The organism is Stenotrophomonas sp. Nf1 (assembly GCF_003028475.1).
Taxonomy (GTDB): domain Bacteria; phylum Pseudomonadota; class Gammaproteobacteria; order Xanthomonadales; family Xanthomonadaceae; genus Stenotrophomonas.
Genome location: NZ_PYTV01000011.1, coordinates 1 through 57,403 on the forward strand (window position 1 = coordinate 1; position 57,403 = coordinate 57,403).

Below are 57,403 nucleotides of genomic sequence, written 5' to 3' on the forward strand. Positions count from 1 at the left end.
AGTCGGCGAAGATCTGCTCGCAGATCGCGCGGGTGTCCACGTCCTGGAAGATCACCGCGTTGCGGCGCAGGCGCAGCAGCGCGGTCCAGGGTTCGAGGATCAGACGGTAGCGGGCCAGGCCGCCATCGCTGCCCAGCTGCGCCGCTTCGGTGCACAGCCCATGCCACTGCCGCAGCGCGCCATCGGCCTGGCGCAGCTGCAGGGTCAGCGGCTGTTCCAGCCACGGGTCCAGGTCCAGGAACGCATCGGTGGCCAGGCAGTCGATCTGCAGGCGGTTGTCGCCGCAGACCGCTTCGATGCCTTCAAAGCGTTCGACCACCCACGCCTCATGCAGTCCCTGCAGACGCAGCTGGCGTGGCTGCCGGGCGTCGAGCGTGATCGCCCGCATCAGTGCGACAACAGCGGCTTCCGTGCCCATGCAGAATCTCCCTCGGGTAGTGGGAGAACTGTTGGGCAGGGCGCCGCCGGTGACGACGTGTCAGAGCATTCCTGTGGAGTGGATCACGCTTGCCGACATCAGATCAGGCTATTCGCGACAAACTCCTAAGAATGGGGCAGTGCATTCACGACGCGGCAATCAACCGCGCTTCCCTGCAAACCGCGCTTCGATCTCTTCCAGCGACTTTCCCTTGGTTTCCGGCAGCCACAATGCGGCCACCAGGAAGAACACGAAGGTACACGCTGCCCAGAACACGAACATGCTGGCGTAGCCGTAGTGGCCCACCGTGGGCAGGAAGATCGCGGCGATGGTGGTGGACACGAACTGGTTGATCAGCAGCGCGATGCTCATGCCGTTGGAGCGGATGCGGTTGGGCATCAGCTCGGACAGCGCCAGCCACACGCACACGCCGGGCCCGACCGCGAAGAACGCGACGAACACCAGGATGCAGGCGGCCACCGCCCAGCCGTGTGCCGGCGGCGGCACCGGCCCGATGCGGGCCTGTTCGATGCGCAGCGGCGCCTGGGCGGCGCTGGCCGGGTCGGCGAACGGGTTGAGGTGCAGCGTGCGGAAGAACGCACCGATCACGCTGTCCGGCTGCACGGTGCCAGCGCGTTCGATGCGCAGCTCGCGGTCGGTGAGGTTGTCGCTGCGCAGGGCGCGCACATTGGTGAAGTCACCATAGGCGTACGACACGGTCAGCTGCATCGGCCGGCCTTCGCTGTCGATGCCGGCGCCCAGGCGCTGCCACTGTGCGTCATCCAGCACCAGCTGCAGGCCATCGTCACTGACGGCGGCCTGCAGGTGTGGCTGCACATCGGCGCGGCCACGCTCGGCCTGGAAGAACAGCGTGGCCGCGGCCAGCAGCGCCACGCAGATGCCGCCGCTGCCCAGCATCAGCAGGAACTTGCGGCCCTTGCGGTCGACCAGCAGCAGCGCGACCACGGTCATCACCGCATTGAGCAGCTTGATTGCCACGTCGGCGCTGTTGGCGACGGAGCCGGACAGCCCGGCCTGGTTGAGGATGTTCACCGCGTAGGCCAGCACCGAGTTGATGCCGGTGGCCTGGGTGCAGGCCAGCACCACGCAGGCCAGCAGGAACGGAACCACGTAGCGGCGGCTGAGCAGCGGGTCGCGCTTGCCGTCGCTGCTGCTCGATTCCGGCGCCTGGATCTGTGCCAGCGTGGTCTCCACCTGCGCCGCCGGCAACACGCGTTGCAGGCTGCGACGGGCATCGTCGACGCGGCCGCGACGCACCAGCCAGCGCGGCGATTCGGACAGCCAGAAGATGCCGGCGCAGAACAGCAGGCCCGGTGCCAGGCAGCTCCAGAAGATGGTGCGCCAGGCGTGGTCCTTCACCGTGAACAGCTCCTGCGCCTGCTGCGCGACCGGCAGCGAACGCACCGCTTCGGCGGCGGCGTCCACCGCATGCGCGTGGTACAGGCCGATCAACGCGGCCAGCACCAGGCCGATGGTCAGCAGCAGCTGGAACATCGCCGCGCCACGGCCGCGCCGCTCGGGGCTGAGTACCTCGGCCAGGTACAGCGGCACCACCACGCCGATCAGGCCGCCACTGACGCCCTGCAGCAGGCGGCCCAGCAGCAGTGGCGTGTAGCCGGAGGCCAGCGCCATGATCGGAATCGACGCGGTGAACAGCACGCCGGCCAGCAGCATCGCACCGCGCCGGCCGATCAGGTCGGCGACCATGCCGGCGAACAGCGAGGACAGCACGCTGCCCAGCAGCACCGCCGCAACGACGAAGCCGAGCTGCTGGCTGCTGAGCTGCCAAGCGTGGCTGGCGGTGGCTTCCAGGTAGGGCAGGGCGCCGGCGATGATGCCGATGTCGATGCCGTACAGCAGGCCACCGAGGCCGCCGATGAAGAGCAGGTAGCGTACGGGCCAGCGCGGGGCGGTGCTTGCAGTCATCAGCAGGTTCCCTGGGAACGTTTCAGTGCGGATTGCTTTCGTAGAGTCGAGCTTGCTCGACTGAGCGCGCATGGCGTGGCAGAGCAGTCGAGCAAGCTCGACTCTACGAACGGCGGTGCGTCAGGCGTTTTCGGTGTTGCGAAGAGCAGTACTTCAGGCGTGTACAGCGTTCAGATCAATCACATGCCCGCCCACCACCACCTGCTGCAGGCGCAGTTCGGCGTCCAGCACCACCAGATCGGCGCGGGCGTCGGGCGCGATGCGGCCGCGATCGCCCAGGCCCAGGTAATCGGCCGGGAAGGTGGAAACGCGCTGCGAGGCATCGGCCAGCTCCAGGCCGACGCGCACCAGGTTGCGCAGCGCCTGGTCCATGGTCAGCGCGCTGCCGGCCAGCGAGCCGGTGGCCAGGCGTACGCAGCCTCCACACTTGTGCACGCGCTGCTCGCCCAGCGCGTACTCGCCATCAGGCATGCCGGTGGCGGCGGTGGCGTCGGTCACCGCGTACAGGCGCGGGATCGCGCGCGCGGCCAGACGGATCACGCCGGGGTGGATGTGCTGCAGGTCGGGGATGATCTCGGCGTACTGCGCGTGCGCCAGCGCGGCCGCAGCGATGCCTGGGCGATAGTGATCAACGCCGGTCATTCCATTGAACAGATGGGTGAAACCTGCGGCACCGGCCTGCAGCGCGGCCACGCCTTCCTCGTAGGTACCGGCGCTGTGGCCGAGCTGCACGCGGATACCCATCGCGGAAAGCGCGGGTATCAACGCGGTGTGCTCGCCGATCTCCGGTGCCAGCGTCATCACCCGGATCGGCGCCAGCGCATGCAGCTGCTGGACCAGTGCCAGCGTCGCCTCGATCGTGCGGTTGGGCTGCGCGCCCAGCCGCTGCGGGCTGATGAAGGGGCCTTCCAGATGCACGCCGGCGATGCAGGCGGCTTCCGCGTCGGGTGCCGCCATGGTTGCAGCCACACCCTGCAGCGCGTGCTCGATCTCGTCCAGGCCGGCGGTCATGGTGGTCGCCAGCAGCGTGGTGGTGCCGAAGCGCAGGTGGGTGCGGGCGATGGTGCGCGCCACGTCGCCACCCTGCATCAGGTCCACACCCGCCGCGCCATGCACGTGCAGATCGATGAAGCCGGGCAGGATCACCGGCAGCTGCGGATCATCGCCGCCGCTGTGGTCATCCACCTGCAGCTGGCGCACCTGCGAATCGAAGTGAACCTGGCCACGTCGCCAGCCCAGCGGGGTGAGGATGCGGCCGTACAGGGAGCGGGTGTCGGTCATGCGGGTGGCTCGGCGATGATCACTTCAATGCCGAGACGCTGCAGACCCTCACGGGTCGCATCGTCGATGCCGGCGTCGGTGATGATGGTGTGGATCTGGTCCAGCCGGGCGATGCGGTGCAGGCTCACGCGGCCGAACTTGGAGGCATCGGTGAGCACCACGACGCGGCGCGCGCGCTCGACCATGCGATGGTTGAGGCGGGCTTCGGCCTCGTCGTGGGTGGTCAGGCCGAACTGCAGGTCCAGGCCGTCCACGCCCAGGAACAGGGTGTCGAAGCTGTACGAGTTGAGGCTGGCCTCGGCCTGGCTGCCCTGCAGCGACAGCGACTGCTGGCGCAGCAGACCGCCGGTCAGCAGTACGTTGATACCGGGTGCATTGGCCAGTTCCCAGGCGATGTTCAGCCCGTTGGTCATCACCGTCACATCGCGATGGGCGCGCAGGTGGCGGGCCAGCGTCATCGTGGTCGAGCCGGAATCGATGATGATGTTGTCGCCGGGCCGCACCAGGCGCGCGGCGCACGCACCGATCGATTCCTTCAGCGGCAGGTTCAGCGCGTCCTTCTCGTGGATGTCCTGTTCCTGCGGCGGCGTGCGCACCAGGGTGGCGCCGCCGTGGGTGCGGTTGGCCAGGCCCTGCGCTTCGAAGTGGGTCAGGTCGGCGCGGATGGTCACCGCCGACACGCCGAAGCGCTCGACCAGATCGGCCACCTGCACCGAGCCGTGCTCGATCAGCAGCTGCAGGATCTGTTGCCGGCGGGAGCGGGTGTTGCGCATGGCCATTCTCGGTTTCGCGGGGAAAGGTAGAGATTAGCCGTTCGCCGCAGCGGAGGCAGCCGAGCGTGCAGCCTGTGCGCGGGTTCCGGCCTGGTTGGCGCTGCACGCACGGGCGTACTCGCCCAGGCACAGGCCGATACGGTGCTGCACCAGCGCGGTGGGCGTATTGGCCAGGGTGCCCTCGCGCACGGCGCGGTACTGTTCCGGCAGGTACTGGCTGAGCAGCACCAGCGGCGGTACATGCTGTTCCAGGTTGGCGAACAGGGTCTGCACCGCCTGTACCAGTGCCGGCTCGCCCCAGTAGTAGCGGCAGCGGTCGCTGAAGGAATAGCTGCGCAGCAGGCGCAGTGCGGCCTCATCGCCCTGGTAGTAGGACTGCCAGTACTTCGGCTGCGCCACCATCACCTCGTCCAGCACCTGCGGCAGGCGCGAGCACTGCGCGGCCGGCAGCAGTTCGGCTTCGATCGCGGCCAGTGCGAACAGCGCTTCGCGATAGGCGAAGGTGGCGGCCGGGCCGACCTTGAGAATGGCGAAGTGATCGCGCACCAGCGCGTGCAGGCCACTCTCGCGCTGGTAGTCGGTGGAGTGCGCTTCGAACACGATGCGCGGCTGCTGCTCGAGGAAATCGGCCAGCGTGCTGGCGGCCGCGGCGTCGTACTCGTGCACGCTGCTGTGGTCGAAGTCCACGCCCGGCTGCACCACCATCGCGATCACGCGCTGCCAGGCATCGCGCAGCTGCGGCGTATCGAAGGCCTGCTGGTGGATGGCCAGGGTCTGCGTGGCGGCGGCCGGCGTGGTCACCTGCAGGCCTTCGGCCAGCGAGGCTTCGCCACCGGGAATCGGTACTTCGGTACCGATCACATAGACCGGCGGCGGCAGGCCGTGTTCGGTTGCGGTGCGCTCGGCAATCTCGGCCAGCTCGGCCGAACGCGCAGCGACGATGGCATCGGGCAACGGTACCGGGTCATCGGCGCAGGACATGCTGCAGTCCAGGTGGATCTTGTGGAAACCGGCGGCGACATAGGCTTCGATCAGCACGCGCGCATGGGTCATCGCTTCGGCGGCCGGGCGCTTCTGCCAGGCATTCGGGCCGAGGTGGTCACCGCCCAGGATCAACCGCTCGCGCGGGAAGCCTTCCTCATCAGCCAGTGCGCCCACGTAGTCGCGGTACTGCGGCGGGGTCATGCCGGTGTAGCCGCCGAACTGGTCGACCTGGTTGGAGGTGGCCTCGACCAGCAGCACGGTGCCGTGCGCCAGCGCCACGTGCATGGCCGCGCGCAGCACCTGCTCGTTGCTGCAGCAGACACTGTACAGGCCGACATTGGCACCGGCGCGGTGGGAGGCAAGCAGGGTCTGCAACGGGGACATGGTCAGGCTCCGGACATCAGGAAAACGAGGGTTGGCAGGCCAGCAGGGCGGCACCACGTGCGCCGCCGGCATCACCGAAGCGTGGCGGCACGATCGGCGGGACCTGCACGCCGTTGAACAGATGGGCCGAAATGGCCGCTGGCAGCTGCTGGTACAGCGGCACGTACTGCGACAGGCCGCCGCCCAGCACGATCACGTGCGGGTCCAGCGCCAGCACCAGTGCGGCCAGGCTGTGGCCGAGCAGGTCGCGGTGGATGTCCAGCGCCTGGCGTGCACGCGCATCACCGGCCTCGGCCAGGGCGATCACCGCGCTGGCGTCGGCGGCGTTGCCACCGAGGTGGCGTTCGATCATCGCCAGCCCGCTGCCGGACACATAGCGCTCCACGCAGCCCTGCAGGCCGCAGGCACAGTCGATCAGTGGCAGGCCATGACGCTGCAGCAGGTGGCCGGGCACGCTCCAGTGGCCCCATTCGCCGGCCAGCCCGTTGAAGCCGGACAGCAGGCGGCCCTGCAGGCAGAAGCCGCCACCGGCGCCGGTGCCGAGGATGGCGCCGAACATGCTGGGGTAACCGTCGGCAGCACCGCCGTGTGCCTCGGACAGGGCGAAGCACTGCAGGTCGTTGCCGAAGTGCAGCCGGCGATGCAGCCGCGCCTGCAGATCCGCCGCCACACTGTGCCCGGTCAGCGCCGGCACATTCGCGCTGAGCTGGCGGCCCGTGCGGCGGTCACGCACGCCCGGCAGTGCGATGCCGATGGCCGCGTCGCTGCGGCCCAGCGCGGTATCCGCCTCGGCCACCAGCCCCAGCATGGCCTGCAGGAAGCCGTCGTAGTCGCCCTGCGGTGTGCTGACCCGGCGGCGCCAGGTCACCTGCATCGCTGCATCGCACGCCACCAGTTCGATCTTGGTGCCGCCGATGTCGATGCCGTAGCAGGCGTGGGCGATCAGCTCAGCCATGATGGATGGTGACGCCCTTGACGACGCGGTTGACGGTGCCGTCCGGGAACGGGTTGTCCGGGGTCAGGCCCAGCGCGGTCGAGCGCTGCAATGCGAACAGCTGCGCAAAGCCCAACCACACCGGCGCCAGCCACGGATCGTCGAATGCGGTGTGAAGCGGCGGCACCACGAGGGTGTACTCGTCATCGGCACCGATATCCGAATGCGGGCCGATCGCCAGCACCTGGCCGGCCACGCCGTCGCGGCGCAGTTCTTCCAGCAGATCCTGTTCGTAGCGGCGTGCCAGCGGCTGCACACTGCGCAGCACCACCACCAGGGTGTTGCCGTCCAGCGTGGACTTCGGGCCGTGGCGGAAGCCGAGCGGGGTGTTGGCCAGCGCCAGCACGCGGCCGGCAGTCAGCTCCAGCACCTTGAGCGCGCACTCGCGTGCCAACGCTTCCAGCGGGCCGCTGCCGAGGTAGATCACGCGATTGAACGGGCGCTGCGCCAGCGTTGCCACCGGCGCGTCCCACTGCGCCAGGCCTTCGCGGGCCAGCGCGGCAATCTGCTTCAGGCGCGCCACCCGGGCGTCCCACGGCGAGCGGTCGAACACGGTCAGCGCGGCCAGCAGCATGCAGGTCAGGCTGCTGGTCATGGCGAAGGCGCGGTCGCAGCTGGCCGATGGCATCAGCAGGGTGCAGGTGTCGGCGCGGCCGGCACCGCGACGGGCCAGTTCGCCATCGGCGTTGCAGGTGATGTCGAGGAAGCGCGCGTCATCCACATCGCTGCGCATGCGCTCCACGGCCGCCACGCTTTCCGGGCTGGAACCGCTGCGGCCGAACGACACCAGCAGGGTCGGGCGGTCGCGCTGCAGGTACAGCGCCGGATGGGTCAGCAGGCTGGTGGTGTGCACCACGCGCACGTCGGCGGCCCACTGTGCGTTGATCGCATCGGCCACCATCTCGGCGATGAAGCCGGAACTGCCGGCGCCGGTGAACAGCACGCGCTGGTTGGGATCGTTGAGGCTGTCGCCAAGGAAGGCCTGCAGGCGGTCGCGGGCACGCGACAGGTCCTGGGCGAGGGCTTCCCACAGCGCAGGCTGCTGGGCGATTTCGGTAGCGGTATCGGCTCCGCCCAGGCGCTGCCAGGCGGACACATCGGAAAGCAGGGTGACGTCCATTCGGAGGTTCCAGTTGGGCCAGCGCACCATCTGCGTTTTCTTTCGAAATGTCAAATAGCGAAAGCAAAAAGAAAGAAAATCTGGCGTCGGCTTCGTCCTGTGTCGCCCCTGCAGGAAAACGCAAGAAACGGGCGCATGCCGTATCGCACAATGCTTAACAGGCGCTTGCAAGCGCTTACACAAAGTATTGCGACGCAACAACTTTCGTTTCAAAGGAATATATCTTCCTTTTTCCTTTCAATTTGTTGACATCTTTCGAATCGCTGCCCTAGAGTCGGCCCAATCGCTTTCGAAACGCCCGGTGAACGGGTTGGGAGTCCGCGTGGAAAACTGCGTTCGTCGCTCGCCGCTGCTGCTGGCCCTGTTGCCGGCGTTGATGCTGGCGTCCACGTCGGCCCATGCCGAGCCGGTCGGCAACCTGCGTTCGGTCAGCGCCAGCGACAGCCGGGACGGCGTACGCGGCTGGGACCTGCAGACCGACAGCGGCGCGCGCATCCGCATCGAACTGCCGGCTGCCGACATCATTCGCGTGCAGGCCGGCCGCAACGGCAAACTGACCGGCGCCGGCGACAAGGCCGCGCCGATCGTGCTGCCGCAGCCCAAGGCGAACGTGCAGGCGCAGCTGGAAGAAGATGCGCAGGAAATCCGCGTGCGTACCGATGCGCTGGTGCTGCATGTGCAGCGGCAGCCGCTGCGCCTGCGCCTGGAACGCCTGGACAACGGCCAGCCGACCGCCCTGTGGCAGGAACTGCAGCCGCTGGACCTGGATGCTGCGCAGAGCGTGCAGGTGCTGTCCTCGCAGGCCGATGAAGGCTATTACGGTGGCGGCCAGCAGAACGGCCGCTACCAGTTCAAGGGCCGCGAGCTGGACGTGTCCTATTCCGGTGGCTGGGAAGAGGGCGACCGCCCGAGCCCGGCGCCGATGCTGCTGAGCAGCCGTGGCTGGGGCATGCTGCGCAATACCTGGAGTGATGGCAGCTACGATCTGCGCGAGGCCGACCAGGCCACGCTGCTGCATCGCGAAGACCGTTTCGATGCCTACTACTTCGTCGGCGCGGACCTGCCGAAACTGATCGAGCGCTACACCCAGCTGACCGGCCGCCCGAACATGGTGGCGCGCTGGGCGCTGTCCTACGGCGATGCCGATTGCTACAACGACGGTGACAACAGCAAGAAGCCCGGCACCGTGCCCGAAGGCTGGAGCGACGGCCCGACCGGCACCACGCCGGATGTGATCGACAGCGTGGCCAAGCAGTACCGCGCCCACGACATGCCCGGCGGCTGGATCCTGCCCAACGATGGCTACGGCTGTGGTTACAAGAAGCTGCCGGAAACCGTGCAGGGCCTGGCCAAGTACGGCTTCCGCACCGGCCTGTGGACCGAGAACGGCGTGGACAAGATCGCCTGGGAAGTGGGCAAGGCCGGCAGCCGCGTGCAGAAGCTGGACGTGGCCTGGACCGGCAAGGGCTACCAGTTCGCGATGGATGCCAACCGCCAGGCGTTCAACGGCATCCTCGACAATTCCGATTCGCGCCCGTTCCTGTGGACGGTGATGGGCTGGGCCGGCATCCAGCGCTATGCGGTGGCCTGGACCGGCGACCAGAGCAGCAGCTGGGACTACATCCGCTGGCACGTACCGACCCTGGTCGGCTCCGGCCTGTCCGGCATGGCCTATGCCAGCGGCGATGTGGATGCGATCTTCGGCGGCAGCGCCGAGACCTTCACCCGCGACCTGCAGTGGAAAGCATTCACCCCGGTACTGATGGGCATGAGCGGTTGGTCGTCGAACGCTCGCAAGCATCCGTGGTGGTACGACGAACCCTACCGCAGCATCAACCGCGATTACCTGAAGTTGAAGATGCGCCTGACCCCGTACATGTACGGTCTGGTGCACGACGCTGCGCAGACCGGCGCGCCGCCGGTGCGTGGCCTGATGTGGGACAACCCGCGTGACCCGCACGCGCAGGATGAAACCTACAAGTACCAGTTCCTGCTCGGCCGCGACCTGCTGGTGGCGCCGGTGTACCGCAGCCAGGCCGCCAGCCGTGGCTGGCGCCGTGACATCCACCTGCCGGCCGGCGGTTGGATCGACTACTGGGATGGCCGCCGCGTGCAGGCCGGCGCCGACGGCCGCCAGCTCGACCGCCAGGTGGACCTGGCCACGCTGCCGGTATTCGTGCGCGCCGGTGCGATCCTGCCGATGTACCCGTCGATGCTGTTCGACGGCGAAAAACCACTCGATGAAGTGACCTTCGACCTGTACCCGCAGGGCGATTCGCAGTACACGCTGTACGAAGACGATGGCAACACCCGCCGCTACCAGCAGGGCGAGTCGAGCACGCAGCGGATCCGCGTGCAGGCGCCGGCGCAGGGCAGCGGCCCGGTGCAGGTGCAGATCGATGCCGTGCAGGGCCAGTACAACGGCCAGCTGGCGCAGCGTCGCTATGGCCTGCGCGTGCTCAGCCGGCAGGCGCCGCGTGCGGTGCAGGCCGCTGGCCGCGCATTGCCGGCGCTGGCCGATGCCGCCGCGTTCAACAGCGCAGCTGAGGGCTGGTACTTCGATGCCAGCGAACGCCGTGGCACCCTGCACGTGCGCACCGCCGCCCAGGACATCCGCCAGCCGCTGCAGCTGCAGCTGGACTTCGCGGTGGCCGCCGCCGCTGCCGACGATGCCTATCCGGCCGCGCCGGTGCTGGGCCGCGAACTACCGGCCGACAGCCTGCTGGTGGTCAATCGCCCGGCCGAAGAACCCGACCATGCGCTGGAAAATGCCTTCGATGATGATCCGGGCACCTGGTTCCGCAGTGTGCGCAACCAGGCCGTGCGCACCGGTGCGCATGAGTGGGTGATCGGCTTCGGCGAGCGGAAAATGATCGATGGCATCGACATCGCACCGCGCAACGACAAGAACTGGAAGCATGGCCAGGTACGCGATTACGAGGTGTACCTGGGTGACAGCAACGGCGAGTGGGGCGAACCGATCGCACGTGGCCGCCTGCAGCTGAAGGAGGGCGTGCAGCGCATCGACTTCCCGGCCCACGCCGGTCGCCTGCTGCGCTTCCGCGTGCTGAGCGTGCAGAACCCCGAGGGCGATGGCGCCAGCAGCACCGACCCGATGGTCACCGCGGCACAGGGCAGCGCCCGTGCCTTCGATGCGCTGCAACCGCGCGACGTCGGCCCGATCGCGCTGTCCACCTTCCACATCCTCGAACACCAGGAACCGGAGCGACCGGCCCGGCAGCGCTATCTCTCCGAGCTGCCGGTGCCGGCCGCGCTGGCCAGCCAGGTGCGCGCCGACCAGGCCTTCCGTGGCGATGCCGGCATGCGCATGAACGGCCTGCAGTTCCGCCGTGGGCTGGGCGTAGGTGCCAACAGCCGCATCGACCTGCGCCTGCAGGGCGGCTGGCACCTGCTGCGTGCCGACCTCGGCATCGACGACGCCTGCCGCAACGCCGGTGGCTTGCAGTTCCAGGTCTGGGGTGACAACCGCCTGCTGTACGACAGTGGCCTGGTGAAGGCGCCCGGCGTGGTCAAGCCGGAGCTGGACATCCGTGGCATTTCCCGCCTGAGCCTGCGCACGCTGGGTGCGCAGGGCAGCCAACCCGCCCAGGTCTGTGCCAACTGGGCCAACGCCGTGCTGATCGGCCAGGAGGGCGACTCCGCCAGCATCGTCGCCCCATGACCCCCACGTAACACCGCTCCTCCCCCCGCCCATTCCGACTGCGGCCCTCATGGCCGCGGCCCGGGAGCGTTTTGCCCGCCGAACGCCTACGCGCTCACTTTTTGCGCTGCACCCCTGCCAGGAGAGAACCCCGATGTTGCCCGCACGCCACCACCGCCCCCCCTGTCGTTCGATCGCTCCGCTGTCGCTGGCCATCGCCGGCGTGCTGCTGTCGGTCGCCGTTCCCGCCTTCGCCCAGGACAGCAAGGACAAGGCCACCGACCTGGCCCGCATCGAGGTCACCGGTTCCAACATCCGCCGCACCGACGTTGAAACTGCCTCGCCGGTGCAGGTGATCAGCAAGCAGGACATCCAGAACATGGGCGCGCGCACGCTGCTGCAGGTGCTCGACAACCTGCCGGCAGCACGCCCGGCGCAGCAGGATGCGCGTTCGCTGTTCACTGGTTCCGACGGTGCCTCGCAGGCCAACCTGCGTGGCCTGGGCGCGCAGGGCACGCTGGTGCTGCTGAACGGCCGTCGCCTGTCGTACTATGGCGCGCCGGCCGGCTTCCAGACCCAGTTCGTCAACATCGATGCGATCCCGGCCGCCGCCATCGAGCGCATGGAAGTGCTGACCGACGGCGCCTCGGCGGTGTACGGCACCGACGCGGTGGCTGGCGTGATCAACGTGATCACCAAGCGCAACTTCCAGGGCGCCGAGATCAACTTCACCAACGACACCTCTTCGCGCATCGACTCCTACGGCGAGCGCCAGGCCAGCATCACCGCAGGTTTCGGCGACCTGACCGAGAACCGCTTCAACATCTACGGCGCGGTGAACATGTACCGCCGCGACGCGATCCCGCTGAGCGATTTCTACGACAAGCGCCCCGACCAGTACTACGTCAACAACCCGAACTATCTCAACAACCTGCGCCTGGGCGTGGGCAGCAAGCCGGGCGAGTTCAACCCCGGTAGCTACTTCGCCTTCGATCCGGTCACCGGCCGCCGCGTGCAGGAAGCCGCGCCGGGCTGCAAGAACGTGCTGACCAGTGAAGCGGCCGGTCCGCGTTGCGTCTGGGAAACCTGGATGAACAACGAGATCGATGCCGGCGCCAAGTCCGAGCGCAACACCGCCTACCTCAACGGCACCTTCCTGGTCGGTGACAGCACCGAGATCTTCGCAGAGGCGACCTACACCGACATCGACCTGCGCGCCAACGGCGGCACCCCGCGCACCTACGGCACCACCACCGGCAACCCGACCAGCTGGTTCTCGCGCAACACCGGCAACAACGTCAACCAGTTCCTGTACCCGTTCCTGGGCCCGAACAACGAGTACAACCACGCCAGCCCGCAGATGAAGGCGATGATGGGCGGCGTGGTTGGCCTGAACTACCTGCTGCAGGACGCCGGCCCGAGCTACTTCGGCCAGCGCAACACCGACAAGAGCTACCGCGTGCTGGCCGGTGCGCGTGGCAGCCGCGGTGACTGGAACTGGGAGACCGCGTTCGCCAGCGCCGGTACCCACTCCACCACCTACCAGACGATCAACGTCAACACCAAGGGCTTCGAGAAGGCCTTCGGTCCGTACACGATCGATCCGGGCACCGGCCGGGTGATCATCTCCGACCATCCGGCGTACAAGTTCGGCGAGATCAGTGAAGCCAACGCCGCGCTGATCCGCGAAGCGTTCCCGACTTTCGACATCCAGTCGTGGACCCGCCTGCACACCCTGGACGGCAAGATCGAAGGCCCGCTGTTCCAGCTGCCGGCCGGTGAGATGCGCGCGGCCTTCGGCTTCAACGCCAGCCGCGAAACCTTCTACACCCCGGGCAATGCCGATGCGGCCAACGGCCTGATCACCCAGCAGGGTGGTTCGTGGTTCGACGGCAAGCGCAACACCTACGCGCTGTTTGCCGAGACCGTGGCGCCGATCACCGACAAGCTGGAACTGGATGCGGCGGTGCGCGTGGACAAGTACCCGAACTTCAGCGCCAACGTGGCACCGAAGATCGGCTTCAAGTACCAGGCCTTCGACCAGCTGATGCTGCGCGGTACCTATTCCACCGGCTTCCGTGCACCCAGCCTGGCCGAGTCCGGCAATGGTGGCGTGTTCGCGCAGCTGGGTGGCTTCCGCGACGAGCTGCGCTGCAACGAGACCAACGCCATCGCCAACCTCCTGCTGCGCTCGCAGCGCCCGGGTGACGTCGACCTGGGCAAGAACCTGCTGAACGTGGACTGCAGCCGCACCGTGGCGCGCATGACCCAGCCGAACAAGGACCTGAAGCCGGAGAAGGCCAAGATCGCCACCCTCGGCTTCGTCTACGAGCCGGCCACCTGGCTGTCGGTGTCGGCCGACTACTGGTTCATCTACCGCGACAATGAAATCGTCGCGCCGGACTACCGCCGCATGGAAGACATCATCTCGATGTCGCGCTCGCCGATCACCGACAGCGATCGCGCCAACCTGGCACAGCTGGCCTCGATGTGCTCGGACCCGGCCAGCGGCGTGAGCTGCCCGTCGGTGCTGCCGGGCTACTCGGCCGGCAACGTGGCCAGTGTGGTGGGCCAGTACAAGAACCGCGGCAAGACCCTGATCGACGGCTTCGACATCGATGCGCGCAGCCGCTTCTCGCTGGGTGACTGGGGCAACCTGAACCTCGGTCTGGCCACCACCATCGCCAACCGCAACCGCTTCTACATGGATGAAGCCAGCGGCTGGTACTACGGCGATGTGGTGGGCTATTACAACAACCCGCGCCTGCGTGCCACGCTCAACGCCGACTGGACCTACAAGCAGGTCACCACCAGCATGTTCGTCAACTATGTGGGTGGCACCAAGTGGGCCACCGACCAGATCGACGAAGAGAGCAACAACAAGGAAACCTGCACCGGCGGCTACCTGGCCCTGCAGAAGAGCAAGTGCGACGGCGCACCGTCGTGGTGGACCGCCAACATGAGCGTCACCTGGCGCCCGGATGATGCCTGGAACCTGAGCTTCACCGTCAAGAACCTGTTCAATCGCCTGCCGTTCTACGATCCGAACAGCTTCCTGGGTGACTCCAGTGACTACGCAACCATCTTCGGCCGTGGTTACAGTGTGACCGTCGGCTACCGTTTCAAGTAATTCCGTTTGCGTGACCTGGCGTGCCGGCTGCGGCCGGCGCGCTGCCAAGAGGAGAGATGTTTGCCATGAAGCGTAGGGAATTCATCGCGGCCAGCGCCGCTGTCGCCGCCAGCAGCCTGCTGCCGCAGACCCCGGCATGGGCACGCGGGCGCAAGGTGCGCCTGGCCATGATCGGTACCGGCATGCGCGGCCTGGTGCTGCTGAAGGAACTGGTGCGCCGCGACGACGTGGACGTTGTCGCGCTGTGCGATATCGAGCCGATCATGCTCGGCCGCGCCATGGAGATGGTGGCCAAGGCCGGCAAGCCGGCGCCGAAGACCTACGGCCAGGACCGTGACCCCAACGCCTGGAAGCGCCTGCTGGAACAGAAGGGCATCGATGGCGTGATCATCGCCACGCCGTGGGAATACCACGCGCCGATGGCGATTGCCGCGATGCAGGCCGGGGTGGCTGTAGGCTGCGAAGTGGTGGCCGGCATCACCCTGCAGGACCACTGGGACGTGCTGAAGACGCAGCTGAGCACCGGCACCCCGTACATGCTGCTGGAAAACGTCTGCTATCGCCGCGACGTGATGGCGGCGCTGCAGATGGTGCGCCAGGGCCTGTTCGGCGAACTGGTACACCTGCAGGCCGGCTACCAGCACGACCTGCGTGGGGTGAAGTTCAACTCCGGCGACCCGAACCAGCCCTACGACAGCGGCGTGGAGTTCGGCCCCAAGGGCTGGAGCGAAGCGCGCTGGCGCACCGAGCATTCGGTGCAGCGCAACGGCGAGCTGTACCCCAGCCACGGCATCGGCCCGTGCGCGATGTACACCGGCATCAACCGTGGCAACCGCTTCACCCACATCAATGCCTTCGCGACCAAGGCGCGCGGCCTGCACGACTACACCGTGGCCAAGAGTGGCGGTACCACCCACCCCAGCACCCAGGTCAAGTTCAAGCTGGGCGACATCGTCACCACCACGCTGGCCTGCGAGAACGGCGAAACCATCCTGCTGCAGCACGACACCTCGTTGCCGCGCCCGTATTCGATGGGCTTCCGCGTGCAGGGCACCAAGGGCCTGTGGATGGACGTGAACCACTCGATCCACATTGAAGGTCGCAGCCCGCCGCACCAGTGGGAAGAGTTCAAGAAGTACCAGGACGAATACGAGCACCCGCTGTGGAAGCAGAATGCCGATACCGCCGCCAGTGCCGGCCACGGTGGCATGGACTGGTTCGTCATCCACGCGTTTGTGGAAGCGCTGAAGGCCAAGGCGCCGATGCCGATCGACATCTACGACGCGGTGACCTGGAGCGCGATCACCCCGTTGAGCGAGCAGTCGATCGCCAACAGCTTCCAGACGCTGGAGTTCCCGGACTTCACCGCCGGTGCGTGGAAGCAGCGCAAGCCGATCTTCGCGTTCGACGGTAAATACTGATCTGCACACCAACGGCAACGCCGGGCCATGCCCGGCGTCGCTGTCTGCATTGGTGCATTGGCATCCGTAGAGCCGAGCCCACGCTCGGCTGTCTTTCCCGCTTGTCGCACTAAACTCGGGCTCCCACCACCGGCGGAGCCTCAGACCACGCCATGGCAGATGTTGCAGGGAAGCTGGCCGCGGACCATAAACACCTGTTCCACATGTTCATGATCTAGACCGAGCCAATGCTGCGTGCACAGCCTGGTTTCAGGGATGACAAGGATTGACGCTGCGGACGGTTACCTTGACACCTTGATCTGCGTCAGTCGCCCTCCGGACGCCCTGGCATGCGGAACGCGGAACATTGCACCAGGTTGCACGAGTTCGGCCTGCTGCATCATCTTCGGCCACCACTCCAGAAGCCGCGCTGCGCGCTCGTAGTGGTTGAACGTGCTCCATCCCTTGGCCAGCACGAACACGGTCAGGCCGAGGCGTGCGATAGCCTCGCGCTCTGCAGGCTTGCGATGATGATGATCCTGGGTAACGTGTACGCGAATTCCGCGCTGGGTAGCCGCGTCGAAGATCTCCAGGTCGGTCGTGCCGGCTTTCACGAACTCCCTTACGTGGAAGACTTCGTGTTCGTCCGTTCCCGCAATGGCGTCGATGGCCCGGGCCAGCGCGGGCGGAAGATTCTCATCGATCTGCGCCTTCAAGGCGTGGCTCGATTCTCGAACTGCAGTGCTTTCTTCACTGCAGTCAGAGGCAGGTCATACAGTCGTGCCACGCGACGCTCGTCGCCACCTTCGGCACGCAGCGCCTCGACAATGGCTATGGTTGGAACGCCCGATTCGGAAAGGATGGGCTGACCAAAACTGCGCTGGGGATCAAACACCACCGCGCGGGAGCCCTTCAGTGGGAACCATCGCTCGGCACGATCATCGATGCCCAGCTCAATGCCGTCGCGCAGTGAGGGGGCAATGACCCTACGCATTACGTCCTGCCGCTTCACCACATCCACCAATGCGGCATCGCCGCTGTCGCCAACGAGCTCCATGAAAATGCGGCGCCCGTCGGTCTTGAAGCTGGTGCTGGTGAAGGGGTAATCCTTACCGAGCCGCTCGTTCAGCTCGACAATGGTTCGCCGCACCAGGTTGAGTGGCACGCCACAGGCGACGAACGTGCGGACGAAGCGCAGCTCGATCAGATCGCGGAAGCCAATGCCGTCGATCTCTGAATCGGCCCATTGCGACTTCCACAGGGGAGGGTGGGCTTCCGGATTCCCGTGCTTCCGGCCCTGGTAGCCCTTCAGCCACCGGCGCAGCTCTGACGAGCTGCCGCCAATGAAGCGCGCGGCATCGACGTAGGAATAGAGACCGACGCCGAGGCTTTCCTGTGCTGGCAAGGCGATACCCATGGAAGCGAGTCTACTCAATCCGAATGGAGCAGGAGTACAAACTGACATTCTGGGCCCTGCTGGACGCATGAACTGAGACGGGAGACAAGCGCGGGCCAATCTGCCCGGTGATTGGCAGGCCATAGCCGACAAGAAGATGGCGCGCCCGGAGGGATTCGAACCCCCGACCAATGGCTTCGGAAGCCACTACTCTATCCGGCTGAGCTACGGGCGCGTTGTAGAACCGCCGCACCACCGGTCAGTGCCGGGGCGGGCATCGCAGCGCCATGAGGCGGTGCGGGACGGGCATTCTATCCAGTTTCGCCGAACAAATCTCCCCCCGTCATGCAAAGCCCTGCCGGAGGGCCAGGAGTATCCTATCGGCATGGCTGATACCCCCCTCACTTCGCCGCAATCGCCGGCGACGCCGCGCTGGCGGCATTACTGGAGTCTGATGCGCGCCGATCGCCCGATCGGCACGCTGCTGCTGCTGTGGCCCACCTGGTGGGCGTTGTGGCTGGCCGCCGGTGGCCTGCCGCCGCTGTGGACCCTGTTCGTGTTCACCGCTGGTGTGTGGCTGACCCGCTCGGCCGGTTGCGTCATCAACGATTACGCCGATCGCTGGCTCGACCCGCACGTGGAACGCACCAAGGCGCGCCCGCTGGCGACCGGTGCGATCAGTGGCCGCGCCGCGCTGGCCCTGTTCGCGGTGCTGATGCTGGTGGCGTTCGGGCTGGTGCTGACCATGAACGGGCTGACCATCGGCCTGAGCTTCATCGGCGTGTTCCTGGCCGCCAGCTACCCCTACCTGAAGCGCTACACCCATCTGCCGCAGGTCTACCTGGGCATGTCGTTCGGCTGGGGCATCCCGATGGCGTTCGCCGCCGTGCAGGGTGAAGTGCCGATGCTGGGCTGGCTGCTGTATGCCGGCAACATCCTGTGGTCCACCGCCTACGACACCTGGTACGCCATGGTCGATCGCGAGGACGACCTGAAGATGGGCTCGCACTCCACCGCGATCCTGTTTGGCGACCTGGACCTGGTGATCCAGGGCGTGCTGTACGCGCTGTTTCTGGCCACCATGGCCCTGGTTGGCGTGCGCGGCGGGCTGGGCGGCTACTACCTGGCGGGCGTGGCGGTGGCCACCGCGCTGGTGGTGTACGAGTTCTGGATCTGCCGCAAGCGCGAGCGCGGCCCGTGCTTCAAGGCGTTCCTGCACAACAACTGGGTCGGCGCCGCGCTGTTTGCCGGCATCGCCGTGGACCTGGCGCTGCGCTGATGGCCCCCGCCGGGCATGGCCCGGCGCTACCGGTGTGGGATTGCGCCGATGGTGCCCGGCACCGGCCGTTGTAGAGTCGAGCTTGCTCGACTGCTCTTCGCGTCCAAGCCAGAACAGTCGAGCAAGCTCGACTCTACGACCAATAGGCGACTGACAGCCCGCGGCCCACCGCCCAGAATCCGGTCATCTAACCTGGGAGGGTAGGTGATGGCCTCGACGGCAGCAGTACAGGACGGCTGGATGGCGCGCGCAGCGTTGCGCTCGGCCGCCTGGGCGGAAAAGTGGTTTCCCGACGCCTACGTGTTCGCGGTGCTGGGCGTGGTCATCGTGGCGCTGGCTGCGCTGGGCTTCGGCTCGACCCCGCAGGCCACCGCCAGCGCCTTCGGTGACGGCTTCTGGAGCCTGATTCCGTTCACCATGCAGATGGCCTTTGTGGTCATCGGCGGCTACGCGGTAGCCACCGCGCCGGTGGTCGCGCGCTTCATCGACTTCCTGGCCCGGGTGCCGCGTACCGGTCGTGGCGCGGTGGTCTACGTCGGCCTGATCAGCATGCTGGCCTCGCTGCTCAGCTGGGGCTTCTCGCTGGTGTTCGGCGGCCTGCTGGTGCGCGCGCTGGCCCGCCGCAGCGAACTGCGCATGGATTACCGCGCCGCCGGTGCTTCGGCCTATCTGGGGCTGGGCGCGGTGTGGGCGATGGGGCTGAGTTCGTCGGCCGCGCAGCTGCAGGCCAACCCGGCCAGCATGCCGCCGGGGCTGGTCGAGATCACCGGCGTGTTGCCGTTCACCGAAACCATCTTCCTGTGGCAGTCGATCGCACTGACCGCGGCATTGATCCTGGTCTCGCTGCTGATTGCCTGGCTCACCGCGCCGGCTGCCGGTAGTGCGCGTACCGCCGAGGATTTCCCCGGCGCCGCACAGGCCGAGCCGGAACCGTTGCAGCAGCGCACCCGTCCTGGCGAATGGCTGGAGTACAGCCCGCTGCTGACCGTGCTGCTCTCGTTCCTCGCCTTCGGTTGGCTGTTCAACGAGTTCGCCAACAAGCCGCTGGTCACCGCCATCGCCAACCTCAACACCTACAACTTCCTGTTCATTTCGCTGGGTCTGCTGCTGCACTGGCGCCCGCGCAGCTTCCTCAACGCGGTGGCCAAGGCGGTGCCGAGCACCACCGGCGTGCTGATCCAGTTCCCGCTGTACGGTGGCATCGCGATGATCCTCACCCATGCCGCCGGCGGTGACGGGCAGACGCTGGCGCACCGGCTGTCGAGCCTGTTCGTGCACGTGGCCAGCACCGATACCTTCGCGCTGGTGATGGGCGTCTACTCGGCGGTGCTGGGCTTCTTCGTGCCGTCCGGTGGCGGCAAGTGGATCATCGAGGCACCGTACGTGATGCAGGCCGCCAACGAACTGAAGGCGCACCTGGGCTGGGCGGTGCAGGTCTACAACGCCGCCGAAGCGCTGCCGAACCTGATCAATCCGTTCTGGATGCTGCCGCTGCTGGGCGTGCTGGGCCTGAAGGCACGCGACATCGTGGGCTTCACCTTCATCCAGCTGCTGGTGCATATCCCGCTGGTGCTGGGCCTGCTGTGGTTGCTGGGCATGACCCTGACCTATGTGCCGCCGGTGATGCCCTGAAGCCGATCCGTTCAGCGCGTGTTTCCGCCCGCATGGGCCATGAATGGGTGCCCGGCTGACCCGGGCATGAGCACATGCCGAACCCGCATGAATCCTTCAGTGGCTTGTGCCGCAAGGGTCCGCGCGTGTTCATTCACGGCCGTACACATGGATGTAGCCGCGCACCCACGCGTGATTAACCAACCGCTGCAGACGATGGCCACGTCCACCGCATTCCGCGCGTGGCTTTGGAGATCGGACATGGCACAGCAGAACCAGAACCCGAACCAGAAGCAGCAGGGCCAGCAGAACCAGCAGGATCAGCAGCAGGGCCGTGGCCGCGACCAGCAGCAGCAACAGCAGCAGGAACAGCAGAAGCGCAACCAGAACCAGCAGCAGGGCGGCCACGACGAAGAAGAATGACCGCGCCGCACGCGCAGTGTGACCGCTGAAGCCCCGCCCTGTGCGGGGCTTCGCTTATTCCAGCACGCCGACGCGCTGCAGTACCGGCGCGGCCGACATATCGTTGGGGTTGGTGCCGGGCTGGTCCTGCGGCACGTCCATGCCCATGCCGCGGTACAGGTCGATCCAGTGCTGGGCGATCTGGCCGGTCTGCGCATTGCGGAAGTTCATCGGCTGCAACGCGAACACGTGGTGCGCACGGAACGCGCGCTCGATGAAGTCCGAGCAGTAGTAGCTGTCCTCGTTCAACACATACGAGGTGTTGTACGGCTTGCCCAGCATCGTGCGTGCGGTGGCCACCGCGTCCTTGATCGCGTTCCGCTCCGGTGCCCGCAGGCGATAGACCACAATCTGCCGCTGCTTGGCCTGCGCCTCCTGGCGGAACACGGACAGCGGTTGCCGGCGCGATCCCTTCTCGTCGGCATGCAGCACTTCCCAGCCTTTCGCCGTGGCGGCCAGCAGGGCCACGTGGTCGAAGCTGGTGCTGCCCTGCGTGCCGGTGGCATCGTCGATGGCCGCGCTGAGGCCGCTGTGGCCGGCAGTGACGAACAGCAGGTCGCCTTCGTGGAGGTCGACGGCCATCGCCACGGCCGGCCACAGCGCGGGCAGCAGCAGGCCGATCAGGAGCAGGACGCGATGCATGGGAGTCTCGGACAGGCGGAATGCTGCAAGTGTAGGGCGCGCGGTAGCATGGGGCGACCGAACCGGATTCAGGATGATCCCATGCGTCGCTATCGCGCATCCGTTGTACTGGTGCTTGTCGCAGGGCTGGGTGCGGCCGCCTGTACACCTGCACCGCAGGCGCTTCCCGCCGAAGCCGCGCCCGCCGCACCGGCGCCGGCGACCACGGCGGCCGTGGTGCAGCCCGCACCGGCGCGCGCGAGCGCGGACTGCCCGTACCCGGAGTTCGACGCCTTCCTGGCGCACTTCGGCAGCGAGATCGCGCTGCAGGAAAAAGCCACCGCCGATCCACTGCTTGATAGTTACATCGACCCCGAGGCCGAGCCCGAACCGCGCAAGGTGGAAAGCCGTCTGGCGCTGTCCGACGTCGAATGGCCGGTAATGCCCGATCCGGCTGCATTGGCCGGGCAGGGGCGCGAACTGCAGGTCAGCACGCTGGCCGATGGACAGCGCCAGGTACAGATCCGAACGCCGGACAGCAGCGACCAGCAGACCTATACCTTTGCGCAGGCGCCGTGCTGGACACTGGTCAAGCGTGAGGATGAGGCGATCTGACGCCTGGCCCGGCACAGGCGGGGAAGGCGGCTGGCTGCTAGGCTCGACGCCTGGTCCAGGCAGGGAGAGGCCGATGCACGCTCGCAGGATGCGCACCACCACCGCCATTGCCGTGCTGCTGGCGATGGCGCCTTTCACTGGTCTGGGCGCGCAGTCGTTGCGCGCCGACGACCGCGCCTACTTCGCCAGCGCCACGGCTGAACAGACCGCCCGTGAGGCACTGGGCAAGCGGCTGGAGACTCTGCAGCACGCGGCCGGCATCGCGCCGGCGCAGCGCTTCCAGCAGGCCGAGGCGATGCAAGCGCAGTGCCTGCGCCATCACAGCTACCTGCACCTGCAGGCCGCCCGCAATGCGCGCGATCATCGCCCGGCACAGGCGCTGGACGAGGTGATGGGGCTGTGCAGCCGCATCGCCCGTACCGGCCGCGCCGCGCTGCGCGAGGTACCTGCGGATGCTGCCTGGGCGCGGCCCTATGGCTTCCTTCGCGCGCGCGCGCTGAAGGAAGCCGCCGCCCCGGCCAACCCCGCGCTGGAGCAGGCCGTGGATGCCTTGGCCGATCCTGCGCTGGACAGCTTCGCGCGCCTGCGTGGGCAGATCCTGCGCACGGCCGAGTACCCGCAGATCGAACACGACGGGCAGCATTGGGATACCGGGCGCGACAGGCAGGTACTGGCACTGCATCGTGACCGCGCGCTGCGCGAGGCTGGCTGGAAGGGCTACTGGCAGGGCCTGCAGTCGCGCCGCGAGCCGATGGCCTCGGTGCTGCTGGGCCTGGTGCAGGTGAATGATGCGACCGCGCGACTGCAGGGGGAGGGTTCGGCGCCGGCGCGGGGCTATCAGCACATGGGCCTGGATGCAGCGACGGTGGACGCCACGTTGCTGGCGATCGAACAGCATGCCGGGGATCGCCGCGCCTACCAGGACATGCTGCTGCGCCACGCGGCACAGTCCGGCATCGATGCACCACAGATCTGGGATACCGCGGTGCCCGACGCCGGATACGCGCCGCCGGTGCTGACACTGGCGCAGCTGCGCGACAACGCCGCAGACGCGATGCAGGGTCTCGGGCCGGCGTACGTCGCCGAACTGCGTGCGCTGCTTGATCCGGCCAACCACCGCATGGACCTGGCCACCGAGCGTGGCGACCGCAGTGCGGATGCGTTCTCGATCAATGCCCCCGGCGCGCCGTCGATGCTGTTCGTCGGCGTGCGCAGTGGCGACCTGGGAAGCGACGTCGAGATCGCCCACGAAGCCGGCCACGCCCTGCACGGTGAGTGGATGCAGCGTGGCCATGCATCGCCGCTGCAGCGCAACGGCAGCCCGTGGCTGACCGAGGCGTTCGCCATCTACAACGAGCTGCGCTTCCGCGACCGGTTGTACCAGCAGGCGCAGGACCCGAGGGCCAGGGCCTACTACCTGAAGTCACTGCTGGACGACATGGTGCTGCAGCTGTTCACCTCGTCGGAGGAAGCGCAGCTGGAGCAGTCGATCTACCGGGGCGTGGCCGATCAGTCGCTGGGCACTGCCGATGATCTCGATGTCCTCGCCGGGCAGGTGCTGGCGCGCTTTGGCCAGCAGCCGGAGCGCTACCCGCCGCTGCGCAGCAGCTGGATCAGCAAGCGCCTGATGTACGACGACCCGAACTATCTGGTCAATTACCTGTATGCGGGTCTGCTGGCGGTGCAGTTCTATGTGCAGGATCAGCGCGACCCGGAGGGCTTCCGCCAGCGCTATCTGGCCGTGCTGGGCGAAGGCTTTGATCGCGCGCCGAACGAACAGGTGGCCCAACTGCTGGGGCAGGCACCGGATTGGCCGGCCCTGGTGGAGGCCGATCTGCAGGTGTTCAACCAGTTGGCCGCACAGCTGCGGGCACTGCATGCGCGGATCGAGCAGGGACAGCGGGCATGAGCGGGCCGCGCGCGATGAAGCGGACCCGGGCCACGGCATGGCTGTGGCTGCTGCTGTGCCTGTTGCCGCTGGGGGTGATGGCCGCCGTTGCGGTGCCTGCGCTGGATGATCCGGTGGTGGACAGCGCCCACGCGTTGTCGGCCGACACCCGCAACACGCTGCGCACACAGGCGCTGCAGCTGCAGGCGCGCACCGGCGCGCAGCTGCAGGTGCTGGTGGTCGACCACGTTGGCGAGGAGGGCATCGAAGCGTATGCACAGCGCGTGTTCGAGCAGTGGCAGCTGGGCCGCGACGGTGTCGATGATGGCGTGTTGCTGCTGGTGGCCGTGCAGGACCGCCGCGTGCGCATCCAGACCGGCTACGGCCTGGAAGGCGCGATTCCCGATGCCTACGCTGCGCGCATCATCGACAAGGCGATCGTGCCGCGCTTCCGCGAAGGCGACCTCGACCAGGGCCTCCTGGAAGGAACCAAGGTGCTGGTCGCGCTGATCGACGGCGAGGCGCTGCCGGAATGGGAAGACCCGTCGGCACGCAACGTGCTCCCGCCGGACTGGCGCAGCGCCGATTCGGTGGTTGCACTGACGCTGCTGGCCGGCTTCCTCGCCGGTCTGTGGCGTTCGCCGTCCACACGACCGGCGGCAAAGACAGCGGACGACTTCGCACGCAGGCATCACCAGCGCCGGCGCGGAACATCGCGTGCGGCCACCCCGCCGCAGGCGCGAGCGAAGCGGTTGCCAGCCTGGGGCCGCCCGATGCTGGTGACCGCCGTCGTGGCCATGGGGATACTGGCGGCGGCGCTGTGGGCGCCCCGGGCTGCGCTGGCGGCCCTGTGCTTCGTGCTGGCGCTGTGCGTACCGGCGGCGAGCCTGCTCGGCTGGTGCTGGCGCCGCAGCCGCGCGCTGCGCGTGGTGTTGCTGGGCCTGCTTGCGGTCAATGCGGGCTTCTTCGTGGTGATGCTGCTGCGGGGCCAGTTGCCGCCCAGCCTGGCCCTGCACACGCTGCTGGACCTGGCCGTGGGCATTGCCGCGATGCTGGTGTTTTTCCTCGTACAGGCCGGCCGCGCGCGCTGGCACAAGAATCGCCGCAGCTTCGCGCTGCGGTTCGCGGTGTTGCTGCTGCTGAGCGCTGGCTACGCACTCTGCGCACTGCTGGCCATTGATCGGGCCGATCCGGTTGCGCGCCTTGCGGCAACAATCGGCTGGAGTGCGGGCACGCTGCTGCTGTACTTCATGTGGATCTTCACCCTGCTGCCGGCTGACAGGGCGCGCGGTGGCCGCGGCTCATCCGCTGGCCAACGCAGCGCCTCCAGCAGCACATCGTCCAGCGCATCCTCAAGCAGTTCCAGCGGCTGGTCCGGGGGCGGCGGCCGCAGCGGTGGCGGAGGCGCGTCGGGCAGCTGGTAGTTCAGGCCGCCTGTACCCGCCAGCCCAGCGCAAGGTCTTCCACAACACCCGGGCCGGCCACATCGCCGAGCTGGAGCTGCAGGCCCTGTGCATTGGGCAGGTCTTTCTGTTCCGGGAACCAGCGGCGATCGGCCGCCACCACGATCAGCAGGCCCTCGTCGTCGCCCATGGGCGCGAACTGCTGCGAAGGTGGGCTGATCGGCTGCAGGCCGAAGTGCTGGTGGGACTGCTCACGCACCGCATCGACATCATGGCTGGGTAGACCGACTTCGCTCAGGCAGGTCAGCTCGCTGCCGTGGAAAGCGCCAGCGCGCGCACTGGCCGGCAGGCGGCGGCGACCGATCAGTTCCAGGATCAGGCCGTCGGGGCCGGTGAAATACACCGACTGCGACTGCCAGCTGCTTTCCAGCGCGAAGTAGTCCAGCCCGGCAGGATTGCGCTGCAATGGCGTGCGCTCGCGCAACCAGGTCATCGCGTCGCCGAAGCGGTTGTCGGGCACATTGAAGGCCAGGTGCACGCCGCCGAGCGGTCGCCCCTCGGCCGGTTGCAGTTCGATCGTGCTCCAGCCGATATGCACATGGTGGCCGACCACGCGCTGTTGCAGCACATCGTGGAAGTATGCGGCGACGGCATCGACATCGGAGACCGGCAGGGTAAGGTGCAGCAGGCGCATGATCAGTCCTCCATGGAGCGCATGCGCCGAGTGTAGACCTGGCGGGATTGTGCAGGCGTCACCGCAGGCGCAACGATTCGTTAACGTGGGCGCCGCGGTCGAGGATCATTCCACTGGCAGCCAGATTTCCACGCCGCCCGGGCACAGCAGCGGATTGGCAGGCGCGGGGTTTAGCAGTTCTTGCGCTGCCGGGGCTTTCCGCGTGCCTGCATACCGGCAACAATTCCCGCATCATGGATGATGCGGGGAGGTAAGGGGCATGCGATCGACGACGTGGGATGCCAGGCCAGTGGAGCCGGGCCGATGATGGACATGGTGCTTGACCAGTGTCTGTTGGCCTGGCTGTTGACGCTGGCATTGCTGCTGCTGATGTGGCGCTGCGCGCCGTACTGGAAGGGCAATGCCTGGGTGTACCGCGCCGGCTTCGCGCTCCTGGCCGGGCTGCTGACACCGACGTTGATGCTGGCCGGTCACGGTGTGCTGCCGGTTCCGACCGTTGGAGGACTGGTGACAGTGCTGAGGCGGTTGGAGTGGATCGGCGATCTGGACTTCAACATCCTGGCGGTCGGCACCGACAACATCTGGTTCCTGTTCACGCCGTTCCAGATGGTGTCCATTGGCATGCTGTTCTTTCCACTGCAAACGGCACGGCCGGCCCGACTTGGCTTCGGCGGCAAGGGCACGGGCTAGCCCCAACGCCGCGAGGCACCAAGGCTCATCCACGCATGGCGTGGATCAACTACCCCTGCGTGGGCCGGCACATGCCGGGCCTGCCGGTAGATCCACGCCATGCGTGGATGCCTTTCGCACGGACACGAGATCGCGCATCAAGCTGTCGCACTGACGTCATGCCTCCTTCACAGATCGCGCCGAGACTGCGCGCCTTGTCCAGCCCTGCACAGTCCGCACCGGCGCTGGCCCTGTCGCGTTCTCCCGGAGCCCTGCCGTGCATCGTTCGAAGCTTTCGCGTTCCATCCTCCTTGCCCTTTCCATGGCCAGCGCAGGAGGCGCGATGGCAGCGGAGGCCGATGCCAGCAATGGCAACCGCGCCGCGCCGACCCAGCTTGATGCGATGCTGGTGACCGGCACCCGCGCCTCCAACCGCACCCAGTTCGAAACGCTGGCGCCGGTGGATGTGTTCAGCAAGGAAGACATCCGTTCGGTGGAATCCACCGACCTGAAGGACGTGCTGGCGCAGCTGGTGCCGTCGTTCGTGGTGCAGCGCCTGCCGATGGCCGATGGTCAGGTGTTCGTGCGCCCGGCCACCCTGCGCGGGTTGTCGCCGGACCAGACCCTGGTGCTGGTCAACGGCCGCCGCTTCCACCGCAGCGCGCTGCTCGGCAACCGTGGCGCGCAGGCCGCCGACCTGGCGCAGATTCCGACCAGTGCGATCAAGCGCATCGAAGTGCTGCGCGATGGTGCATCGGCGCAGTACGGCTCGGATGCCATCGCCGGTGTCATCAACATCATTCTCGAAGACGGGCCCGGCACCGAGATCACGGCCGGTTATTCGCAGTATGCGCAGGGCGATGGTGCGTCGCGCGACTTCAGTGCGCGCACCGGCTGGTCGTTGGGCGACTACGGCAGCCTGGTGCTGTTCGCCGAATCGTCCAATTCCGATGCCACCTCGCGTACCCGCCAGCGCCCGGATGCCATCGCCTTCCAGGCCGCGCACCCCGAGCTGGCCGTGCCCAACCCCGTGCAGCGCTGGGGCCAGCCGGAGCTGGAAAGCCGCCGCGTCGGCTTCAACGTGAAGGCCAACGCCAGCGATACGCTGGAGCTGTATGCGTTCGGCCTGTACAGCCACAGTGATGGCGTCAGCGATTTCAACTGGCGCAACCCGGACACCACCACCGGTGCCTACCGCACCACCACGATCTTCCCGGGCTGGAACCTGCGCTCGATCTATCCGGTGGGCTTCAGCCCGCAGTACGGCAACGTGCAGAACGATCTGCAGCTGGTGGCCGGCGTGCGTGGCGAGATCACGCCGAAGCTGCGCTGGGATGTCAGCGCCTCGTATGGTCGCAACGCCATCGACTACAGCCTGAAGAACTCGATCAATGCCTCGCTCGGCCCGGCCAGCCCGACCGCGTTCGATCTCGGCCGCCTGACCCAGACCGAGAAGAACGCCAACGCCGATTTCAACTACGAATGGGATGTAGGCGCGCTGTCCAAGCCGATCAACGTCGCCTTCGGTGGCGAGTTCCGCCAGGAGACCTACCAGGTGCGCGCCGGCGATCCGGCCTCGTACGCGGTGGGTCCGGGCGCCGTGGCGGGCCTGGAGGCCAATTCCAATGGCGCACCGGGCTTCTCGGCCAGCCAGGCCGGGCAGTGGAGCCAGCGCAGCAAGGCCGCCTACGTGGATATGGAAGTGCCGCTGGGCGAGCGCTGGAGCATCGGCGCGGCCAGCCGCTACGAGGACTTCTCCAGCTTCGGCAGCACACTGGATGGCAAGCTGTCGGCGCGCTTTGCGATCACCCCGGACGTGGCCCTGCGTGGCACCGTGTCCACCGGCTTCCGTGCACCCACCCCGGCCCAGCTCAACACCACCAGCACCAGCCAGGGCCTGGATACGCGCACGCTGCAGATCTTCACCAGTGGCCGCCTGTCGCCGAATGACCCGCTGGCGCAGCTGCTCGGTGCCAGGCCGTTGAAGCCGGAGGAATCGCGCACTGCCTCGCTGGGCCTGACCTGGCGTACCGACCTGGGCCTGTCCGGTTCGGTGGACGTCTACCAGATCAAGCTCACCGACCGCTTCAGCCAGTCGGCCAGCTTTGCCATCCCGGCCGGCACACCGAATCCATTGGGCTACACCTCGGTGAACTTCTTCACCAACGATTTCGATACCACCACCACCGGTGTGGACGTGGTGGGCAACTACCTGCGTGATCTCGGCGCCGGCCGCATGACGCTGACCCTGGCCTACAACTACAACCGCACCCGCGTGGACAACGGCAGCACCTCGGTGGCCACCAACGAAACCCAGCGCGTGCTGTTCGAAGACCGCCTGCCCGAGCACAAGGGCAGCCTCACCGGCAGCTGGGACATCGGCGCCTGGTCGCTGATGGCGCGCATGCGCTACTACGGTGCCTGGACTGATTCCAGCGGCAACGCGGTGGGCGACATCTACCAGCGCTTCGGTGCGATGAGCTTCCTTGACCTGGCGGTGGGCTATCGCATCAACGAGCACCACAGCCTGCGCGTGGGCGCCGACAACGTGTTCGACCGCTATCCGGACGAGGCCACCTTCCAGGCCAGCCGTGGCCTGGTGTATTCGCGCAATGCGCCGTACGACACCGACGGTGCCAATCTGTACGCGCAGTATCGGCTGACCTTCTGATGGACCGCCATCGCCGCAACCTGCTGCGTGCCGGTGCCTTGCTGCCGGCGGCGGCCGCTCTGTCTTCACTGCCTGCCACGGCTGCTGTGCGTTACGCTGCACCCATGCAGATTCCCGCAACGACCGTGGCGCCGGACGTGCTGGCCCGCGATGAAGGCTACTGGTCCGCCGTGGCCAGCCACTTCGACATCACCGACGAAGTGAACCACCTGGAGAACGGTTACTGGGGCGCGATGGGGCGCGAGACGCTGGCCAGCTACCAGCGCCATACGGCCGAGGTGAACCGTGGCAATGCCTGGTATGGGCGCCGGGAGTTTCCGGCGCAGTACATGGCAGTGCAGCGGCAGGTGGCCGAACTGCTGGGCGTGGGCAGCGACGAGATCGCGCTGACCCGTGGCGCCACCGAGGCGATGCTGGCGCTGATCGGCGGCTACAACCGCCTGCAGCCCGGCGACCAGGTGCTGTACGCCGACATCGACTACGACAGCATGATCGGTGCGATGCGCTGGCTGCAGCAGCGCCGTGGTGTGCAGGTCGAGCGCATCGCGCTGCCGGCGGAGCCGGACCACGCGCAGATCGTGCAGGCGTACGAGACCGCATTCGCGCGATTGCCGCGGCTGAAGCTGGTGCTGTTGACCCAGGTCAGCCATCGCCACGGGCTGGTGCTGCCGGTGGCGGAGATCGCCGAGCGTGCCCGCGCACTCGGTATCGATGCGATCGTCGATGCCGCGCACGGGTTCGGCCAGATCGACTATGCGGTGCCGCAGCTGAAGGCCGATTTCGTTGGCATCAACCTGCACAAGTGGATCGGTGCGCCGGTCGGTGTCGGTGCGATGTACGTGCGCAAGGGACGCGTGGCGGATCTGGACCCGTACATGGGCGAGACCGACGATGGCCGGGTCGGCAGCCGGGTGCATACCGGCACGGTCAACTTTGCCGCCTACCTGGCGCTGCCGGAAGCGATCTCCCTGCACCAGCGCATCGGCGCGGCCAACAAGCAGGCGCGCCTGCGCTACCTGCGTGAACGCTGGACGGTACCGGCGCGGCAGATGGCGCATATCGAAGTGTTGTCGTCGCCCGATCCGGCCTTGGCCAGTGCGTTGGCCAGCTTCCGTCTGCGCGGGCGCACCAGCGTGGCCGACAACATCGCGTTGCAGAAGCGGCTGCTGGATGAACATCGGGTGTTCACCACCCATCGTGATGGGTTGGAATCCGGCGCCTGCGTGCGGGTGACACCGTCGGTGTTCACCCGGCCGGCGCAGATGGACGCGCTGGTGCAGGCGCTGGCCGCGCTGGCCTGACCCTGCTGTGGTAGGTGCCAACCTTGGTTGGCACATTCCAACCGTGCCGGGGAATCTTCGGCCGGCCAGCGGCCGGCACTACCGGTCTGGTGGGTGCCGACCGTGGGTCGGCACATCACCCTGCTTTGGTGGGTGCCAACCTTGGTTGGCACATTCCAACCGTGCCGGGGAATCTTCGGCCGGCCAGCGGCCGGCACTACCGGTCTGGTGGGTGCCGACCGTGGGTCGGCACATCATCCTGCTTTGGTGGGTGCCAACCTTGGTTGGCACATTCCAACCGTGCCGGGGAATCTTCCACCGGCCAGCGGCCGGCACTACCGGTCTGGTGGGTGCCGACCGTGGGTCGGCACATCATCCTGCTTTGGTGGGTGCCAACCTTGGTTGGCACATTCCAACCGTGCCGGGGAATCTTCCACCGGCCAGCGGCCGGCACTACCGGTCTGGTGGGTGCCGACCGTGGGTCGGCACATCATCCTGCTTTGGTGGGTGCCAACCTTGGTTGGCACATTCCAACCGTGCCGGGGAATCTTCCACCGGCCAGCGGCCGGCACTACCGGTCTGGTGGGTGCCGACCGTGGGTCGGCACATCATCCTGCTTTGGTGGGTGCCAACCTTGGTTGGCACATTCCAACCGTGCCGGGGAATCTTCCACCGGCCAGCGGCCGGCACATCACCCTGCTTTGGTGGGTGCCAACCTTGGTTGGCACATTCCGACCGTGCCGGGGAATCTTCGGCCGGCCAGCGGCCGGCACTACCGATCTGGTGGGGGCCGAACGTTGGTCGGCACACCCTATCCACGCATGGCGTGGATCTACGTTTCGCCGGGCATGGCCCGGCGCTACCGATCAATTGCCGGCAATGTGTCGGACAACAACAGCCGATCAATCCGCCGCAACGCATTCTCCAGCTGCCGGCGGTCGGCCGCCAGGCCCAGCGACAGTCGCACGCCATTGTGATGCTCCACACCCGGCGGGCAGAACGCCGATGACGGCGCGATCGCCAGCCCCTGCAGCTGTGCAGTGCGCACCAGCGTGGCATCGGTCCAGGGCGCTGGCACCCGGCACCAGGCATGCAGGCCTTCTGCACGTACCAGCAGCGAGGGCGCCAGCAGATAGCGCGCCATGCCGATGCGCTCGCGGGCCTCGCTGCGCACCTGCGCCAGCAGCGCCTGCGCCGAGCCGTCCAGCAGCAACTGGCTGGCCAGCGCCGAGACCAGCGGGTGACCCATCAGGCGGGTAGCCCTCAGCGCCGAGGCCATCGCATCGGCCTGCGTGCTGCCCGGGCAGCGCACGAAGGCGGTACGCAACCCCGGGCTGATCACCTTGGACAGGGTTGCCACATGAAACACATGGCGCGGGGCCAGCACCGCCAGCGGTGTCGGTGCATCTTCAGCGAGATGCCAGTACGGATCATCCTCGATCGCCAGCAGACCCTCGCGTTCCAGCACGCGTGCCAGCGCTTGGCGCCGATGCAGCGGCAACGTCAGCGCGGTCGGGTTCTGGCAGGTGGGGTTGAGATAGACCAGCCGCGCGCCGCTTTCGCGTGCCTGCCGGGCCAGCGCGTCGGGGCATATGCCGTGTTCGTCGTTGGCTACCGGCAGCAGTCGTCGCCCGAGTGCGGCGGCCGCTTGCAGCAGGCCCGGGTAGACCAGCGCATCGCACAGGATGGCATCGCCCTCGCGGCCCTGGCTGACCAGGATCGCGGCCAACGCCACCTGCGCGCCTTCGGTCAGCAGCAGGCAGCTGTCGTCCACCGCGCCGAGCATCGGCTGCAGCCAGCGTGCCGCCGCGTGGCGATCGGTCGGGTTGCCGCCACCCAGGTGATACGTCATCAGGTTCGGTGCGTTGCTGCGCGCAAGCACGGCGGCGGCACCACGGCGCAGGGTCTCGGCCAGCGCGTCGGCATCGGGCACCGGCGGCACGTTCATGCTCAGGTCCACCCGTTGCTCGAAACCGGCCTTGGGCGGTGCGATGAAACTGCCCTGCGGTCCGCGCGCCTCGATCAGGCCGCGTTTGCGTGCTTCATCGAACGCGCGGGTGACGGTGGTCAGGTCGATGCCCAGCTGCTGCGCCAACGCGCGCTGCGACGGCAGGCGCTGGCCCGGCGCAAGGCCGCCGCGACGCACCGTGCGTTCCAGCGAATTGACGATGCGCAGGTAGATCGGCCCGCTGTGCGCGTACACGTCCTGCACCCATTCGCGCGCTGCGACATCCGGTCGCGGCATGTACGGAGCATGTCGGGGCGTATCGTTGCTTCCAACGGCGGGAGCCTGTCCATAACCATCGGTCGGTTCGGACAGGTGACCGCCGTTGTTGTTTGCGGCGGCCACGCCACCCGGAGCCAGTGATGTCATTGCGCGTCCTCAGCGCTTGGCCTGCCATGGGCAGTAGCAGCCCACGGCCAGCAGTCCTTTCGGGCGCACGGTTTCGCCGCGCACCAGTTTGTCCAGCAGTGGTTCGACGAAACTGTTGGCCGAGTTGCAGACCATGCCGATGCTGTACGGGCCGGCATAGGCCAGGTGGCCGCGGCGGTCCCAGATGGCGACGGCCGGGCTGGCCGGGATGTTCTCGATGCCATCGAGGGTCGGCAGGGTGATCACCTTGTTGCGCAGCGGCTCGGGCAGCTCGCCCTGCGTGCCGGGGCGGCGGATCGCATAGAAGTCGATGCCGGCGCGGCGGTACATGCTGATCAGGTAGCTCAGGTGCGCGCCGGTTTCGCGGTTGCAGACCGCACACGCCGGGTCCCAGAAATGCACCACGCGGATGCGACCGGTGTCGCCGGCCAACTCGGGCGGCAGGCGCAGCTGGGCGTCGTCGAAGACGATGGCCTGTTCGGTGAAGGTCGATTGTGCGCTGTAGCCGAAGTACTGCCACAGGGCTGCCGCCACGCCGGCCATGAACAGGCAGGCGAGGGCGATCATCGCCGGCAGCAGCCAGCGGCGGCGCGGCGCAGCTGCGCCCATCAGGAATCTTCCCGGCCGAACTTGTGCACGTACTGTTTGCGCATCTCGCGGCAGGAATCGGCCTGCGCGCGACGCTGGATCTCGCTACGCGTGGGATCCTCGCTGCGCTGCACGCACTGCTCGATGGCGTGGCGCTCGGCGGCCTGCACGCTGGCGGTCTGCGGTTGCAGGCAGACCCAGGCCAGCGCGGCCAGCATCAACACCACAAAGCCCCCGCAGGCAGCCATGACCAGGTGGAACCTCAGTTTCTCGGCGCGCATCGATGCACGTCCCTTCATCCATACATTGCATACAAAATATCACTTTGTATGGATATCGCGCCATGCGGGCCGGTCAGACGATGGCGCTGTGCCGGGCCTCGGGCGCTTCGGACAGGATCTCGTTCAGCTTGGCCAACGCCCCGGCGAGGGTGCCCTGGTCGACGGCGCCGCCCAGCGACAGGCGGATCGCGTTGCCCGGCGGCGGCTCTTCCACGCTGAAGGCATCCGAGCTGGCGATGCCCAGCCCTTGTTCTTGCGCAGCCTGGATCAGCCGGTACTGGTCCAGCCGTGGCGGCAGCGGCAGCCACACGTGCAGGCCGGCCGGGTGCGCGCGCGCGCGGGAGGGCAGGTACTGCGCGGCAATCGCCTGGCGCTCGCGCAGCTCCTGCTGGAAGCGCTGCACCATGTCCTGGGCCTGGCCGCTGCGGATCCACTGCGAGGCTACGGCCACCATCGACTGGGTCGGCATCAGTGCGATCGCGCGCAGGGCGTCCAGCACCGGTTCCATCGGCTCGCCGCCCGGCACCACCAGGTAGGCAGTGCGCAGGCCCGGGGCCAGGCATTTGGACAGGGTGGAGATGTAGTAGACCGGGCAGCCGGCATCGCGCTGCGCGGCCAGCGGCGGCGCGGCATCGCCAGCCAGCAACCAATAGGGATCGTCTTCGATCACGGTCAGATCGTGGCGCCTGGCGACCGCCAACAGGGCCTGCCGGCGCTGCGCCGACATGGTTGCCGTGGTCGGGTTCTGGATGGTCGGCACCAGGTACAGCAGGCGCGGCCGGCGCAGCTGGCAGGCCTCCTCCAGCGCGTCGGGCAGCATGCCCTCGGCGTCCATCGCCACCGGCACCACGCCCCGTTGCAGCACGCGCGCGGCGGCCAGCAGGCCGGGGTAGGTCAGCGGTTCGGCGGCAATCAGCTCGCCCGGCTGGGTACGGGCCAGGATCAGCGCGCACAGCGCGGTCTGCGCGCCGGGGCAGATCACCACCTGGTCGGCACCCACCGAGCCCAGCATCGGCGCCAGCCACTGCACGGCGGCGGCGCGGTCCTCGCGGCTGCCTGCACCGACGTGGTAGCTCATCAGCTCGCCCTGGCCCAGCTGCTGGCCCAGGTGCTGGAAGCCGGCTTCCATGCCCTGCGCGAACGGCGCGCTGCCCAGCAGCGGCGGGATGTTCATGCTCAGGTCGACCGAGGTGCTGCGGTTGCCGGCCGACAGCGCGATGAAGGTGCCGCCGGCGCCCTGCGCGTCCAGCAGCCCGGCCTGGCGCAGCTCGGCGAAGGCGCGGGTGACGGTGGTCAGGTCGACCCCGACCTGCTGGGCCAGATCACGCTGCGGCGGCAGGCGGTCGCCCGGGCGCAGCACGCCGTCATCCACCGCCTCGCGTACCTGCTGGGCAATCTGCAGGTACAGCGGTCCGCCGCCCTCGCGGAAGGGGCGAACCCATGTCCGGTTGGGGTGTTTCAGGCGGCGGCCGGCGGCAGGAGGCGTCATCGGTCAGATTTTTCCATACGTGCGAGTGCACAAGTCCATACAATGATGTATCTTGTATGGGCTTGATTGGAGTGGATCGCCTGCTTGTAGGCGACCTCGTACCCACAGTGTAGCCGCTCCACGCCCGGGCGCTGCGCGCAGGCGAGCCGGTCAAGCGCGCTTCTTCAACAGGGTTGACCTCCAATGAATATCTGCTGGAACCGCATCCGCCTGGCGCTGGTCGCCCTGGCCTGCGTCGGCCTGTCGGGCTGTGACTGGGTGCTGCTGGATTCGAAGGGCATGGTCGGGCTCGCCCAGCGCGACCTGATCCTGATCTGCATCGGCCTGATGCTGATCGTGGTGATACCGGCCATCGTGCTGACCTTCGTCTTCGCCTGGCGCTTCCGCGCCGGCAACACCAAGGCGAAATACACGCCGGACTGGTCGCACTCCACCAAGGTGGAAATCGTGGTCTGGGGCGTACCGCTGATCATCATCGCGGTGCTGGCGGTGATCGTGTGGAAGTCCACCCACGAACTGGACCCGTACAAGCCGCTGGACGTGGCCGGTGAACCGCTGCACGTGGAGGTGATCGCCACCGACTGGAAGTGGGTGTTCGTCTATCCGGACCTGGGCATCGCGACGGTCAACCAGCTCAACTTCCCGGCCAACCGCCCTCTGGCGTTCAACATCACCTCCAACTCGACGATGAATACCTTCTTCATCCCGCAGCTGGGTGGGCAGATCTACGCGATGGCCGGCATGCGCACGCAGCTGCACCTGATCGCCAACGAGACGGGCCAGTTCCGCGGCATGTCCGGCAACTACAGCGGCCATGGCTTCTCGAACATGAAGTTCATCGCCACCGCCAGCAGCAACGAAGAGTTCGAGCGGTGGGTGGCCGAGGTGCGCAGCGCACCGGACGCGCTCAGCTTCACGCAGTTCAAGGCACTGGCCGCACCGTCGAAGAACGCACCGGTGCAGCACTTCTCCAGCGTTGAACCGCTGCTGTTCAAGAAAGTCATCGACCAGTTCATCGGTGTCGGTGAGAACACCACTGCCGCGGCCCCGGCTGGCGCTGCCGCTGGCGTCCAGGTTTCCCAGGAGTAACGAACATGTTGGGCAAATTGACGTGGGAGGCCGTGCCGCTGCACGAGCCGATCGTCGTGGTCACCTTGGCGGCGATGGTGCTGGGCGGCCTCGCGCTGCTGGGCGCGGTGACGTACTTCAAGCTGTGGGGCCCGCTGTGGCGCGACTGGTTCACCACCGTGGACCACAAGAAGATCGGCGTCATGTACGTGGTGGTGGCGCTGGTCATGCTGGTGCGTGGCTTTGCCGACGCGCTGATGATGCGCGCGCAGCTGGCGGCGGCCGGGCCGGGCAGTGACGGCTTCCTGCCGCCCGAACACTACGACCAGATCTTCACCGCGCACGGCGTGATCATGATCTTCTTCGTCGCCACGCCGTTCGTGGTCGGCCTGATGAACATCATCGTGCCGCTGCAGATCGGCGCGCGCGACATGGCATTCCCGTTCCTCAACGCCTTCAGCTTCTGGATCTTCGTGGTCGGCGCGGCGCTGATGATGATATCGCTGGGCGTTGGCGAATTCGCCATGACCGGCTGGGTGGCCTATCCGCCGCTGTCGGGCATCGAGTTCAGTCCAGGCGTGGGTGTCGATTACTACATCTGGGCATTGCAGGCCTCGGGCATCGGCACCTTGCTGACCGGCGTCAACCTGTTCATCACCATCCTGCGCATGCGTGCGCCGGGCATGACCCTGATGAAGATGCCGGTGTTCACCTGGACCGTGCTGGTCACCAGCGTGATCATCATCGCCGCGTTCCCGATCCTGACCGTGGCGCTGGGCGCGCTCACCCTGGACCGCTACCTGGACTTCAACTTCTACACCAACACGTTGGGTGGCAACCCGATGATGTACGTGAACCTGGTGTGGGCCTGGGGCCATCCGGAGGTGTACATCCTGGTGCTGCCGGCGTTCGGCATCTTCTCTGAAGTCACCGCCACGTTCGCGCGCAAGAAGCTGTTCGGCTACAAGTCGATGGTCGGCGCCACGCTGGCGATCGGCATCCTGTCGTTCGTGGTCTGGCTGCACCACTTCTTCACCATGGGTTCCGGTGCCAGCGTCAATGCCTTCTTCGGCATCATGACGATGATCATCGCCATCCCCACCGGCGTGAAGATCTTCACCTGGCTGTTCACCATGTACGGCGGCCGCGTGGAGTTCAGCGTGCCGATGCTGTGGACCATCGCCTTCCTGGTCACCTTCACCATCGGTGGCATGACCGGCGTGCTGCTGGCCATTCCGGGCGCGGACTTCCTGCTGCACAACAGCCTGTTCCTGGTCGCGCACTTCCACAACACCATCATCGGCGGTGCGCTGTTCGGCTACCTGGCCGGCTTCGTCTACTGGTTCCCGAAGGTGTTCGGCTTCACCCTCAACGAGCGCCTGGGCAAGTGGTCCTTCGCCTGCTGGGTGATCGGCTTCTACCTGGCCTTCATGCCACTGTACATGCTCGGCTTCATGGGCATGACCCGGCGCATGAACCAGTACGACAACCCGGCGTGGACGCCGTACCTGATCGCTGCCTTCATCGGTGCATTGTTCGTGTTTGCCGGCATCATCCTGATGCTGGTGCAGATCTACGTCAGCGTGCGTGACCGCAAGCGCAACCTGGACCTGACCGGCGACCCGTGGAATGCACGCACGCTGGAATGGGCCACGCCGTCGCCGCCGCCGTTCTACAACTTCGCCGTGGTGCCCAAGGCCGATGCGCTGGACGCCTTCCACGAAGCGAAGAAGCGTGGGTTGCCGCCGCCGCCGAAGAAGTACGCACCGATCCACATGCCGAAGAACACCGGCGTGCCGCTGATCCTCAACATCTGGATCCTGGTGCTGTGCTTTGCCCTGGTCTGGCACATCTGGTGGATGGCCGCGGCCAGCTTCATCGCGATGATCGTGACCCTGATTGTGCGCTCCTACGATGAGGACGTGGATTACTACGTCAGTTCCGAAGAGGTGGCGCGCACCGAAGCGGCCAATCTGGCCAAGCTGAAGGAGGTACGCGCATGAACCTGTTGACCCGCCCGGAGCTGGCCAGCAACACGCAGGTGCACGAGGATCTGCACGCGCACGACCACGCCCACGAGCAGGGCGGCATGAAAGTGTTCGGCATGTGGGTGTACCTCATGTCCGACCTGGTGCTGTTCGGCTCGCTGTTCGCCTCGTATGCGGTGCTCAGCACCGCCTACGCCGGCGGCCCGACCGGCAAGGAGCTGTTCTCGCTGCCGTTCGTGATGACCGAAACCTTCCTGCTGCTGGTGTCCAGCATCACCTACGGCCAGGCGGTGCTGGCGATGCACCGCCACGATGCCTCGGCCGTGCTGCGCTGGCTGGGTGTGACCTTTGTGCTTGGCGCTTCGTTCATCGGCATGGAGATCTACGAGTTCTCGCACCTGATCCACGAAGGCGCGGGCCCCAGCACCAGTGCCTACCTGTCGGCGTTCTTCGCGCTGGTGGCCACCCACGGCCTGCACGTGGCCAGCGGCCTGATCTGGATGGCGGTGGTGATGCACCAGGTGTACCGCCGTGGCCTGACCCCGACCAACATCACCCGCGTCTCGTGCCTGAGCCTGTTCTGGCACTTCCTGGACCTGGTGTGGATCTGCGTCTTCACCTTCGTCTACCTGATCGGAGCCTTCTGACATGGCCCACGTCGAAACCTCGCGCGCCGGCAATGCACACGGCTCCACCAAGTCCTACCTGATCGGCTTCGTGCTGTGCGCGCTGCTGACCGTGGTGCCGTTCGCACTGGTGATGAACCCGGTGCTGTCGCGGCCGCTCACGCTGTTCCTGCTGGTGGGCTTCGCGGTGGCGCAGATCCTGGTGCAGCTGGTGTTCTTCCTGCACATGGACCGCAAGTCCGAAGGGGGCTGGAACCTGGCCAGCTTCGTGTTCACCCTGGTGATCCTGTTCATCGTCGTCGCATTGTCGGTCTGGATCATCTGGAGCATGCACTACCACATGATGATCAACTGAGCCTGCGAACCGTGAAAGGCATTGCGTTCCCCCAGCGTGGCCTGCGCCTGGCCGCAGGCCTGCTGCTCGGCCTGCTGGCCGGCTGCAGCGCGCAGTCGCGCATGGACTTCTATTCCAAGGACATCGCCTGCGAGGAACTCGGCCAGCAGTGGTCGATGCCCGACAGCCACGGCAGCGTACGTGGCCCGAAGGATCTGCAGGGCCAGGTGACCTATCTGTTCTTCGGCTTCACTAGCTGCCCGGACGTATGCCCGACCACGATGGTCGAGCTGGGTCAGGTCAAGCACCTGATGGGCAAGGATGCCGACCAGCTGCAGGTGGTGTTCGTCAGTGTCGACCCGGCCCGCGATACGCCCGAGGTCGCGCGCACCTATGTGGAAGCGTTCGATCCGAAGGCCATCGCACTGGTCGGCAACGAAGCGCAGCTGTCGGCGATGGCCAGCGACTTCAAGGCGTTCTACGAGAAAGAACCGGGCCAGCTGCCCGACACCTACACCATGAGCCATATCGCCGGTGGTTACGTGTTCGATCGCCAGGGCCGCCTGCGCCTGTTCGCGCCCTACGGCATGCCGGTGGAGAAGCTGTTCTCCGATGTGCAGCGCTTGTTGCTGGAACCGGCCCATCCGGCCGCTGGCAACGACGCACTGGCCAGCTGCAGCCTCAAGCACACCGGCGTACTCGCCGCCCGCTGATGCCGGTGGGTGCCAACCACTGCTCCTGGTGGGTGTCGACCGTTGGTCGGCACTTCCGGATCTGCTCCTGGTAGGTGCCAACCTTGGTTGGCACAGCTGTAGAGCCGAGCCCATGCTCGGCTCAGCGCTCACCGTGCACCCTGCAGGCAGCAGCCGAGCGTAGGCTCGGCTCTACATGCCCGCCGCCTGGTGGGTGCCGACCGTTGGTCGGCACACCCTGGCACAACCAATCCCCCAGCCGGCCAGGAGAGCCAACCGGCCGGGGGCACCACTCAACGCCTTACTTGGTCTCTTCCCACTGCACCACGTCCGGCTCGGCCGCCTTGACGCCGGCGGTCGACAGCAGCTTGGTGGTTGCATCCAGCGCCGCGTTCACCGACGGATACTCGACAATCGCCCGGCCGGAAGCCTTGGATACCTTCACCACGGTGCCGCCGGTGGCGGTCGCCGCACGCTGCGCCGAGGCCGCATCGGTGAAGAACACCTTGACCCGCGACGTCGCCACCACCGGCGCGCCGTCATTGGACACGGCGGCGGCGAACTTGCCGGCACCGGCATCCAGCCGCGCCGCCGCACCGGTGCTGCCGGCATCGAGGGAGCGCTTGCTGCGGGCACCGGTGCTTGTCGCGGCGGCTTCCGCAGCCGGGGTGATCTTGAACTGGCCACCACTGGCCTGCTGCACGGTGGCCGACGGTGCCAGGCGGAAGCGGTTGCCGCCCACATCGAAACTACGCCCAGTGGCTTCGGCCTTCAGTGCCTGTGCGTCCACGGTCGACAAGGTCCTGGCAGCGGGAGGCTGGCCCGAGCTCTGTGCCCAGGCGGTGGAGGTGATCGCCGCGAAGGCGAGGGTGCTCAACAGAATGGTCGTCTTCATCATCAGTGCCCCAGAACGCGGATCTTGAAGAATTCGAGGTTGCCACGCGATGCAGCGTTCGCGGCCTGCCCCATGTCGGTGACTTCCAGCGTCCAGGTGCCGGTGGCGCTCTCATCCAGGAAGGCATTGCTGGACAACAGGTCCCAGCTGGTGAAGTTGCGCTGCGTACCGTTGGTACCCGAGCCGATGGCGGTGAACGCCGGCTGCACCACGCTGCGCGTGCCACTGGGCGAGACCAGCACGAACTGCAGCTGGCGGGTGTTGCTGTGGTTGACGCGGAAGCCCAGCTGCACGCTCTCGATGTTGCGCGCGCCATTGGCCAGCTGGAAGGTCAGACGCGCAGCGGCGGCCGAGGTGTTGCCGATGGCCACTGTACGTGTGGTGTTGCGCCAGCCGCTGTCCACCAGCGCACCGAGCGACTGGAAGTTCTCCGCCACCTGCACCGCACGCGCGGCGTTGACCACACCGAAGCCGTACAGATTGCTGAAGGCACGGCCGGCGGCGTTCACCGTCCAGCCCGGCACCAGCACGCGGCCATCGGCCAGCGTCACCGCCGCCCGGTTCGGATCGTTGCGGGTGGCGGTGGTGGCCAGGATGTACTTCACATCGCGGTAGGACAGGTTCGGATTGGCTTCCAGTACCAGCGCCGCCACACCCGAGACCATCGGCGTGGCCGCAGAGGTTCCGTTCATCTTGCCGGTGTAGTTGCAGGTGCTGTCGATGGCCGACTGGTTGCTGTCCAGTGAGTTCTCGCGGGCGGTGTTCGTGTTGCTGCCCTGCGCGCACCCGGTCACGTCGGTGGTGACGATGGCCGGATCATAGGCACGCGCCACCAGCCCCGGCGCGTACTGCGCCTGCAGGCCGTATTCGCCGCCGAAGGCCGACACCCACAGCACCGAACCGGTGGACGAGTACGACGAACGCACGCCGTCGGCGCGCACCGCACCCACGGTGATCACGTTGAACAGGTTGTTGCGCGGGTCACGCCCGGCCGGCACGCAGCCGGTGCCGCGATTCTTGGTGTCGGCGGTGCAGACGTCCTGCGTCTGGCTGATCGAGGCGTTGTTGAAGTTGTTGCCCGCGGCCTTCACGTAGATGCCGCCGCGACCGCCGCGGGTACCCGACAGGGCCTGCTCGTAGGCGCTGATGTCGTTCTGGCTGTAGGCAATCGGCAGGTTCGGGTTACCCGGCCTGGCGCCCCAACTGTTGTTGAAGACCTGCACGTCGGCCACTTCGGCGCCATCCCACCAGGAATACTCGATGTTGGCCGTCGAATTGCCCTGGGCATTGGACGCCAGGAAGTTGAATCCCTTCAGCGTGGCCGCCGAGGCCACGCCGCGCACGCCCAGATTGTTGGCGCCCACCGCGCCAGCGATGCCGCCGACCATGGTGCCGTGGTTGTCGACGTCCGGGTTGGAGGGCGTGGGGTTGTTGGAGCCATTGGCGAAGTTCTTGCCGGCCACCGCCGCCACGTTGGCGGCCAGGTCCGGGTGGGCGATCTGCAGGCCGTCATCGACGATGGCGATGGTGACACCCTGGCCGCGGATGCCATTGCGGAACAGGCCATCCACGTTCAGATCGTTGCCGGCCACCGGCAGCGTGTCGGCCGGCACGGCCTGCCCGGTGTTGAGCAGGTGCCACTGGATTCCGGCCAGCGGATCGGCCTGCTGGGCCTGGGCGGTGGCGGCCAGGCTGCCCAGCACCAGGGCAGTGGCAAGGGCCAGGCGCGCGGAGCGCGGTGGCGCGGAGCGTTGCGTGTGTCGCTTCATACACGAATCCTTCTGTTGTGAATCGGCATGGCAGGACGGCGGGGCGGAACTGCCCCATCGCAACGAGCCAAACGCGACACCACGAGTCCCTCCCTACGTCGAATGGGCACGAATGTTTCGATATGCGAAGTGCGTCACAAACACTCATGACGCGCGGTAATAACGACTACACATTCCTGTTGGCGGCCGCATTCACGCATGGCGTGGCTCTACCGCGTCCCATCGCGCGGCTTCACATCCGGCTGTGCTACTACAGCCCGAGCCCCCTTCCGCGCGGAGCACGATGATGGTCAATCCCCTGGCCCAGGCCCATCGCGGCCTTGGCACCACCCTGTTCAGCCTGTTGAATCCGATCCCATTCGGGTTCTTTGTCGGCGCCTTGATCTTCGATGCGATCTACCTCAACAGCGCCGAGGTGATGTGGGGCAAGGCCGCCGCCTGGCTGATCACCTTCGGCCTGCTGATCGCCATCGTGCCGCGCCTGATCAACCTGTTCGCGGTCTGGCGCCGCAACGGCAGCGCCACCGGCATCGACCGCATCGACTTCTTCCTCAACCTGGTGGCGGTGCTGCTGGCCATCTGGAACGCCTTCGTGCACAGCCGCGACGCCTACGCCGTTGCCGTGCCGGGCACAATCCTGTCGGCGCTGACCGTGGCGCTGATCGCGCTGGGGCTCATCCTGCTGTCGCTGCAGCCGCCGGTGCGGCACGGAGGTCATCATGGCTAAGCCCTTCCTGCCCGCCCTTGCAGCGCTTTCGTTGGCAGTGATGCTGTCGGCCTGCGCGGGCAAGGCCGAGTACCACCCCACCGACCAGTCCGGCGCGAAGCCGCCGCTGCCGGCACCGCAGAACTTCCTGATGCCGCCCATGCAGGTGCCCAAGGGCGTCGGCTGGGCTGAAGGCCAATCGCCCACGGTGGCCGAGGGCCTGAAGATCGAGCGCATCGCCGCCAACCTGCAGCATCCGCGCCGCCTGTTGACCCTGCCCAACGGCGATGTGCTGGTGGTGGAGGGCAACGGCCCGGGTGAAGAGCCAGTCACCACGCCCAAGCAGTGGATCGCCGGCAAGGTGAAGGCGCGCTCGGGCAAGGCCGGCAAGGGCGGCAACCGGGTCACCCTGCTGCGGCGCACGCCCGGCACCAATACCTGGACCCAGCACGTCTACATCGAGGGCCTGCATTCGCCGTTCGGCATCCAGCTCATCGGTGACACCTTGTACGTGGCCAACACCGGCAACATCGTGCAGTTCCACTACGTGCCCGGCGAAACCCGCATGGCCGACAAGGGCCGCGAGTTCACCGATCTGCCCAGCACCATCAACCATCACTGGACCAAGGAGCTGCTGGCCAGCCGCGACGGCCGCAAGCTGTACGTGGGCGTGGGCTCCAACAGCAACATCACCGAGAACGGCCTGGCGGTGGAGTACCGCCGCGCAGTGGTGCTGGAAGTGGACGTGGCCACCCGTGGCAGCCGCATCTTCGCCTCGGGCATCCGCAACCCCACTGGCCTGGACTGGGAGCCGAGCACCGGCACGCTGTGGGCGGTGGCCAACGAGCGCGATGAGATCGGCGCCGACCTGGTGCCCGATTACCTCACCTCGGTGAAGGAAGATGGCTTCTACGGCTGGCCCTACAGCTACTACGGCCAGCACGTGGACGAGCGCGTGCAGCCGCAGCGGCCGGACCTGGTGGCCAAGGCGATCGTGCCGGATTACGCCATCGGCTCGCACGTGGCGCCGCTGGGCCTGCTGTTCTATACCGGCCAGGCGCTGCCGGCGCAGTACCACGGCGGTGCCTTCATCGGCGAACACGGCAGCTGGGATCGCTCGCCATTGAGCGGCTACGAGGTGGTATACGTGCCGTTCAAGGACGGCAAGCCGACCGGGCGGCCACAGACCGTGGTGAGTGGCTTCGCCTCGAAGGATGAGAAGACCCTGATGGGCGCACCGGTAGGCATGGCGATGGACGCCGAAGGCGCACTGCTGGTGGCCGACGACGTGGGTGACGTGGTGTGGCGGGTGTCAGCCAAGTAGCCTTGTAGAGTCGAGCTTGCTCGACTGCTTTTTGTAGAGCCGAGCCATGCTCGGCTTACGCGCGCAGCGCGGGGTTGCCGCGTACAGGTCGAAGAGCAGCCGAGCGTGGGCTCGGCTCTACAGTTCTGCGGTGCCGCTGCGGAACCCGCTGAATACCGATTCGGCGGCAAAGCCCACGCCACCCAGCAGCACGCCGAAGTACACCATCGTGGCCACCACGAAGGCATAACCGGCCGCCACCGCCGCGCCGTCGCGCTGGATGAAACCAATGGCGAAGGACATCAGCGCCAACGCCGGCAGCGTGTTGCTGAAGGGAATCGGGCCGGCTGGCGCCATCAGCAGCACCGTGGCCACCACCAGCGCCAGGTTGTTCAGGCGCATCATCTTCTTCGAACGCACCATCACCGCCAGCCGCATCGGCCGCGAGAGCCGCTCCATGCGATGCACCCACTTCAACGCACGGCCGAGGTTGGTCTTCAGCGTTTCGGTGGCGATCTCGCGGCGTGCCAGCTTCTGCGGCACCCACAGCGGGCGGTTGCGCAGCCGGCTCAGGCCGATCAGCAGGATCGAAGCGCCAAACACCGTGCTCAGCCCGGGAATCGACACCGGGATGATGAAGATGGCCGAAAGCAGGATCACCACCAGCAGCAGGCCCTCATCGCCCAGGGCGCTGAGCAGGGTACCGACGCTGACCCGTTCGCCGGGCAGTTCGTCGATCATCTGCTCGATCTGCTGGGCCAGTGGCGCGGTGTCGTTGGGGTCGGGGGCACGGTAGGTCATGCGTCGAAAGGGTTTCCAGGGAAGGGCGGTCAGGGGGCCGTCCTGCGGTGGGGGACGCACAGGCCCCTGAAGTATCCCGGCCAATGTGGGCAAAGAGGTGAACCGGGCATGAGGCGCTAAACTGGCCCGCCCCGCACGAGTGCAACGCAATGGACATGGGCCGCCGGCAATCGACCATCGAACTGGTCGCCATCGATATGGATGGCACCCTGCTGGACCCGGCCCACACGCTCACTGCACGGGCCAAGCAGGCCATCGCACAGGCGCGCGCGCTGGGCGTGCATATCGTGCTGACCAGCGGCCGCCCGGTTCCCGGCCTGGCCCCGTTCCTGCACGAACTGGGCATCGATGGCGACGACGACTACTGCATCGCCTGCAACGGCGGCCTGGTGCAGCGCATCGGCACCGGCGAAACCGTGGTCGAGCATCCGCTCAGCTTCGATGACTTCCTGTTCTGCGAGCAGGTGGCGCGCGAACTGGGCGTGCACTTCCAGGCGCTGGACAGCCAGCGCATCTACACCCCCAACCAGGACATCAGCTACTACACCGTGGCCGACTCGCATCTCTCGCGGATGCCGCTGTCGTACCGCCGCGTGGCCGACATGGATCGGTCGATGTCCTTCATCAAGCTGATGATGATCGATGCGCCCGAAGTGCTGGACGCGGCCATCGCGCGCCTGCCCAGCGAGCTGACCGAGCGGTTTGCCGTGCTGAAAAGCGCACCGTTCTTCCTGGAAGTGTTCGACCACCGTGCTGGCAAGGGGCCGAGCCTGCAGAAGCTGGCCGAGCACCTGGGCATCGACCGCCACAACGTGATGGCCATCGGTGACCAGGAGAATGACCTGACCATGCTGCAGTACGCCGGCACCAGCGTGGCGATGGGCAATGCCATCGATGCGGTAAAGGCCGTGGCGCGGTTTGAAACCACCAGCAATGCCGATGACGGCGTGGCACGCGCAATCGAGCGCTTCGTGCTGCGGTGAATCGCGCGGCCACCCTCTGGTAGGTGCCAACCTTGGTTGGCACACGCATGGCTATACCCACGTATACCCCACCCATCCCCATCGCCATCGGCGCTGTACCACCGCGCGATGGCGGATCCGGCCGAGCGATGCAAGACTTTCGCACGTCGAAATCACGCCATCGCATTGAGCGGCTGAGGATCGTCTTCCCCCGCCGCTGACCGGCGCGCACTGCGCCGTCACCGCCCAACGCAATCGCATCACCAGCCAGCGCGCCGATACCGGTGCCGCCCCGCGCTGGGCGTGCGCCTGCGCCATCTTTCCCCACTGCACGCTGGATCTTTGCATGAACACCCCACCCACGACGCGCCTGGCGCTGGCGATCCTCACCGCCATCGCCGCACCGGCCCATGCCGCCGAATCGGCGGACACCGCGCACGACACGCCCACCACCTTGAACGCCCTGCAGGTGATCGCCACGCCGCGCGGCGCCGCCGTCGCGCCCACCCAGGTGGTCGGCCCGAACCGTTACATCATCAAGGCCGAAGACCTCGATGCGGTGGTCACCGGCAACAACGGCCTGGCCATGCTCAAGCAGGTGCCCGGCGCCAGCTACACCGCCACCGACGGCCTGGGCCTGGATATCTCGGCCACCAGCCTGTTCGTGCGCGGCTTCCGCATGAACGAAATGGGCATCACCTTCGAAGGCGTACCGCTGAACGACAACGGCTTCCTTTCGCTCACCGGCACCAGCGTGGTGAATGTGGGTGTGCCCGATGGCATCGGCGCGATCACGGTCAGCCCGGGCGGCGCACCGGTCAGCGTGTTTTCCAGCAGCGTCAACGGCGGCAGCCTGGAATACCGCCTGCGCGAACTGCAGGACACCCCCAGCCTGCGCGTGAAGCAGGGCGTGGGCAGCAACAGCACCCTGGTCACCACCGTGTCCGGGCAGAGCGGCCAGCTGGGTGAACACGGCCCGAAAGTGCTGGTCGACCTGCAACGCGTGTCGGCCGACAAGTACCAGGGCGAAGGCACCCAGAACTTCCTGCGCGGCGACCTGAAGCTGCAGCAGGACGTGGCCTGGGGCGATGTCACCGTGTTCCTGTCCGACAGCAAGGCCAAGGTCTGGGGCTACAACAACATCTCCTTCGACATGATCCGCAAGCTCGGCTGGAAGGCCGACATCTTCTACCCGGACTACGCGTGGGCCTGGTATGTGGCCTCGCCGGAGAACGCAGACAAATCCTGCGGCGCCTACACCTGCGGTGAGCTGTCCGAACTGATTCCGTACGACACCGGCCAGATCACCCGCGACCGCGTGTCCTCGATCAACCACCGCTTCCAGATCACCCCGGCACTGCGTGGCAACGTGCAGCTGTACAACGCCAACAGCCACACCCAGGCCACGCTGACCGACCCCACCGTGCCGTCGCCCAACGGTGCACCGTTCTCCGAGCAGGTGCAGACGCCACGCCTGAACCGGCTCGGTGGCATGGTCAACCTGCAGTTTGAAGCCGGTGCGCATACCCTCACCGCCGGTTTCTGGCAGGAGAAGAGCAAGGCTGCAGCCAAGACCGAGTGGTACCAGCAGCCGCTGTTGGGTGAGGGCCCGCCGCTGAAGGCCACCGGGCCGTTCGATGTGTACGGGCCGGCGTTCAAGACCGACAACGCCTCGAGCTGGGTGACCCGCTCGCGCCAGTTCTACCTGCAGGACGATATCGTGCTGAATGACACGCTGAAGCTCAGCGTCGGCTTCAAGGCCGTGGATTTCCGCACCCGTGGCGGTGGCCTCGGCGATGCCGAGGACCGGCCGGTGAACGGCACGCTGCGTGCGAAGAGCAACTTCCTGCCACACGTCTCGCTGTTCTGGAGCCCGACCGAATCCGCCGACGCCTTCATCGACCTGGCCAACACCATGAACGGCTACCGCGTGGCCCAGCGCGGCAACATCGGCTACACCGCCTCGGCATGGACCATCACCGACCAGGAGGAATTCGACCGCGTAGCCCGCACGCTGCGCCCGGAGAAGAACTGGAACCTGACCGTGGGCGCATCGCACCGCTTCGACCGGCTGACCATCACCGGCGATGTGTTCTACAACGACATCCGCAACCGCCTGCTGTCGGCCGCCATCGGCACCCAGTTCGCGCAGATCAACACCGTGCGGCTGATGCCGAAGATGCATGTGATCGGCGCCGACCTGGGCATCACCGCCGACCTGACCGACCACCTGCAGTTCTACCAGGGCGTGGCGGTGGCCCGTTCGTACTACGACAGCGATTTCGTGGTGGGCGGCACCGTGTACCCGATCAAGGGCAACGCCCAGCCGGGTTACCCGCAGATTTCGCTGGTGAGTGATCTTTCCGCCCACTTCGGCGACTGGCGTTTCGGTGCCACCAGCACCTCATACCTGCGCCAGCCGTTCACCTACGAGAGCGACATCCGCGTTCCCACGTTCTGGCAGGTCAACACCTATGCCGCCTACCGGTTCGGCGCGGACAGCGCGGTGCCGGGACTGGAGCTGCGGCTGGACGTGAGCAACCTGTTCAACCGCCACAACATCGGCACCGCCACCATCGCCGGCTCGTCGTTCTCGGGCGATTACCAGACCCTGCAGCGCAGCGCGCCCCGGCAGCTGATGTTCAGCACGTCGATGGCGTTCTGATGTAACCAGGGACGGGGGTCAGAGCCCTTTGCTACGCAAAGGGATCCGACCCCGCTGCCATCCCGTGATCGGGGTCAGATCCCTTTGCACAGCAAAGGGCTCTGACCCCAAACCCCTGCCTTGCGCAATCAACAGGGATTTTCTGGCGGCGGCGCAAGGTTCCCACAATGTTGCTGCGTCATCCTGTTGGCATGGCACAGCACCACACGCAATCACCGCTGTTCGGCATCCGGGGCCCAGGACGGCCCCGGCAGGCGCTGTCCGTGGCGCCTGCGATCGACCTGCGGGCCGAATACCAGTTCTGGCAGGTGTACGAGCGTGTGGTGCAGCCGCTGCCTGGCGGTGGGCTGCGGCTGGCCTGGCTGGTCTGCCAGAAGGTCTATCGCGACCGCTGGCAGTACCCGCACGACAGTGACGAGGTGGCACTGTCGCGCGTGGTGTTCGGCGGGAACATGACGGCTGACCGCGCGTCGGAGCTGGCGGCGCTCCACGCGCTGGTCAGCCGTCGGGTGGCGGTGCTGGCCAGGCGTGGGCGGCTGGGTACGGCGGCGTGATGCGCGGGGATGGCGCTGGCGTCGCCGGACCGCCGTGAACCGCCCTGGCACCCTCGCACCATCCGCTGGCATGACCTGCTCTGGCGTTGATCTATCCGCTGCCATGACCTGCTCTTGGTAGAGTCGACTGTTAGTCGACTGCTCTTCGCATCCACCTCGCAGGCGACCGCGCTTCGCGCGCGAGTCGACTAACAGTCGACTCTACCAACGCCCTCTCCAACCAGCGCTGCTATGGCTTTCCGCGATCCAACTGCCGGTACCCGATCGCCTCAGCCAGATGCGCAGTCTGGATCACCTCGCAACCGGCCAGATCCGCAATCGTGCGCGCCACCCGCAGAATTCGATGCATTGCCCGCGCGGACAGCTGCAGGCGTTCAATCGCCTGCTCCAACAAGTCTTGGTCGGCCTCGCTCAATCGCGTGCAGGCGCGCAGCGCGGCGGGCGGCAGATGCGCATTGAGCCCGCCGCGTGCCTGTTGCCGGGCATGGGCGGCTTCCACCCGGGCACGCACCGTTGCACTGGGCTCACCCAGCGGCGTGCTCTCGCGCAGTTCCACCGCATCCATGCGCGCCACACTGATATGCAGGTCGATACGGTCCAGCAGCGGCCCTGACACCCGCGCACGATAGCGGTGGATGCGCTCGTCACTGCACAGGCAGCGATTGCTGCGGTCGCCGGCCCAGCCGCAGGGGCACGGGTTCATCGCCGCCACCAGCTGGAAACGCGCGGGGTACTGCACACTGCGCGCCGCACGGGAAATACGAATATGACCCGACTCCAGCGGCTCGCGCAGCGTTTCCAGCGCGCTGCGGTTCCACTCGGGCAGTTCATCCAGGAACAGCACGCCGTGATGGGCCAGCGATATCTCGCCGGGGCAGGGCGGGTTGCCGCCGCCCACCAGTGCCGCCGCGCTCGCACTGTGGTGGGGAGAGCGGAACGGCCGTTGCCGCCAACGCTTCGGGTCCAGCCCTTCGCCACTCACCGAGGCAATCGCAGCCAGCTGCAGTGCTTCGGCCTCTTCCGTATCCGGCAGCAGCCCGGGCAGGCGTGAGGCCAGCAGCGTCTTGCCGCAGCCCGGGCTGCCGATCAGCAACAGATGATGGCCACCGGCCGCAGCCACCTCCAACGCGCGCCGCGCATGCCCCTGCCCGCGCACGTCGGCCAGATCGGGCAGCGGCAGCGGTGGGGTGTCCACGCGCTGAACGGGCGGCAGCAGGCGCGGGTTGCCCAGCCCGGCGCAGCACTCCAGCAATGTGCGCGCCACACGCACATCGGCATGCTCGGCCAGCGCCGCCTCGGCGGCATTGCCGGGCGGAACCACCAGAACGCGCCCGGCTTCAGCGGCGGCAATCGCGGCGGGCAGTGCACCGGCCACCGGGCGTAGTTCGCCGGTGAGTCCCAGCTCGCCCAGGAATTCGTATTGCAGCAGCGACTGCGGATCGACCTGCCCGCTGGCCGCGAGGATGCCCAGCGCGATGGCCAGATCGTAGCGCCCGCCTTCCTTGGGCAGGTCGGCCGGTGCGAGATTCAAGGTGATGCGCCTTTGCGGGAAGTCGAAGCGCGCGCAGAGCAGGGCGGCACGTACACGTTCGCGCGATTCACGCACGCTGGTTTCGGCCAGGCCCACAATCTGGGTGGCGGGCAGGCCACCGGAGAGATGCACTTCCACCCGCACCAGCGGGGCATCAACCCCGGCGCGGGCACGGCTGTGGACCAGCGCCAGGCTCATGAACGGTTTCCTGCGGAGGGACGCTTGATGGTGCGGCAGGCGCGTTGCGGCGAACCATCGGAAATTGCGGGTGAAACGGCTAGGGGGATTCTGGCAGGTGGTCGGAATTCGCGTGGCCTCTACCGCGGCGACGCCTGCCGGCAGCTGAGTGACGGAATCCGACCGCCATCTGCACAGCCGCGCCAAGGGACCCGGTGAGCTTCCGATTGGCTGGACATGCGTTCCACGTTGCCTGTCGAAGCAGGGCCAACTTCTTCCAATGTTCTCTGCGAGCAGGCATTCGCGACCGCTCAAACCCACACACAATTTCTTGCAGGCAAGTATCCGACTCGCTACGCTGGCTCTAACACACCCGCCAAGCCTCTGACGCGCTAGTTCGCGGCATGCTCAAATTGGCGGGTTTTTCGTTCTCACAGATGGGTAGCAGGGTGACTCACTTCCGCAAGCCGCTCAGGCGAAAATGAGCAGCCAGGGTGGGTCAATTGGGGGGGGGCGCAATCTGCCCTTCACCGTGCAACATAGTGAGGCCGACGCTACTTACACTGCTGCGTAACATCAATGCCATCGCGGTACTTCAGGACGATGGAATTCAGCAGGCCGAACCGATCCGAGGCTGGGCTTGGATCCAAAGGGGCTCCCGACGGCTGCAGTCGAGCCTCCAGCTGGGTACGGAAGCGCATGACATCGGGCGCGCGGGCATTGGCTCCAGCCATGATGTTCATGGTCATCAGGATCGGGCCGTTATCGACGATGAGCAGTGGAACGCCTTTGCAGTAGAAGCCGAAAGACGGCGACCCAGGCTCCCCGGCGACGATCTCGATTCCCTTTGTTGCTGTAGCACGGGAGAGGTCCATGGCTTCTTTTCGGACAAGCGAAAAGTCGTCGTCGGAGATCGTTCGATAGGTCCTTAGCTCCGCCTCGAATGTGGTCGGATACACCACCCATCCGAGCCCGCAAAGCAGGATGATGGCAACGACGAAAAAGCTGGCAAGTGATCTCATCCTGGCGTCCCTACTTTTCCGGACCGACGTCCTCCGGCCTTGAGTAGCACGAAGATTCGGAATCCAATTCCGAAATGAACACCTTTGCTTGTCACGCGGCGATGCCAATGATCATGATTCAGAACTGATACCTCGCGCGAGCGCCGAGAACGAGCGCAATGAAGGGCCCTAGAATGATGCGCACGCAGTCCATCGCGAGAGCCCTGCCGTTCTGTCCGATCTTGCGTGATACCCGGGCATACCCAAAGAATCCGGAAAACAGGCCGCGTAAGGCAGCTCGTCTATAGAAGAGCTTGGCTTCTTCCGGATGCATCGGTACGTGCTCCTCATGATACGTCGCAAATCCAAGAAGCAATTCGGGAGTAGTTCCGTAGCTCGAGGACGCTTCCAGATAGCGATACGCTGCTGCAGGGTCTCCCATCTTCAGGTGGACGCGTGCAAGATGAAGAAACGTCAGCGAGCTGGGAGCAACAAGCGAGGCGCGCCGATAGCTGTCGAGCGAGGCAGGGAGGTCAATCTCAATATCCTGCCCACCGTCTTCGTAGATCATTCCACGACAGACGTATCCATCTAGACGGGTAGAGTCATCCCCGGAATCTATTAGTGATTCGGCTATGAGAAGCGCGTCACTGGCTTGGCCCTTTTTCAGAAGGAGAATGGCATCTCTAAAGCTGTTCCCTGCTCTTGTCATGGGACTCTCATCTCTCTGCTGCCCATCCTGCTTGTGCGCGCAGAAGGCTCCCTGGCCAGTTGGATCCTCTTTTTCTGATGCAGTCTCTGCGGGCTCGACCTTACGCCTTGGCATACGCCGATTCCTACGCAAATATAGTACGAAGTCTCTCTTGCATTTCTTGATCTTAGCAGGGCAGCTCCAACTGCAATTGATGCCTGTCCAGCCACGGGCGCGATGGAGCCTGCGAGCCCAATTGCGTCCGGCGCTTCTGCGGCATTGCCGGGCGGAACCACCAGAATGCGCCCGGCTTCAGCGGCTGCGATCGCGGCCGGCAATGCACCGGCTACCGGGCGTAGCTCACCGGTCAGGCCCAATTCGCCCAGGAATTCGTATTGCAGCAGCGATTGCGGATCGACCTGTCCGCTGGCCGCGAGGATGCCCAGCGCGATGGCCAGGTCGTAGCGCCCGCCTTCCTTGGGCAGATCGGCCGGTGCGAGATTCAAGGTGATGCGCCGTTGCGGGAAGTCGAAGCGTGCGCAGAGCAGGGCGGCACGTACACGTTCGCGCGATTCACGCACGCTGGTTTCGGCCAGTCCGACAATCTGGGTGGCGGGCAGGCCACCGGAGAGATGCACTTCCACCCGCACCAGTGGGGCATCAACCCCGGCGCGGGCACGGCTGTGGACCAGCGCCAGGCTCATGAAGGGATTCCTGCGGAGGGACGCTTGATGGTGCGGCAGGCGCGTTGCGGCGAACCATCGGAAATTGCTGGTGAAACGGCTAGGATTTCGGCCAGACAATCAACGGTGCGCTCCTCCAGCAGAAGTCGGTTATCCCTTTATGCTCAAACTTCAATTGCTACAGGCGTGCTAGCTCGATCCTGTCGCTTATCCATCTTTCCTTTAAGCAATCAGGCCTCCAAGGCAAATTTCCTCATGAAGGTAAAGTATCGCTTCACCTTTGGCTGGACAGCCGCGCGAGCGCTAGAGCTCGAGCAAGTCGGCGCCACTGTTGATCCCCCGTCTGATTTCAATGGCGATTGCATCATTGGTGTCGTTCATTCGATAGAAGGGGCTCCGGAATGGGGAGGAATTTCCTCGCTGATCAGGGAATGGGGTGGCTCTTCCCTTGTGACGACGGAGTTCTCTGTCGCTGAGATTGCCGCTGCTGATTACTGTGAGCTACTGGTTACTCACGCAAATGGGTATCCCCAGCCGGAGGATGACTTTGGCTTTCTGGCGCAGAGTTATGACACGTCCAAGTACTGCGATGAGTGCGGAGTCGGGGCTGTACAAATTGCGCCTTTCCGCGTTCGGAAGTCATTGAAGTGGGGGCGTAATGCCTTCCTGAAACTGTTCTGGGTTGAAGATGCGATCTTCATGCATAGGGAGGTTTGGCAAGAACACCTTGCTCCACTTCGCATTGAGACGTGGCCGGTTGAGGATACGAAGGGGAATGTTCTTGATCACATCGTGCAATTGCGTGCTGATACGAGCGTTGCATTGCAGATGGAGGAGAATTTGGGAGTTCGCTGTCCGAAATGCAGGCGGGTTCGCTACATTGGCCCAGAGAGAGCATTCCTCGCGGCGCCAGTGAGAGCTCCAGAGCTTCCCATCTTCCGAAGCGAGCAGTTCTTCGGAGCAGGTCACCAGTCCTCCAATGCCATTCTCATCGGGCGGGATGTGGTCGCGGCGATTCAGTCCGCCAAGCTGAGGGGGGCAAAGCTATGGCCATGTGCTACGCCAGAATAGGCTATGGGCACTGTGAAGCGCCTCGGAGTTCCCGCAGGCTCAAACACTTGAGAGGATCAAGTGCTGAGAGCGTCGGTGGGCGGTCCACAAAGTTTGGGTAGCGCGGCGATCTATAACTCAATTCCCAAACAGACACCTCTGCGTATCCGGCATCGACCCATCGAAGCGCTGCAACTGCGCCTCAACCCAGGATGGCCCCGCACGCTCCACCAGCAGCCGCCCCTCAATCTGCTGCACAAACAGCCAACGCTCGAAACTCATCCGCAGGCGCTCGATATCCGGCGCCCGCCACGCGGCATCGGCAGGCATCCGGATCAGCACGCGCGAGGGCGCACTCTCCACCTCCATCACCACAACGCCCTTACACCGGATCTCGAAAGACGTCGCCCCAGCATAGCGCGTGTGGAATTCAAAGCCTTCGACGGCCTTGGCGGTAACGAAGCCCAGCGCGTCGCCGTGCAGCAACCGGTAATCGAAGGGCTTCAGCTTCTGGTAGGCCCACTCCCGATCACTCACTGGCGCGGGCCACGCGGCCCATACCACGGCGATCACCACGATGCAGGCCGCGGCAGCGACAAGGCTGTGCTTCTTCATCGCTCACCCCCGACTTCAGGCCCTGGGCCGCATGCGCTCGTGGATGAACGCCGTGAGCGCCATATCGGCCATCACCAGCCCTTCCATCACGCGGTCGCCCACGTACTGATCAGGCTCACCGTTCTGGCGTGTGCGCTCGGCCGCCAACAGGATTTCCTGCACGACGCGCTGGCCGGTTGCCGCGCAGTCGGCGTCGGACATCGCCATCTGTCGGCTGCGCAGCAGGTGACGTTCGGGCCAGGGCCGGCCGTCGGCGGCAGCGCCGGCGCCGATGGCGCGCAGCGTGGCAATGAGGCTGTTGGGGTCCAGCGCGGGCGCGGGTGACGGCGCTTCCTGGATGGGGCGCGGGGGGCGGGGAGTGCGGCGTGGTCATGGCAGGCTCCGTGCAAGCAGGCGGAAGCCGCCACCGATAAAGGTGGCGGACAGGGCGTGGCTCGAAAACCGGTGTGTGATGATCGCCGGCGGGCACGAGGCCCCCACGCCCCGCCCGCCATAGCCGGCAGACGGATTGCCAGCCGGCACCAAGCAAGTTGATGCCGGCTGGCAAGCGCAAACTTCATCACAACAACGGGTTTTCGAGTCCCGGCCACCGATGCACGGTGGCGGAGCAACGATTACTCGCCGTTGTGTGGAATGCCAAGGGGTAGGGGTCAATGCCGCCAAAACCCGAGACGTTTTCGGCATTGTCGCATAGCGCGGAAAGGGGCGAGAGCCTTGGCGGGCTAGGCGTACAGGCACTTCTGGAACGGAGTCTTCAAATTCTTCCGCCAGAGACGCCAAGCGCGGCAAAAGCGTCATCACTTGGTCGGTGGCATTGCTGAAGCTGTCGGTCGATAAGACTCGCCCGTAAGGTGGCCCTAACCATCTTGCGCGGGTCGCACCGTCAATTCACCCAGGCACGAAGAAGCTCTTTGATCTGCAGAATTTGCGCTTCCGCATAGCGCTGATCTTTCATACGAATATCTGCATCATCCAGGTAATGCCAAAAGGCGTGCGGCACTTGGATGTCGCCGTTGTCCAGCCCCATCAAGGCTTTAACTTCCCTTGCTTGTTCATGCCAATCCATCAACTCCTTTTCTGAAGCTGGCTCCTTCATGATCAGGTCGGAAATAGACGCAAAAATTCCTTTCTTTACATGCTCGGTACTCATCTCGCCCTCTTTCCAGCCCAGTGCGGCTCGAACAAGATTACATGCGCCGCTTCTCTACGTGACGCTGGGCTGGAGTTGATATGGAGAACTGGTGTCGATCCACTGTTGATTGGATGAAGATCAAGCCGAACACCCCATTGCCCGCCTTTCCAGCGAACGCCAAGCAGCCTGCCATTCGCATGCAAGCTTCCCGGTGACGGACCATTAGTGGCTGGTCAGCCAGCCAGATCAAGCCGCTCGCGGAACCAGGCTCCTTGCTGGCCGTTGTGCTTGAAGTTGCGCAGTTCGAACTGCCGGGATTCGTGGATGACGTGCCGCCAGCGAACGCAGCGATACTTTTGCGGCGTTTGTTCCGGATGGTGCTCTGACATCCAAAGAATCGCCGTGTCCAGATTCGCCCAGCCGTCGATGGCTTGTTCACGGAAGGCTTGTCGTAAAGCACTGACAATGCCGGCGATTGGCCAGTGGATCTGACCATCAGGTCCAATGCCATTGACTATAAGGTCATGGAACTCGGGTGACTGGACCAGCTCTACAAGGGCTTGCGGTCCCTGTGCCAAATCTGCCGCGAACGTGCGTAGCTGTTGGAACTGTCGGTCGATTTCGGTGTAAGAGTGGCTGAGTGCATCCTGTGCCTTCAGGCATCCATCGACAGTCCGGATTTCGTACTGCTCAATGAAATGGTGAACGAGCGTGTTCCTGAGGTGCACCAGTTTGCGCAGATCGGTT

47 protein-coding genes, 1 tRNA gene and 2 pseudogenes (1 of these 50 cut by a window edge) are annotated in these 57,403 nt (G+C 66.2%); 23 read left to right on the plus strand and 27 right to left on the minus strand.

What is annotated here, in order from left to right; genetic code table 11:
- The 7 genes from C9412_RS17710 to C9412_RS17740 all read right to left on the minus strand — a co-directional run.
- The coding region (locus C9412_RS17710; protein WP_258190344.1) for a contractile injection system protein, VgrG/Pvc8 family at positions 1-418 on the minus strand (418 nt) is incomplete at its 3' end.
- Positions 419-577: 159 nt separating this feature from the next.
- Positions 578-2,365 carry an MFS transporter gene (locus tag C9412_RS17715; RefSeq protein WP_107232825.1) on the minus strand — a complete coding sequence of 596 codons (1,788 nt, stop codon included), beginning with the start codon at positions 2,363-2,365 and terminating at the stop codon, positions 578-580.
- A gap of 153 nt (positions 2,366-2,518) precedes the next feature.
- On the minus strand, positions 2,519-3,646 hold the full coding sequence (locus tag C9412_RS17720; protein ID WP_107232826.1) for an amidohydrolase family protein: 1,128 nt from the start codon (positions 3,644-3,646) through the stop codon (positions 2,519-2,521).
- The gene (locus tag C9412_RS17725) at positions 3,643-4,419 is read right to left on the minus strand and encodes a DeoR family transcriptional regulator (RefSeq protein WP_107232922.1); all 777 of its coding nucleotides are present in this window, start codon (positions 4,417-4,419) and stop codon (positions 3,643-3,645) included. The genes C9412_RS17720 and C9412_RS17725 overlap by 4 nt, the downstream gene beginning before the upstream one ends.
- Before the next feature lie 33 nt (positions 4,420-4,452).
- The gene (locus C9412_RS17730) at positions 4,453-5,787 is read right to left on the minus strand and encodes a D-tagatose-bisphosphate aldolase, class II, non-catalytic subunit (RefSeq protein WP_107232827.1); all 1,335 of its coding nucleotides are present in this window, start codon (positions 5,785-5,787) and stop codon (positions 4,453-4,455) included.
- Between the two features lie 16 nt (positions 5,788-5,803).
- Complete coding sequence (locus C9412_RS17735; protein WP_107232828.1) at positions 5,804-6,742, minus strand: ROK family protein; 939 nt, start codon at positions 6,740-6,742, stop codon at positions 5,804-5,806.
- The gene (locus C9412_RS17740; protein WP_107232829.1) at positions 6,735-7,901 is read right to left on the minus strand and encodes an SIS domain-containing protein; all 1,167 of its coding nucleotides are present in this window, start codon (positions 7,899-7,901) and stop codon (positions 6,735-6,737) included. The genes C9412_RS17735 and C9412_RS17740 overlap by 8 nt, the downstream gene beginning before the upstream one ends.
- Positions 7,902-8,223: 322 nt before the next feature.
- Here C9412_RS17740 and C9412_RS17745 point away from each other — a divergent pair, with 322 nt between their 5' ends.
- The 3 genes from C9412_RS17745 (at position 8,224) to C9412_RS17755 (ending at position 16,113) form a co-directional block, all read left to right on the plus strand.
- Positions 8,224-11,583, plus strand: coding sequence for a TIM-barrel domain-containing protein (locus C9412_RS17745; RefSeq protein WP_107232830.1), 3,360 nt, complete (start codon positions 8,224-8,226; stop codon positions 11,581-11,583).
- A gap of 133 nt (positions 11,584-11,716) precedes the next feature.
- A complete protein-coding gene (locus tag C9412_RS17750; protein ID WP_107232831.1) occupies positions 11,717-14,692 on the plus strand; it encodes a TonB-dependent receptor in 2,976 nt (991 codons plus the stop codon).
- A 65-nt stretch (positions 14,693-14,757) separates the two neighbouring features.
- Positions 14,758-16,113: a Gfo/Idh/MocA family oxidoreductase gene (locus tag C9412_RS17755; protein WP_107232923.1), complete on the plus strand. Its 1,356-nt coding sequence runs from the start codon at positions 14,758-14,760 to the stop codon at positions 16,111-16,113.
- A 281-nt stretch (positions 16,114-16,394) separates the two neighbouring features.
- Here the strand turns inward: C9412_RS17755 and C9412_RS17760 are convergent, their stop codons facing one another.
- The 3 genes from C9412_RS17760 to C9412_RS17770 form a co-directional block, all read right to left on the minus strand.
- On the minus strand, positions 16,395-16,808 hold the full coding sequence (locus tag C9412_RS17760) for a DUF5615 family PIN-like protein (RefSeq protein ID WP_107232832.1): 414 nt from the start codon (positions 16,806-16,808) through the stop codon (positions 16,395-16,397).
- Entirely contained in the window at positions 16,805-17,509 is a 705-nt protein-coding gene (locus C9412_RS17765; protein ID WP_181358765.1) for a DUF433 domain-containing protein, read from the minus strand. Before C9412_RS17765 ends, C9412_RS17760 begins: the two co-directional genes overlap by 4 nt.
- Before the next feature lie 137 nt (positions 17,510-17,646).
- A tRNA-Arg gene (locus C9412_RS17770) sits at positions 17,647-17,723 on the minus strand.
- Positions 17,724-17,873: 150 nt separating this feature from the next.
- Here C9412_RS17770 and ubiA point away from each other — a divergent pair.
- The 3 genes from ubiA (at position 17,874) to C9412_RS20960 (ending at position 20,801) form a co-directional block, all read left to right on the plus strand.
- Positions 17,874-18,767: a 4-hydroxybenzoate octaprenyltransferase gene (gene ubiA, locus C9412_RS17775; RefSeq protein WP_107232834.1), complete on the plus strand. Its 894-nt coding sequence runs from the start codon at positions 17,874-17,876 to the stop codon at positions 18,765-18,767.
- Between the two features lie 207 nt (positions 18,768-18,974).
- A complete protein-coding gene (locus tag C9412_RS17780; RefSeq protein WP_107232835.1) occupies positions 18,975-20,399 on the plus strand; it encodes a TIGR00366 family protein in 1,425 nt (474 codons plus the stop codon).
- 240 nt (positions 20,400-20,639) lie between these two features.
- Positions 20,640-20,801, plus strand: a complete 162-nt coding sequence (locus C9412_RS20960) for a hypothetical protein (protein ID WP_010482135.1) — start codon at positions 20,640-20,642, stop codon at positions 20,799-20,801.
- A 54-nt stretch (positions 20,802-20,855) separates the two neighbouring features.
- Here the strand turns inward: C9412_RS20960 and C9412_RS17785 are convergent, their stop codons facing one another.
- Positions 20,856-21,482 (minus strand): YiiX/YebB-like N1pC/P60 family cysteine hydrolase, encoded by a 627-nt coding sequence (locus C9412_RS17785; RefSeq protein ID WP_107232836.1) that lies wholly within the window; start codon positions 21,480-21,482, stop codon positions 20,856-20,858.
- An 81-nt stretch (positions 21,483-21,563) separates the two neighbouring features.
- Between C9412_RS17785 and C9412_RS17790 the strand changes: the two genes are divergently transcribed.
- The 3 genes from C9412_RS17790 to C9412_RS17800 all read left to right on the plus strand — a co-directional run bounded on the left by C9412_RS17790 (position 21,564) and on the right by C9412_RS17800 (position 25,388).
- Entirely contained in the window at positions 21,564-22,076 is a 513-nt protein-coding gene (locus C9412_RS17790; protein ID WP_107232837.1) for a hypothetical protein, read from the plus strand.
- A 73-nt stretch (positions 22,077-22,149) separates the two neighbouring features.
- Positions 22,150-23,985 carry a M3 family metallopeptidase gene (locus C9412_RS17795; protein WP_107232838.1) on the plus strand — a complete coding sequence of 612 codons (1,836 nt, stop codon included), beginning with the start codon at positions 22,150-22,152 and terminating at the stop codon, positions 23,983-23,985.
- Positions 23,982-25,388 (plus strand): TPM domain-containing protein, encoded by a 1,407-nt coding sequence (locus C9412_RS17800; protein WP_258190345.1) that lies wholly within the window; start codon positions 23,982-23,984, stop codon positions 25,386-25,388. The genes C9412_RS17795 and C9412_RS17800 overlap by 4 nt, the downstream gene beginning before the upstream one ends.
- A gap of 1 nt (position 25,389) precedes the next feature.
- Here the strand turns inward: C9412_RS17800 and C9412_RS17805 are convergent, their stop codons facing one another.
- Entirely contained in the window at positions 25,390-26,061 is a 672-nt protein-coding gene (locus C9412_RS17805; protein ID WP_107232840.1) for a VOC family protein, read from the minus strand.
- Between the two features lie 303 nt (positions 26,062-26,364).
- Here C9412_RS17805 and C9412_RS17810 point away from each other — a divergent pair, with 303 nt between their 5' ends.
- The 3 genes from C9412_RS17810 (at position 26,365) to C9412_RS17820 (ending at position 30,702) form a co-directional block, all read left to right on the plus strand.
- Positions 26,365-26,751 (plus strand): hypothetical protein, encoded by a 387-nt coding sequence (locus C9412_RS17810; RefSeq protein ID WP_107232841.1) that lies wholly within the window; start codon positions 26,365-26,367, stop codon positions 26,749-26,751.
- Between the two features lie 256 nt (positions 26,752-27,007).
- A complete protein-coding gene (locus C9412_RS17815) occupies positions 27,008-29,401 on the plus strand; it encodes a TonB-dependent receptor (protein WP_107232842.1) in 2,394 nt (797 codons plus the stop codon).
- Entirely contained in the window at positions 29,401-30,702 is a 1,302-nt protein-coding gene (locus C9412_RS17820) for an aminotransferase class V-fold PLP-dependent enzyme (RefSeq protein WP_107232843.1), read from the plus strand. The genes C9412_RS17815 and C9412_RS17820 overlap by 1 nt, the downstream gene beginning before the upstream one ends.
- Before the next feature lie 838 nt (positions 30,703-31,540).
- On the opposite strand, the gene C9412_RS17825 is transcribed toward C9412_RS17820, so the two are convergent.
- The 4 genes from C9412_RS17825 to C9412_RS17840 are packed head-to-tail and all read right to left on the minus strand — an operon-like array spanning position 31,541 to position 35,413.
- Positions 31,541-33,055, minus strand: coding sequence for a PLP-dependent aminotransferase family protein (locus C9412_RS17825; RefSeq protein WP_107232844.1), 1,515 nt, complete (start codon positions 33,053-33,055; stop codon positions 31,541-31,543).
- Between the two features lie 9 nt (positions 33,056-33,064).
- Positions 33,065-33,664 (minus strand): DUF6436 domain-containing protein, encoded by a 600-nt coding sequence (locus C9412_RS17830; protein WP_107232845.1) that lies wholly within the window; start codon positions 33,662-33,664, stop codon positions 33,065-33,067.
- Complete coding sequence (locus tag C9412_RS17835) at positions 33,664-33,942, minus strand: hypothetical protein (RefSeq protein ID WP_258190346.1); 279 nt, start codon at positions 33,940-33,942, stop codon at positions 33,664-33,666. Before C9412_RS17835 ends, C9412_RS17830 begins: the two co-directional genes overlap by 1 nt.
- A 55-nt stretch (positions 33,943-33,997) precedes the next feature.
- Positions 33,998-35,413, minus strand: a complete 1,416-nt coding sequence (locus tag C9412_RS17840; RefSeq protein WP_107232846.1) for a PLP-dependent aminotransferase family protein — start codon at positions 35,411-35,413, stop codon at positions 33,998-34,000.
- Between the two features lie 183 nt (positions 35,414-35,596).
- On the opposite strand from C9412_RS17840, the gene cyoA reads away from it, so the two are divergent.
- Genes cyoA through C9412_RS17865 form a run of 5 tightly spaced genes read left to right on the plus strand, consistent with a single transcriptional unit; the run spans position 35,597 to position 40,142 of the window.
- Complete coding sequence (gene cyoA, locus C9412_RS17845) at positions 35,597-36,502, plus strand: ubiquinol oxidase subunit II (protein ID WP_107232847.1); 906 nt, start codon at positions 35,597-35,599, stop codon at positions 36,500-36,502.
- A 5-nt stretch (positions 36,503-36,507) separates the two neighbouring features.
- Positions 36,508-38,484 carry a cytochrome o ubiquinol oxidase subunit I gene (gene cyoB, locus C9412_RS17850; RefSeq protein ID WP_107232848.1) on the plus strand — a complete coding sequence of 659 codons (1,977 nt, stop codon included), beginning with the start codon at positions 36,508-36,510 and terminating at the stop codon, positions 38,482-38,484.
- Positions 38,481-39,116 carry a cytochrome o ubiquinol oxidase subunit III gene (cyoC, locus tag C9412_RS17855; RefSeq protein WP_107232849.1) on the plus strand — a complete coding sequence of 212 codons (636 nt, stop codon included), beginning with the start codon at positions 38,481-38,483 and terminating at the stop codon, positions 39,114-39,116. Before cyoB ends, cyoC begins: the two co-directional genes overlap by 4 nt.
- Before the next feature lies 1 nt (position 39,117).
- Positions 39,118-39,450, plus strand: a complete 333-nt coding sequence (gene cyoD / locus C9412_RS17860; RefSeq protein ID WP_006474871.1) for a cytochrome o ubiquinol oxidase subunit IV — start codon at positions 39,118-39,120, stop codon at positions 39,448-39,450.
- Positions 39,451-39,461: 11 nt separating this feature from the next.
- Positions 39,462-40,142, plus strand: a complete 681-nt coding sequence (locus C9412_RS17865) for an SCO family protein (RefSeq protein WP_107232850.1) — start codon at positions 39,462-39,464, stop codon at positions 40,140-40,142.
- 280 nt (positions 40,143-40,422) lie between these two features.
- Here C9412_RS17865 and C9412_RS17870 read toward each other — a convergent pair whose 3' ends face one another.
- Together C9412_RS17870 and C9412_RS17875 are read right to left on the minus strand one after the other, a co-directional pair.
- Positions 40,423-41,019 carry a DNA breaking-rejoining protein gene (locus tag C9412_RS17870; RefSeq protein WP_107232851.1) on the minus strand — a complete coding sequence of 199 codons (597 nt, stop codon included), beginning with the start codon at positions 41,017-41,019 and terminating at the stop codon, positions 40,423-40,425.
- Positions 41,019-42,785, minus strand: coding sequence for a S8 family serine peptidase (locus C9412_RS17875; RefSeq protein ID WP_107232852.1), 1,767 nt, complete (start codon positions 42,783-42,785; stop codon positions 41,019-41,021). Before C9412_RS17875 ends, C9412_RS17870 begins: the two co-directional genes overlap by 1 nt.
- A 286-nt stretch (positions 42,786-43,071) precedes the next feature.
- Between C9412_RS17875 and C9412_RS17880 the strand changes: the two genes are divergently transcribed.
- Positions 43,072-43,512 carry a DUF2231 domain-containing protein gene (locus tag C9412_RS17880; RefSeq protein ID WP_107232853.1) on the plus strand — a complete coding sequence of 147 codons (441 nt, stop codon included), beginning with the start codon at positions 43,072-43,074 and terminating at the stop codon, positions 43,510-43,512.
- The gene (locus C9412_RS17885) at positions 43,505-44,815 is read left to right on the plus strand and encodes a sorbosone dehydrogenase family protein (RefSeq protein WP_107232854.1); all 1,311 of its coding nucleotides are present in this window, start codon (positions 43,505-43,507) and stop codon (positions 44,813-44,815) included. Before C9412_RS17880 ends, C9412_RS17885 begins: the two co-directional genes overlap by 8 nt.
- 117 nt (positions 44,816-44,932) lie before the next feature.
- Here C9412_RS17885 and C9412_RS17890 read toward each other — a convergent pair whose 3' ends face one another.
- Complete coding sequence (locus C9412_RS17890; RefSeq protein WP_107232855.1) at positions 44,933-45,595, minus strand: exopolysaccharide biosynthesis protein; 663 nt, start codon at positions 45,593-45,595, stop codon at positions 44,933-44,935.
- Positions 45,596-45,744: 149 nt separating this feature from the next.
- Between C9412_RS17890 and yidA the strand changes: the two genes are divergently transcribed.
- From yidA to C9412_RS17905, 3 genes are all read left to right on the plus strand, one after another.
- Entirely contained in the window at positions 45,745-46,578 is an 834-nt protein-coding gene (yidA, locus tag C9412_RS17895) for a sugar-phosphatase (RefSeq protein ID WP_107232856.1), read from the plus strand.
- A 325-nt stretch (positions 46,579-46,903) separates the two neighbouring features.
- Positions 46,904-49,222 (plus strand): TonB-dependent receptor, encoded by a 2,319-nt coding sequence (locus C9412_RS17900; protein WP_107232857.1) that lies wholly within the window; start codon positions 46,904-46,906, stop codon positions 49,220-49,222.
- Positions 49,223-49,389: 167 nt separating this feature from the next.
- Entirely contained in the window at positions 49,390-49,776 is a 387-nt protein-coding gene (locus C9412_RS17905) for a hypothetical protein (protein WP_107232858.1), read from the plus strand.
- A gap of 229 nt (positions 49,777-50,005) precedes the next feature.
- Here the strand turns inward: C9412_RS17905 and C9412_RS17910 are convergent, their stop codons facing one another.
- From C9412_RS17910 to C9412_RS17925, 4 genes and pseudogenes are all read right to left on the minus strand, one after another.
- On the minus strand, positions 50,006-51,505 hold the full coding sequence (locus C9412_RS17910) for a YifB family Mg chelatase-like AAA ATPase (protein WP_107232859.1): 1,500 nt from the start codon (positions 51,503-51,505) through the stop codon (positions 50,006-50,008).
- Positions 51,506-52,038: 533 nt separating this feature from the next.
- Positions 52,039-52,506 (minus strand): hypothetical protein, encoded by a 468-nt coding sequence (locus tag C9412_RS17915; RefSeq protein WP_107232860.1) that lies wholly within the window; start codon positions 52,504-52,506, stop codon positions 52,039-52,041.
- Between the two features lie 118 nt (positions 52,507-52,624).
- Positions 52,625-53,056: a hypothetical protein gene (locus tag C9412_RS17920; RefSeq protein ID WP_107232861.1), complete on the minus strand. Its 432-nt coding sequence runs from the start codon at positions 53,054-53,056 to the stop codon at positions 52,625-52,627.
- 386 nt (positions 53,057-53,442) lie between these two features.
- Positions 53,443-53,880 (minus strand): annotated as a pseudogene (locus C9412_RS17925) (magnesium chelatase domain-containing protein); the annotation flags it as partial.
- Positions 53,881-54,114: 234 nt separating this feature from the next.
- On the opposite strand from C9412_RS17925, the gene C9412_RS20635 reads away from it, so the two are divergent.
- A complete protein-coding gene (locus C9412_RS20635) occupies positions 54,115-54,930 on the plus strand; it encodes a hypothetical protein (RefSeq protein WP_146160178.1) in 816 nt (271 codons plus the stop codon).
- 117 nt (positions 54,931-55,047) lie between these two features.
- Here the strand turns inward: C9412_RS20635 and C9412_RS17930 are convergent, their stop codons facing one another.
- The 4 genes and pseudogenes from C9412_RS17930 to C9412_RS17945 form a co-directional block, all read right to left on the minus strand.
- Complete coding sequence (locus C9412_RS17930; RefSeq protein ID WP_107232862.1) at positions 55,048-55,524, minus strand: cold-shock protein; 477 nt, start codon at positions 55,522-55,524, stop codon at positions 55,048-55,050.
- Positions 55,525-55,539: 15 nt separating this feature from the next.
- Positions 55,540-55,897, minus strand: a pseudogene (locus tag C9412_RS17935) (hypothetical protein).
- Positions 55,898-56,407: 510 nt separating this feature from the next.
- A complete protein-coding gene (locus C9412_RS17940; protein WP_107232863.1) occupies positions 56,408-56,674 on the minus strand; it encodes a hypothetical protein in 267 nt (88 codons plus the stop codon).
- Positions 56,675-56,889: 215 nt separating this feature from the next.
- Positions 56,890-57,403: the 3' portion of an OST-HTH/LOTUS domain-containing protein gene (locus C9412_RS17945; protein WP_107232864.1), read on the minus strand. The gene runs 347 nt beyond the window's last position; the window shows 514 of its 861 coding nt (coding positions 348-861); the start codon falls outside the window, past its right edge; its stop codon occupies positions 56,890-56,892.

Excerpts from the sequence above, each read along its gene's own strand:
- C9412_RS17910 (WP_107232859.1), bottom strand. The coding sequence starts at position 51,505 with ATGAGCCTGGCGCTGGTCCACAGCCGTGCCCGCGCCGGGGTTGATGCC.
- C9412_RS17810 (WP_107232841.1), top strand. The coding sequence starts at position 26,365 with ATGATGGACATGGTGCTTGACCAGTGTCTGTTGGCCTGGCTGTTGACG.
- C9412_RS17880 (WP_107232853.1), top strand. The coding sequence starts at position 43,072 with ATGGTCAATCCCCTGGCCCAGGCCCATCGCGGCCTTGGCACCACCCTG.
- C9412_RS17730 (WP_107232827.1), bottom strand. The coding sequence starts at position 5,787 with ATGTCCCCGTTGCAGACCCTGCTTGCCTCCCACCGCGCCGGTGCCAAT.
- C9412_RS17820 (WP_107232843.1), top strand. The coding sequence starts at position 29,401 with ATGGACCGCCATCGCCGCAACCTGCTGCGTGCCGGTGCCTTGCTGCCG.
- C9412_RS17835 (WP_258190346.1), bottom strand. The coding sequence starts at position 33,942 with ATGAAGGGACGTGCATCGATGCGCGCCGAGAAACTGAGGTTCCACCTG.
- C9412_RS17755 (WP_107232923.1), top strand. The coding sequence starts at position 14,758 with ATGAAGCGTAGGGAATTCATCGCGGCCAGCGCCGCTGTCGCCGCCAGC.
- C9412_RS17795 (WP_107232838.1), top strand. The coding sequence starts at position 22,150 with ATGCACGCTCGCAGGATGCGCACCACCACCGCCATTGCCGTGCTGCTG.
- C9412_RS17750 (WP_107232831.1), top strand. The coding sequence starts at position 11,717 with ATGTTGCCCGCACGCCACCACCGCCCCCCCTGTCGTTCGATCGCTCCG.
- C9412_RS17920 (WP_107232861.1), bottom strand. The coding sequence starts at position 53,056 with ATGATCTACGAAGACGGTGGGCAGGATATTGAGATTGACCTCCCTGCC.
- cyoD (WP_006474871.1), top strand. The coding sequence starts at position 39,118 with ATGGCCCACGTCGAAACCTCGCGCGCCGGCAATGCACACGGCTCCACC.
- C9412_RS20960 (WP_010482135.1), top strand. The coding sequence starts at position 20,640 with ATGGCACAGCAGAACCAGAACCCGAACCAGAAGCAGCAGGGCCAGCAG.
- C9412_RS17870 (WP_107232851.1), bottom strand. The coding sequence starts at position 41,019 with ATGATGAAGACGACCATTCTGTTGAGCACCCTCGCCTTCGCGGCGATC.
- C9412_RS17780 (WP_107232835.1), top strand. The coding sequence starts at position 18,975 with ATGGCCTCGACGGCAGCAGTACAGGACGGCTGGATGGCGCGCGCAGCG.
- cyoB (WP_107232848.1), top strand. The coding sequence starts at position 36,508 with ATGTTGGGCAAATTGACGTGGGAGGCCGTGCCGCTGCACGAGCCGATC.
- C9412_RS17785 (WP_107232836.1), bottom strand. The coding sequence starts at position 21,482 with ATGCATCGCGTCCTGCTCCTGATCGGCCTGCTGCTGCCCGCGCTGTGG.
- C9412_RS17735 (WP_107232828.1), bottom strand. The coding sequence starts at position 6,742 with ATGGCTGAGCTGATCGCCCACGCCTGCTACGGCATCGACATCGGCGGC.
- C9412_RS17765 (WP_181358765.1), bottom strand. The coding sequence starts at position 17,509 with ATGGGTATCGCCTTGCCAGCACAGGAAAGCCTCGGCGTCGGTCTCTAT.
- cyoC (WP_107232849.1), top strand. The coding sequence starts at position 38,481 with ATGAACCTGTTGACCCGCCCGGAGCTGGCCAGCAACACGCAGGTGCAC.
- yidA (WP_107232856.1), top strand. The coding sequence starts at position 45,745 with ATGGACATGGGCCGCCGGCAATCGACCATCGAACTGGTCGCCATCGAT.
- C9412_RS17725 (WP_107232922.1), bottom strand. The coding sequence starts at position 4,419 with ATGCGCAACACCCGCTCCCGCCGGCAACAGATCCTGCAGCTGCTGATC.
- C9412_RS17915 (WP_107232860.1), bottom strand. The coding sequence starts at position 52,506 with ATGAGATCACTTGCCAGCTTTTTCGTCGTTGCCATCATCCTGCTTTGC.
- C9412_RS17825 (WP_107232844.1), bottom strand. The coding sequence starts at position 33,055 with ATGACATCACTGGCTCCGGGTGGCGTGGCCGCCGCAAACAACAACGGC.
- C9412_RS17875 (WP_107232852.1), bottom strand. The coding sequence starts at position 42,785 with ATGAAGCGACACACGCAACGCTCCGCGCCACCGCGCTCCGCGCGCCTG.
- C9412_RS17740 (WP_107232829.1), bottom strand. The coding sequence starts at position 7,901 with ATGGACGTCACCCTGCTTTCCGATGTGTCCGCCTGGCAGCGCCTGGGC.
- C9412_RS17800 (WP_258190345.1), top strand. The coding sequence starts at position 23,982 with ATGAGCGGGCCGCGCGCGATGAAGCGGACCCGGGCCACGGCATGGCTG.
- ubiA (WP_107232834.1), top strand. The coding sequence starts at position 17,874 with ATGGCTGATACCCCCCTCACTTCGCCGCAATCGCCGGCGACGCCGCGC.
- C9412_RS17715 (WP_107232825.1), bottom strand. The coding sequence starts at position 2,365 with ATGACTGCAAGCACCGCCCCGCGCTGGCCCGTACGCTACCTGCTCTTC.
- C9412_RS17930 (WP_107232862.1), bottom strand. The coding sequence starts at position 55,524 with ATGAAGAAGCACAGCCTTGTCGCTGCCGCGGCCTGCATCGTGGTGATC.
- C9412_RS17890 (WP_107232855.1), bottom strand. The coding sequence starts at position 45,595 with ATGACCTACCGTGCCCCCGACCCCAACGACACCGCGCCACTGGCCCAG.
- C9412_RS17940 (WP_107232863.1), bottom strand. The coding sequence starts at position 56,674 with ATGAGTACCGAGCATGTAAAGAAAGGAATTTTTGCGTCTATTTCCGAC.
- C9412_RS17905 (WP_107232858.1), top strand. The coding sequence starts at position 49,390 with ATGTTGCTGCGTCATCCTGTTGGCATGGCACAGCACCACACGCAATCA.
- C9412_RS17885 (WP_107232854.1), top strand. The coding sequence starts at position 43,505 with ATGGCTAAGCCCTTCCTGCCCGCCCTTGCAGCGCTTTCGTTGGCAGTG.
- cyoA (WP_107232847.1), top strand. The coding sequence starts at position 35,597 with ATGAATATCTGCTGGAACCGCATCCGCCTGGCGCTGGTCGCCCTGGCC.
- C9412_RS17720 (WP_107232826.1), bottom strand. The coding sequence starts at position 3,646 with ATGACCGACACCCGCTCCCTGTACGGCCGCATCCTCACCCCGCTGGGC.
- C9412_RS17790 (WP_107232837.1), top strand. The coding sequence starts at position 21,564 with ATGCGTCGCTATCGCGCATCCGTTGTACTGGTGCTTGTCGCAGGGCTG.
- C9412_RS17840 (WP_107232846.1), bottom strand. The coding sequence starts at position 35,413 with ATGACGCCTCCTGCCGCCGGCCGCCGCCTGAAACACCCCAACCGGACA.
- C9412_RS17805 (WP_107232840.1), bottom strand. The coding sequence starts at position 26,061 with ATGCGCCTGCTGCACCTTACCCTGCCGGTCTCCGATGTCGATGCCGTC.
- C9412_RS17830 (WP_107232845.1), bottom strand. The coding sequence starts at position 33,664 with ATGGGCGCAGCTGCGCCGCGCCGCCGCTGGCTGCTGCCGGCGATGATC.
- C9412_RS17900 (WP_107232857.1), top strand. The coding sequence starts at position 46,904 with ATGAACACCCCACCCACGACGCGCCTGGCGCTGGCGATCCTCACCGCC.
- C9412_RS20635 (WP_146160178.1), top strand. The coding sequence starts at position 54,115 with ATGAAGGTAAAGTATCGCTTCACCTTTGGCTGGACAGCCGCGCGAGCG.